The following is a 57,671-nucleotide window of genomic DNA, read 5'->3' on the forward strand; positions in this document are numbered from 1 at the left end:
AAATAATTGACTTTAAACCCGTGGCGTCGTATCGTATCGATGCAGAATTTTCGAATGCAGAAGGAAAGTCAATAAAAGCCAAGCTTCCTAAAAATTTTAAAACAAAAAAACAGGCAGAGGATTTTCTAAAAGCCAATATTGAAGCCTCACATAAAGTTGGAGACTTGATAACAAAGCCGGCAAAAAAATCACCGGCACCGCCGTTTACAACTTCTACATTGCAACAGGAAGCTTCTCGTAAATTATATTTTTCGGTAAGTAAAACAATGACCATGGCGCAACGTTTGTACGAAGCTGGTTTGATTACTTATATGAGAACAGATAGTGTAAATCTTTCTGCGGAAGCACAAAAAGGAGCAAAAGCAGAAATTGTATCTGCTTATGGGGAAGAATTTAGTAAAGCCAGGCAGTATAAAGGTAAGTCCAAAGGAGCACAAGAGGCTCACGAAGCCATACGCCCTACGGATTTTTCGAGACATACGGTCAATATGGACTCGGATCAACAGCGGTTATACGAGTTGATCTGGAAACGAGCTATTGCATCTCAAATGAGTGATGCAAAATTGGAGCGTACACAGGTAAAGATTGAAACTAATTCGCATAAAGAAATTTTTGTAGCCAATGGAGAAGTTATAAAGTTTGAGGGCTTTTTAAAAGTGTATCTCGAAGGTAGCGATGATGAAGATGAAGAGCAAGAAGGGATCCTGCCTGCACTAAAAGTTAATGAGGTTTTACATAGAAATTTTATCTCTGCAACAGAGCGTTTTACTCGACCACCAAGTCGATATTCTGAAGCTGCCTTAGTTAAAAAATTAGAAGAACTGGGTATTGGTAGACCTTCTACTTATGCGCCAACAATTTCGACCATACAAAATAGAAAGTATGTAGAAAAAGGAGCTAAGGAGGGAGAAGAAAGAAATTATACAAGTCTGCGTTTGTCAGGAGATGTTATTAAGGATAGTACGTTAAAGGAGAAAGTTGGAAGTGATAAAGGTAAATTAATACCAACAGATGTCGGGATGGTTGTAAACGATTTCCTGGTGAATCATTTCTCCACTGTGCTTGATTATAATTTTACGGCAAAGGTAGAGCAAGATTTTGATGACATTGCTGAAGGAAATGAGGACTGGAAAGAAGTTATGAAAGAATTTTATAACGAATTTCATCCCAGAGTTCAGGATGTGGCAGAGAATGCTGATCGCGAAGTTGGAGAACGTATATTAGGGGAAGACCCCGAAAGTGGTAAGCCGGTAAGTGTGCGATTAGGTCGATTTGGTCCAATGGTGCAAATAGGATCTGTAGAGGATGAAGAAAAGCCGAAATTTGCTAGTTTAGGTCCAGGACAAACATTAAGTAATCTGACCTTTGAACAAGCAATGGATCTGTTTCAATTGCCCAAAGAAGTGGGAGAGTATAAAGGAGAGATTCTGACAGTTAATAATGGACGTTTTGGGCCGTATGTAAAGTATGGGGACAAGTTTGTCTCTTTAGATAAAGGAGAAGATCCTTTGGATATAAGTCTGGAGCGGGCAATAGAGCTTGTCGTTGCCAAAGAAAAGGCTGATGCTCCAATATACATGTACGAAGATTTGCCGGTTCAAAAAGGAACAGGTCGTTTTGGTCCGTTTATTAAATGGAATGGAATGTTTATCAATGTTAATAAGAAGTATGACTTTGATAATCTGTCTGATGAGGACATCGTACATCTGATAGAGGAGAAAAAGCAGAAAGAGATTGATAAAGTTATTCATAACTGGGAGGATGAAGGTATTCGTGTTGAAAAAGCTCGCTGGGGACGTAGTAATGTTATAAAAGGGAAGCTAAAAGTTGAATTACCTAAGACTGTTGACGCTTCTAAACTCAGCTTGGAAGAGGTTAAGGATATTTTAGAGAAAAACGCACCTAAGAAGAAAGCACCCAAAAAGAAAGCGGCAAAAAAAACAACAACGAAGAAAACTACTTCAAAAAAAACCGCTACAACTAAAAAGAAAAAATAATGGCTTTTGAGTTTCTTGTACCTGTGTCAGAAGATATAATTGAGGCAAATAATTTTCTTTCAGAACAGTGTTTGGGCAGGCAGATACAAATCCATACAAATGAAGAAGGTGTTCCTGATTTAGACGGAATTGATGTGGTTTTTTTGGGAGTACGAGAGCAAAGAAATCGGGTAAATAAATCATCGAATGCTTCTGTGAATTTCGATAAAATTCGTTCTTCTCTTTACGGGTTGTATCCCGGAAACTGGAGTCTGAAATTTGCGGATCTCGGTGACATTTTTCCGGGAGATGAGGTAAGTGATACATATTTTGTGATAAAAGAAGTTGTTTCTACACTTCTACAAAAAAATATTGTGCCTTTACTTATTGGAGGAAGTCAGGATATTGTATACGCTCAATATCGTTCTTATGACATTTTGGAGCGTATGGTGAATCTGGTTAATGTAGATAGTCGATTTGATATAGGCAATGCGTCAGAGCCAATTTCAAATCAATCGTTTGTAAGTAAGATTATAGTTGATGAGCCTTATAATCTATTCAATTACAGTAATTTAGGGTATCAAACATATTTCAACGCTCAGGAAGAAATAGATCTGATAGAAAAATTGTATTTTGATGCATATCGACTGGGAGAAGTAATCAATGATGTGACAATTGTTGAGCCCATTATGCGAGATGCAGATATAGTCACTATTGACCTAGGATCAATTAGTTCGAATTCTTCACCAAACGGTTTTAACGGCAGAGAAATTTGTGCCATCGCCCGCTATGCAGGAATAAGCGACAAAGTTAAAAGCTTTGGGATATACGAATATGATCATGGAACCGACGAAACATCCAGAGCCATGTTGGTGGCTCAAATTTTTTGGTATTTTATAGAAGGATTAAATTATCGATCCAATGAGTTAGATATTAAGTCTGACAAAAGTACATTGCATTATAGTGTGCCTATTGATAATGAGGTGCTTTCATTTTACAAAAGTGTAAAAACGGAGAGATGGTGGATAGAAATACCTTTTTTGTCGTCCGGACATAATAAATTAGAAAGACATACGTTATTACCTTGCACATACAACGATTACGAACGTGCTTGTAATCAGGAAATACCAGAAAGATGGTATAAAGCGAAACGAAAAAACGAAGTATAAATTATTTAACAAGGGAGATTTGAGGTTTTTTCTGGAAAAAAATTGTTTTTCTGGAAATAAATAAATAGGTTTACCACCTTGAATCTTGAAGATCTTAACCTAAAACATGTTATGAAGAAATTTGTATCACTCTTTGCTATTTTAGCAATGCTCTACAGTTGTGGTGGTGGAAACCGCGGTGAATTGACTGGAGTGCAAGGTAAAAAATGGCATCCGCAAAAGCCCTATGGCATGACCCTCATCCCCGGAGGATCGTTCATTATGGGTAAATCAGACGATGATAAGGCGGCATTATCTAATGCTCCTACCAAAACAGTAACCGTTCGTTCATTTTATATGGATGAGACAGAGGTTACAAATAGCGAGTACCGACAATTCGTACAGTGGGTTCGTGATTCTACAATTAGAATGCGTCTCGCAATCATGGCAGATGATTTAGGTAAGACGCCAGGTGATGACGGTATTGGAGAGTATGCTTTCTTGGATGCGGATACCGAGAATATGACTGTGTATGAAAAATATGTTTATGATAACTACAGCGGAACCGGAGAAACTGGTTACGAAGGTCGTAGGTTAAATAAAGATATTGATATCGAATGGGATGTTGAGGATTATCCAGATGAGTTTTATGCTGAGGTAATGGATACTATGTATATTCCTTTAGAAGAATCTTACAATGGTAGACGTACGCTTGATGTAAGTAAATTTCAATTTCGTTTTACTTGGATGGATATTCAAGCAGCAGCACGTGCTAAGAAAGGTAGAAGAAAAGATTTCGTTAGAGAAGAGGTTATAGAGGTGTATCCGGATACTACAGTTTGGATAAAGGATTTCAATTATTCATATAATGAACCAATGCATAATGATTACTTCTGGCACAGTGCCTATGATGATTATCCTGTTGTAGGAGTGTCATGGGAACAAGCCAAAGCATTTTGTACTTGGAGAACAATTGAGAAAAACTCTTTTCAGAAGAAGAAAAATAAAGAATTAGTGAATTATTTTAGGCTCCCAACAGAAGCTGAGTGGGAGTATGCTGCCCGTGGCGGGTTAGAGTCTACTACCTATCCTTGGGGTGGACCTTATGCAATGAACGACCGAGGTTGTTTCTTGGCAAACTTCAAGCCACTAAGGGGTAACTATGCTGCCGATAATTTTTTGTATACGGTAGAGGCAAAAACTTTTGACCCGAACGATTATAACTTATATAATATGGCCGGGAATGTTTCAGAATGGGTGCAGTCATCTTATGATCCTGCTTCCTATGAGTATGTGTCATCAATGAACCCGAACGTTAGTGATGATCAAAACAAACGTAAAGTTGTGCGTGGAGGATCTTGGAAAGATGTTGCTTATTTCCTACAGGTAAGTACCAGAGATTACGAATACGCCGATTCTGCGAGAAGTTACATTGGATTCAGAACAGTACAAGATTATATGGGTACTGAATCAACTGGAGAAGAGAATACTCAAAATAAATAATAAGTCCCAAAATTATCTATCAACTTAATTACTAACCCCTTTTTTTAATTATTAAAATTTAAAGAAAATTAAACAATTTTATTATGGCAAATTCAAAAGCAAGCAAGAAGTTAATGAACATGGTATACGGTCTGGGAGCAGCCGTTGTAATTTTAGGTGCACTATTCAAAATTATGCACTGGCCAGGAGGTAATGCAATGCTTATCGCAGGTTTAATTACCGAAGCACTTGTATTTACAATTTCAGCATTCGAACCAGTAGATGACGATTTAGATTGGTCATTAGTGTATCCGGAATTAGCTGGAGGCGTTGGAGGTAAAAAAGATAAAAGTGATACAACACCAGACGGATTATTGTCTAAAAAATTAGATGATATGCTTAAAGAAGCTAGAGTTGACTCTAATCTTATGAGTAGTTTGAGTGAAAGTATCAGAAACTTTGAAGGTGCTGCAAAAGGAATTTCTCCAACAGTAGATTCAATTCAAGGTCAGAAAAAATACAGCGAAGAGATGTCAAAAGCTGCGGCTTCAATGGAGTCTTTAAATAGCTTGTACAAAGTACAATTGGAATCTTCTGCACGTCAGGCAGAGGCAAACCAAGCAATCGCTGATAATGCTGCTAAACTTAAAGATCAAATGGAAAGTCTAGCAAGTAACCTGTCTTCTCTTAATGGAGTTTATGGTGGTATGTTAAGTGCAATGAGCAAAAAATAAGACTTAGCGCACATAGAATAAAACTAAAATAATAACTACCAAAATTTAATAAGAGTTATGGCAGGAGGAAAATTATCCCCAAGGCAGAAGATGGTAAACCTGATGTATCTGGTTTTCATCTCAATGTTGGCATTAAATATGTCGAAAGAGGTACTAGCGGCATTTGGTTTGATGAACGAAAAGTTAGTTGAGTCAAACGAAACCACCACAGAACGTAATAATGCGTTTATGGCTGGATTAGTCGAAAAAGTCTCTGAACAACCAGCAAAATATACTCCACTTAAGGAGAAAGCTGACGAAGTAAGTAAGTATTCTGAAGAACTTAATACTTACATTGCTAATATTAAAAACACCATCACAAAGGACCTTTCTGATAAGAAAGATTACGTAACGATGGATAAATCTAATACTTTAGATGAAATTTTCTTTAAAGGTGGTGCTATTACCCCTGCAGGTAAAGAGTTCATCAAAAAAATAGATGACTACCGTAAAGGTGTTACCGGCGTTATTTCAGAAAAGTATCCAAACATCGCTGCTGATGTTGAGAAAACTTTTGCTACACAACCTGTAACAAACAGAGATGGTCAAAAAATAGATTGGTTAAAATATAACTACGAAGGATATCCTTTAGTTGCTTCTATAACAAAGTTTACACAATTACAATCAGATGTTAAAACAGCTGAGAGTAAAGTGCTTTCTGCAATGTTATCAGGACAATTAGAATCAGAAGTTTCTTTATCGAATTTCGAAGCTATCGTGGTTCCGGACAAAACTGCTTTCTTTAGCGGTGAACCTTTTAAGGGTAGAATTATCTTAGGTAAAAAAGATAAAACGCTTAAGGCTCATAAAGTAATCGTTAATGGTAAAGAACTTGATGCAGAATCGATGCAAGAAGGTCAGACAATGCTTGACTTCCCTGCAGGTAATGTTGGAGAGCAGGACATCAAAGGTGAGTTTCAGTTCAAAGAAGGTGATTCTATCGTAACCATTCCTATCGAAAGTTCTTACGCTGTAATACCAAAACCAAACTCTGCAGTTATTTCTGCTGATAAGATGAATGTGGTATATAGAGGTGTAAATAACCCGATGACTATTTCTATCCCAGGTGTGCCATCTGTAAGTGCGCAAGCTCCTGGTCTTAAAAAAGCAGGTGGTGCTGGTAAATACATGATGAATGTTACTACAGTACGTGCCAGAGAAGTGAGTATCAAAGTTTCTGGTAAATTACCTAACGGAACTTCTGTTAGTGATAGTAAGAAATTCAGAATTAAGGATATTCCAAGACCTGTAGGTACAGTACGTGGTGAGGATGGATCAATTAAAATGGCTAAAAATGCTTTAGAGATTGCGTCAATTGGTGCTATCTTACCTGATTTTGATTTTGATATTAAACTAAAAGTAACAGGATTTAAGTTTAAAGTAGAAGGTCAGCCAACAGTTAGTATTAATGGTGGAAGACTAAACTCTAAGGCAAAATCTGCTTTACGTAAAGCAAAAAGAGGATCAACAGTTCAGATTATAGATATCAAAGCACGTTTAACGACCAACGCTGGCTATAAATTGAAAAAGATCTCTCCGGTTATTGTCGAGTTGACAAACTAATAAAAAAATAATGATTATGAATTTGAGAAATTTTCTAGTTACCGTTTTAGGTCTTTTCATTACATCATTTTCTTTTGGTCAGGCTAATATTTTAAATGCCGATGATCCGGACGATATCGGAAAAAAGACCCAAGAGCAAATATTAAATGATAATGACCGTCCTTTGGAATATGGTTATGTCGATGAACGTGATGTATTATGGGCTAAAACTACCTGGGAAGTAATTGATCTTGATGAGAGAATCAACTTTCCATTGTACTACCCAATTGATACCAATAACATTGGTGCTAATCGCCGTTCGCTATATGACGTACTAATGACCAACGTTAAGAATGGGAAGATTAAAAACATTTACTCAGATTCATATTTTACTGAAACACGTACAATCGAGGATCTAAGTACTACATTATCTAGAGTAGATACGACCGATCTTGGATTTGAACAATACAATGCCGGTGAAACAGTGGACCCTCAATACATTAATAAAAGGGAGATTGCTTCTGCTGACGTTTCAGAGTATCGTATTCGAGGGTATTATTATTTTGATAAAAGACAAGGGGAATTGCGTTACCGTTTATTAGGTATAGCGCCTGTTGCGCCTGATGTTAACTTTATCGATGATGATGAGCCTGATATGGTACCGTTATTTTGGATTTGGTATCCTGATGCAAGAGAAATTTTGCATAATGCCAAAGCCTTTAACCGTAAGAATACTTCCATGCCTTTTACCTATGACCATATATTGAACGCGAGACGTTTTAATAGTATGATCTATAAAGAAGATAACATTCAGGGTGACCGAGCAATTAAGGATTACGTGGTGGATAACGCTTTGATGCAATTACTGGAAAGTGAGCGTATCAAAGAAGGTATTCGTAACTTTGAAATGGATATGTGGAGTTATTAAAACTGCATCATAAAATTATAGTTGTAAAACCCTCAATCTTATATTGGGGGTTTTCTTATTTTTGAACCTATGTTGGATTATATACTTGTTGGATTTGGCTTGTCGGGACTTGCATTTGCTGAGCAATTAGCGCAAGAAGGGAAAACTTTTAAAGTGTATGAGAATTATTCTCAAAAGTCTTCTCGGGTAGCCGGGGGATTGTTTAATCCGGTAGTATTAAAGAGGTTTACACCCGCGTGGGATGCTTATGAGCATATGAAAACCGCTATTCCTTTTTATAAAAAACTGGAAGAGAAACTTGATTTCAAAATAGTTTATGACCTACCGGTATTACGTAGATTTAATTCGGTGGAAGAACAAAATTTGTGGTTTGAAGCTTGTGATAAACCTATTTTATCTTCATTGTTATCACCTGAACTTTTAAAGAATACAAATACTTCGATATATGCGCCATTCCATTATGGTAAAGTGAATAACACCGGCAGAATTGCGATAAAAGATCTTTTGAAAAAATATCTTGATAATTTACGAGATCGTGATATGTTAGTTGAAGAATCTTTTGAATACGATTCACTCCAGTTTAATGCATCGGGTGTTGTCTATAACGGATTGCAGGCAAAGCACATTGTTTTTGCTGAAGGTTTTGGAGTCCATAAAAATCCTTTTTTTAATCACTTGCCGATTCCGGGTAATAAAGGAGAGTATTTGATTATCGAATCTACAGAGTTACAGTTAGAGACTGCCATAAAAGCTTCTATTTTTATTATACCCTTAGGTAATAATCTTTACAAAGTAGGAGCTACCTATAATCCTAATGATAAAACTGAGACAATAACGGTGTCATCAAAAAAAATAATTGAAGATAAACTAAAAGTTTTTTTGAAAAGTAACTATCGTATTTTTAATCAAGAAGCGGGAATTCGTCCAACAGTACCCGATCGTAAACCTATACTAGGTACACATCCTGACTACAATGCGATTCATATACTTAATGGATTAGGAAGCAGAGGTATTTTAACAGGCCCTACGGTTGCAAAGCAGCTCTACCGTCATATCGAATATAATGAGCCATTAGATCCGTTACTATCTATTGATCGATTTAATTAACCTACGAAGATTGTTGTTCTTTTTTATAGTGCATAAAAAAGTTGATCCAAATATTACGTGCTAGCCTCATAATAATCGGCATAAAAGCTATCATTGTACCAACGATTACAAAAAAAGTACCCAACAAGCTAAGCTTAAAAATGAAATTGGCAATTACAAAAGCTGCGACAGCAAAACCAATACCTACAGGATAACTAACGTACATAGCGCCATAAAAGAAAGAAGGTTCAATTTTGTATTTTGTGCCACAGTGAGAGCAACGATCCTCCATTTTCAAGGTTTTGTGCAATTTATAAGGATTAGATTCCTTATACATACTTTCCTCTTGACATACAGGACAGGCGCCTGTAATAATACTATATAATTTGGTTCCCCTTAAGAAGTTCATAGTTCCTTTTATTGTATCACAAATTTAAGCATCTTTGCACAAAATTGTTAGAAGCTGATGTTAAACATACACAACTTATCCATATCGTTTGGAGGCGAATATCTTTTTGAAGAAATTAGTTTTAGATTAAATGCAGGAGACCGTGTAGGACTCGTAGGAAAAAATGGAGCAGGAAAGTCAACCATGCTTCGAATTTTGTCAAAAGAACAGGAATCAGATTCAGGTCAGTTGGCCATGGATAAGGATGTTAAAATTGGATTCTTAAAACAGGATATTGATTTTGTGGAGGGACGAACTGTACTCGACGAATCCTACGAGGCATTTACTGAGATCAAGAAAATTGAACGAGAAATAGACGCTATTAATGTTCAGTTAGCCGAACGTACTGATTACGAAAGCGACAGCTATAGTCAATTAATAACTGATTTGAGCGACCATACCCATCACTATGAAATTCTTGGGGGTTATAATTATCAAGGAGAAACAGAACGTGTGCTTTTAGGTTTGGGATTTCAACCCGATGATTTTGATCGTCTGACTGATACTTTTTCCGGAGGATGGAGGATGCGGATTGAATTGGCCAAATTACTTTTGCAAAACAATGATATCTTGTTGCTCGATGAGCCCACTAATCATTTGGATATAGAATCTATTATATGGTTAGAAACCTTTCTAAAAGGATATGCAGGGGTTGTAGTGATTGTGTCTCACGATAAGATGTTTTTAGATAATGTGACCAATCGTACTATAGAAATTTCATTAGGTCGTATTTACGATTATAACAAGCCCTATTCAAAGTATTTGGTGCTGCGCAAAGAATTGAGAGAACAACAACTTGCTACGCAAAAAAACCAATCTAAGCAAATCGAGCAGACTGAAAAGCTTATCGAAAAGTTTAGAGCTAAGGCTTCCAAAGCTTCCATGGCACAATCATTAATCAAAAAATTAGATAAGATCGACAGAATTGAGGTTGATGAGGATGACAATGCGGTGATGAATGTTCGGTTTCCTGTTAGTGTACAGCCTGGAAAGGTAGTGATAGAAGCTGATGGAATTGGGAAGAGCTATGGTGAGAAAGTTATTTTGCAAGATATCGATCTCTTGGTAGAACGGGGATCCAAAATTGCCTTCGTTGGACAAAACGGGCAAGGGAAGTCAACTTTAGCCAAAATCATTATAGATGAGCTATCACATGATGGCGTTCTCAAGCTGGGACATAATGTTCAGATCGGTTATTTTGCGCAAAATCAATCAGAATATTTAGATGGTGAGCTTACAATTCTGGAAACGATGGTGAATGCTGCTAATGAAAAAACCAGAAGCAGAGTTCGTGATATGCTAGGATCTTTCCTTTTTAGAGGAGACGAGGTTGATAAAAAAGTTAAAGTACTATCCGGGGGAGAACGTAACCGTTTAGCCCTTTGTAAAATGCTTTTGGAACCGTTTAATGTTCTGGTAATGGATGAACCGACCAATCACTTGGATATAAAATCTAAGAATGTTTTGAAAGAAGCATTACGTAGTTTTGAAGGCACCTTAATTCTGGTTTCTCACGATAGAGATTTCTTACAAGGAATGACGAATACGGTGTACGAGTTTAAAGACAGAAAAATTAAAGAATACCTGGGGGATATAGACTTCTATCTGGAGCAGCGTAAGGTTGCAGATTTACGGGAGATTGAAAAAAAAGATAAGCAAACTAAATCCGTTTCTGCCACTAAGGTTGATGCTAAGCAGTCTTATGAGGATCAGAAAAAGATTAAATCCTTGCACAATAAATTAAGCAATGTTGAATCCAAAATTAATCAACTAGAACGGGATATTAAAGCTATAGATCAGAATCTCGAATCTGATTATGATAAAACAGTCTCCAGTCCAAATTTTTTCGAAAATTACGAGAAAAAGAAAGATCGTCTTCAGAAACTCATGAAGGAGTGGGAGGAGGTTCAGGAAACCATAGAGGCGCTGGGTTAATGTGTTTAAGAGGAAAGCGGCGTATAATCGATAAAGAACGCTTATTTTTATGACTTTCTTAACTGCACTACAGCAGCAGTGTTAATAGTTTTGTAAAAATTTCAGCAAATCTGAAATTCATTACCTACTATGAGAAAAATTATTCTTACAGTGCTGGGTATTTTACTCATCATTGCCGCTTTTTTTGGAGCACAATCCATAATCAATAGCAAAAAACGTCCTGTAGCAAAACCAGCAAAAGTAGTGAAGACTATTTTTGTGGATACGGTGCAGAATAGTACTATCCCTATCAGCATATCGGCTAATGGAAACCTTACTGCAAAGCAACGTTTAGAGTTGTTTGCTGAAGTACAAGGTGTATTCAGAGGTGGATCAAAATTATTTAGAACCGGTCAGGCGTATAACAAAGGTCAGACGTTGATTCGTATTGATGCGTCAGAGTATTATGCGACCGTTCAATCATCAAAAAGTAATTTGTATAATTTGATTACTTCGATCATGCCGGATCTCCGTTTGGACTATCCTGAAGTATATCCCAAATGGCAAAAATATCTCGCAGATTTTGATCTTAGCAAATCAACTCCACCATTACCTGAAATCACTTCAGAAAAGGAAAAATATTTTATAAGTGGAAGAAATATTCTCACCTCTTATTACAATGTTAAAAATCTCGAACAACGTTTGTCAAAATACCGAATCACGGCTCCTTTTCAAGGGGTGTTAACCGAAGCTTTGGTGACAGAAGGAACGCTTATAAGACAGGGACAAAAGTTAGGCACCTATATTGAAACGGGAGTATACGAGATGGAAGTAGCGATACCAAAAGCCTATGGTAATCTGATCGAATTAGGTAAATCTGTGGAGTTGACCGATCTGGATCAAGGTAAGAGCTATACAGGCAAAGTGAGCCGCCTTAATGCTAGCGTGAATCAAGCCTCTCAAACTATCACCGCCTATATAGAATTAAAGAACAAAGAATTGCGAGAAGGGATGTATCTCGAAGCGCAATTGGATGCAAAGGAAGAACCAAATGCAATTGAAATAGATCGTAATTTATTACAGGAGGGCAACAAGGTCTTTATTGTGCGAGACAGCGTATTGGACTTAATTGAGGTACAGCCTGCTTATTTTGGCGAACAAAAAGTAGTTGTAAAGGGAATACCTGATCAAACTATTTTATTAGCTAAAAGTGTTCCCGGAGCGTATGCAGGAATGTTAGTAGCAATCTACGAAGAGAAGCGTGCATCTGACGTAGCGCCGCGCACCACAAACGATAAGCAGTAATGAGAAATGTAATCGCGTATTTTATAAAGTATCACGTTGCAGTCAATGTGATCGTCATAGCATTTTTCATTTTTGGTATATTGGGAGCATTGTCTTTACGTTCCTCCTTTTTTCCACTGGTGGATTCAAAAATCATTAATATCAGTGTTATTTATCCGGGTGCATCGCCGCAGGAAATAGAGGAAGGGGTTGTGCTCAAAATAGAGGATAATTTAAAGGGGCTGGATGGTGTGGATCGTGTAACATCCACTTCACGAGAAAACAGTGGAACGATTACTGTGGAAATTGATAAAGGAAAAGATATCGATTTCATGCTGCTCGAGGTCAAGAATGCTGTTGACCGGGTACCTTCATTTCCCACGGGAATGGAACCTCTTGTAGTGGCAAAACGTGAAGAAGTTCGGCAGACGATTAGTTTCGCAGTCAGTGGAAAAGATATTCCATTAAAGACCCTAAAACAAATTGGGAGACAAATTGAAAACGATCTGAGAGCCCTTGATGGAATTTCCCAGATTGAAATAAGCGGTTACCCGGAAGAGGAAATTGAAATTGCCGTAGATGAAAATAGTTTGTTGGCCTTTAATCTAACCTTCAGCGATGTAGCACAAGCGGTAAGTCGCGCCAATATTCTCACCACAGGAGGTACGATTAAAACGGATGCAGAAGAATATCTGATTCGAGCCAATAACAGATCTTATTACGGAGAGGAGCTTATAAATCTAATTGTTCGAGCTGATCCAAGTGGTCAAACCATTCGTTTAAAAGATGTTGCGGTTCTTAGGGATCGATTTTCAGAAACACCTAATGCAACCTATTTCAACGGAGATCTGTCCGTTAATGTAACAATAACCAGTACAAATACAGAAGATTTAATTTCATCTGCAGAAAGTACCAAAGAATATATTGAAGATTTTAATCAAAGGTATAGCAACGTTCAATTAAGTGTTGTTAGCGATTTGTCCATAACATTGGTGCAACGTACTCAGTTGCTAACCGAGAATGCGATTATAGGGATGATTCTGGTGTTGATTTTCCTTTCGTTGTTTCTAAATACACGATTAGCATTTTGGGTTGCTTTTGGATTACCGGTAGCGTTTTTGGGAATGTTCATTTTTGCGGGATATTTTGATGTAACAATCAATGTATTGTCTTTATTCGGGATGATCATTGTTATTGGTATTCTGGTTGATGACGGAATTGTTATTGCTGAGAATATTTATCAACATCATGAACAGGGGAAAACACCTATACAGGCTGCAATTGATGGTACAATGGAAGTTATTCCGCCCATTATATCAGCTATTATAACTACGATTTTGGCTTTTGGTATCTTTTTATTTCTCGATGGGAGGATTGGTGAATTTTTTGGCGAAGTATCTGTCGTAGTTATTCTAACATTAGTTGTTTCTCTAGTAGAAGCTTTGATTATTCTTCCTGCGCATTTGGCTCATTCTAAAGCACTAAAGCCACAAACCAATGAACCCAAAAAGGGAATCGCGAAAGTTTTTGCAAAGCTTCGCTACATCAATGCATTTGGTGACAGGGTCATGGTCTGGCTTAGGGATAATATATATAGTCCAATGCTACGGTTTGCAATACAATTCAAGTTTTTGACTTTTGCAATTTTTGTGTTTATCTTTATTCTGACGATAGGTTCGATCGGTGGCGGTGTGATAAGAACTGCCTTTTTTCCTCAGATCGCTAGTGACAGGGTTTCGATTACCTTGGAAATGCCTAACGGAACCAATGAAAAATTAACCGATAGTATTATTTCTTTTATTGAAGAAAAAGCGTGGGAAGTTAATGATGAACTAACCAAAGAATATATCGAGGAAGATGGAAAGCAATTGGTCGAAAACATGATTCGACGGATAGGTCCTGGAGCCTCTTCAGCCTCACTGACCATTAATTTATTACCGGGAGAAGAGCGACCGGATGCTGTTGCGTCCAGCTTGGTTACCAATATGATTCGTGATAAAGTTGGTCCGGTAATTGGCTTTGAAAGCTTAATTTATGGAAGTGGTGGTAATTTTGGAGGAAGTCCGGTCTCGGTTTCTCTGTTAGGTAATAATATTGCCGAGTTAAAAGCTGCGAAGCAGGAGCTTAAGCAAGCTTTAGAAAACAATACCTTACTAAAAGATGTCGCTGATAATGATCCGGCAGGAATTAAGGAGATTCGCCTACAGCTAAAAGAGAATGCCTATCTCTTAGGACTCAATTTACGAGAGGTGATGACACAAGTACGGGGTGGGTTTTTTGGTGTGCAAGCACAACGTTTTCAGCGAGGACAAGACGAAATTAAAGTGTGGGTGCGATATGATCGTGACAACCGCTCCTCTATCACCAATTTGGACGAAATGCGTATCGTAACACCTACCGGACAAAGAGTTCCGCTAAGTGAAATTGCAGATTATGAAATAGTGCGAGGTGATGTAGCTATCAATCACCTTGAAGGTCGTAGAGAAATTCAAATTTCCGCAGATCTCAAAGATCCATCGACAACAAGCGCCACAGATATTCTGGCAGACATACAAACCGTAATAATGCCGGAAATTACATCCAAGTATCCTACGGTAACTCCTTCTTATGAAGGGCAGAACAGAGAAGCAGGTAAATTATTGGGCTCTCTGGGGCCGGTTGGATTGACGGTGTTATTATTAATCTATATTACCATTGCCTTTACCTTCCGTAGTTACAGCCAACCACTTTTGCTACTTTTATTAGTTCCTTTCTGTTTACCTGCAGTGGCATGGGGACACTGGATTCACAGTTTTCCTATCAACATCTTATCGATGTTGGGAATTATTGCTCTGATAGGTATTATGGTAAACGATGGTTTAGTACTTATCGGTAAGTTTAATTCTAATTTGAGAGCAGGCTTATCATTTGAGAACGCTATTTACGAAGCAGGAAGAGCACGTTTTAGAGCTATATTTTTAACTTCAATCACTACAATAGCTGGTTTGGCACCCTTAATTTTTGAGAAGAGTAGACAGGCACAATTTCTTAAGCCTATGGCCATATCCATTGCATATGGGATTGGTTTTGCGACCGTTCTAACCTTGTTATTGTTACCCCTATTCCTTTCTTTTAGCAACACGATAAAGTATAAAGGAAAATGGTTAATAACAGGTAAGAATGTCTCTAAGGAAGAAGTCGAACGCGCAATTAAAGAACAAAAAGAAGAGGATGAAAATCATTAAAATTATAAGATATTCGGTTATAGCTTCATTCCTGATGTTGATGACCGGAGTAACGCATGGACAAACGTTAACCAAGCAGGAAGCGGTTCGAATAACACTGGAAAATAATCTGGGAATAAAAGTCGTTACGAATTCTATTGAAATTGCTGAGAATAACAAAAGTATATTAAACTCCGGATACTTGCCTAGTTTGACCGGTGATGCCGGAGCAAACTATCAATTGGCAAATACCACAACTTCTTTTCCGGGAGTTGTTGATCCTGATACAGGAGAACCGCTAGCTGATCGAGTCATTGATGATGCAGAGACACAGCGCTATACAGCAGGTTTAAATTTAAATTATTTATTGTTTGACGGATTAGGGAGATATTATAATTACAAGAGGTTAAAAGAGCAATATAATTTATCCGGGTTACAAGCTAGAGAAACTATTGAGAATACCATTCTGCAACTTTTCAGTGTATACTATGAGGTAGCACGACTGACTGAAAATGAAGCGATTCTGGAGGAGACGTTAGCAATTTCGCAGGAACGGGTGCAACGTTCACAGTATCAGTTTGAATATGGTCAGAATAATAAACTGGCTGTTCTGAATGCTAAAGTGGATGTTGCAAATGACAGTATCAACTTGCTAACGGTGCGACAATCGGTACTCAATGCAAAGCGGGATCTTAATGTAATTCTGAATGCTTCGGATTTAGATGCACCATTTCAGGTAGATACTATTGTCGCTTTTTTACCAAAACTTCAATTAGATACGTATCTCGAAAAAGCCGAAGAGAATAATGTCGCCTTACTTCAAAATCGAAGTAATTTGGCTATAAATTCATATGATATTAAAATTAGTAAGTCCGGGTTTTTACCAACCATTGGTCTTACGGGATCGTATGGATGGAATCAAAACCGGAGTCCGGCATCTGCATTTTTTCCGGGAAACCTTTCTAATACAGCGACGTTGGGGGCAGGAATAAACTTAAGTTGGAATCTATTTGATGGAGGACGAACCATTACCCAAGTAAAAAATAGTAAAATAGTTCTCGATAATCAAGAATTGGCAAAGGAGCAGCTTGAGCTGGAAGTTCGGCGGGATATAGCCAATGCCTTTGGTAATTATAGAAATCGTCTCAATATTTACAAAATTCAGCGACAGAATGTACTCACCAGTGAGAATAATTTTGAACGTTCTGAAGAGCGATTTAAGTTAGGGCAGATCACATCGATTGAGTTTAGGCAAGCACAGATTAATTTAATTAATGCTAAGACAAATAAAAATCAAGCAAAGTATACTGCAAAATTGGCGGAGTTGCAATTGTTACAATTGACAGGACAGTTATTGAATGTTCAATTTTAATCTTTCGGTGTATTTACTAAATAAAAAGTAGCAGATGTACGAACACTTTTTTCAATGCCCGTATTGTTGGGAAAACATTTCTATGTTGTTAGATGCTTCCGTAGCTAGCCAAACCTACATTGAAGATTGTGAGATTTGTTGTAACCCTATAGAATTACAGCCACAATTTGAAGATAGAGAGTTGATTTCTTTTACAGCAAATAGCATAGAACAATAGATAAGGTGATGACTATCAAAGTGTCCGATATTTTTTATATTTTTTTATGAAAAAGAGTTGGATATAATTGAAAAAGGGTTGTATATTTGCCGTCCACAACGAGCACGTTGCTTGAGTAAAGGTTTTATCAAGGTTATTCCTTGAACGTCGGAAGACGATAAATTTTAAAATCATGTGGATTATATCGCGGGATAGAGCAGTAGGTAGCTCGTCGGGCTCATAACCCGAAGGTCACTGGTTCGAGTCCAGTTCCCGCTACTAGCAAAGATAAGGCTTCACAGTAATGTGAGGCCTTTTTTTATGTCTTGGGTACAACATAGGTATAACATTTTAGTATTTTTTTGAGAAATGTAATTTGGCGAAAATTAATGTCAGTTGTATTTGTATTTTATTTTGAACATTTTTTAACTTGGAATCTGTTCTATTTTGAATTAATATTTGTTAAAAGTGCCCAATCAATTTTTAATTGGTGCAAGCCATACTCTTTCAAATCATAGATTTTCTTCCGGTAAAATTTTTATATTTAGGACCGCTACATAGACGAGATTCCACTTTAGAATTAGTTAATTGGACACTAATGATTTAAGTTGTGTTTTTCTGAAATGTGGCTTCTAGCTCAAGATTTCATCTGTAATAGAAAGGCAAAATCTGTATTTTACTAAAAGATTTTTGCTGCTCAATGTTAATAGAGAGACCGATATTAATGTATTCTATAAATCAGTCTTTTACCATAAAGGATTCTACTTGATGAAAGTTTTAAACTTTCATTTTCCAACCAAGTAGAATATAAACTCTTGCCAAAAATTGACTTTATTTATTAAGTCCGCTAGGATTTAGTAAAAAATCTCAAAACATAAAACAGATTCCTAGCATTCACCACATCTATTTATGGGCTACTCAATCTAAAAATCTTTTCAATTTAAATTTAAGAATTAGAATGCTCGTTTACGTATTTCTTAAGAAACTTCTCTAATTCAGGTACATCACATTCAAATCCCATTTCTTCAGCTTGTTCTATGACTTCTTCTCCAGACATATTCTTCTGGCATCCAATATGCATCATCACAAATGCACCGGAGCGTTTTCCAGATTTGCAATGAACTACGATAGGTTTTGGGAGCGTTTCAAGTTCCTGTCTAAAATCATTTACTTTAGCCTCTGATAAATTATCTTCAGACACACCAATATGTCTGTATGTAAGATTATTTTCCTTAGCTAGTTTTTCTTCTTTTTCCGTAGAAACGTTTTGTTCTTCTTCCTCAGTCTGCAAATTTATAACCGACTTAAAGCCCTTATCGGTAAAAGTTTTAAAGCTGTTTTTATCCGGATCAAATGCAGCCACCGAAATTTCATCATTTACTTTCTTGATTTCCTTTTCCATAGTTTCTTTCTTTATTTTAATTTTCTATTTTATTTTCAATTGGTAAGCCTGCAGCCTTCCATGCCTTAAAGCTACCTGGAATGCTGTTCACATTCTGAAAGCCATTTTTTTGTAAAATACTGGCCGCAATGCTAGCTCTATATCCGCTGGCGCAATACACAGCAAGGTTTTGGTCTTTGTCTAAAGTGTTGATCTTATCAGATAGTTCTCCAAGAAATAAATGTGTGGCATCAGGGATATTGCCATTTTGCCATTCTTTCTTTTTACGTACATCTAATGGCTGATATTGTTCTTTGTTTTCGCTGAGCTCATGAACACTGAGTTGAGGTAATTTTTTGATGGGTTTACCTGATTCTTGCCAATTGCGCATGTTCCCTGCCAGATAGCCCTTAAAATTGGTATGTCCGGTGCGCCACAGCAGCTTTACGACCCGCTCTAGGTCCTTATCCTTGGGCAGGATCAGCAAAATGGGGGCATTTATATCTATCAGCCAACCGGCCCAAACCGACAGAATGGGACGTTGTCCTATGTTAATGGCACCCTCAATATGGCCGCCTCCAAAAGCCAACATATCCCGGGTGTCGATAATGATCCTATCAGTATTCTTCATTTCTTCCTCAAACTCTTTTACGCTCAAAGACCTCACTTGTGGCGTATGACCAAAGGTTTCTGGTCCTTTAGTATTAAGATTTTTCATCTTTGGGTAATGGGTTGGTACAGGAGGCGCACTATCCTGAATCGCTTTTTTAAATTCGTCGAAAGTCTCGATCTGCATGAATGGATTATGTTTCTTCTCGTATCCGATAGTTGTATGCATACGGTCGCCAATATCAGGACCACAAGCCGAGCCTGCTGCATGGCATGGATAAACAATTACTTTATCGCTAAGCTGGCAGAAAACTTCCCGCATGGTGTTAAAAAGAGCCTTCGTCAATTCCTCGGTTTTCTCATCACCCAATAAATCTGGTCGTCCTAAAGAATCAATGAACAGGGAATCCCCGGTCAAAATGCCCCACGGATCTTCTTCGTGCGATTCGTATAATAAGTAAGATAAATGTTCGGGGGTATGACCGGGAGTATGCTTAGCTCTTAGTTTGACCTGGCCGAATTCAAACTTTTCTCCTTCTCGAACAGATTCATGGGCAAAATCATATGTTGCATCACCTTCAACGCTCACAAAAATTTTAGCGCTTCCGTTGCAACGGGAAGCCAACTCACGCGCTCCGCTCATAAAATCTGCATGGATATGGGTTTCAAAAATATGAGTGATAGTTACGCCATATTGCTGCGCTTTTAGGAGGTAGATATCGGCATCGGGTCGAGGATCAATTACTGCTGCGCAGCCTGCACTTTCATCACATAAAAAATATGAGACCTGGGCAATACCTTCTGCTAATATTGGTTCAAATCTTAAAGCCATAATATGCCTATATTAGAAGTTTAGGCTATCTAAATTAAGCGTTATAATTGACAAATAAAGTTAAGACAAAATTAAAGGTTTGTGGTATAACAAGAGATTAACACAAGCTTTGTTAGATGTTAATAGTTTTAGAAAATTACAATATGAAACCTTACGTTTACGAATTGAGAATATAAAGGATGATAAAAATTGATAGAATTAAATTACAAAAATGAGGGGTCTTAATGGATTCTTCTCAAATTTTCTACTAAAGACTGAAAAAAAGTTGATTAAAGTAGCATTACCTGTAGCAATAGAAAAAGAAGCCGAAGATTGCGATTATTAAACTTAATAATTTTCTGGTTGTTAATCAGTCAGCACATTGCCACTTCATTCTGCAAAATGCTCCCTTTTCGGGCAATGAGCTTCACTCAAGGAATTTCGGTATTGACGTTGGAATTACTTGCCGTTAACACCGTGGAAACTACCAATACTATAACAAACGTTAGACTTAGTAGTGATTAAGTACTTTTAAAAAAAGCAGCGAACTCAACTGTTATACAGGTTCCTGCGCTACTAAATTCCAATCTCTTTGAACAACTATCCTAGTCATTTTATCTAGCCAACGACAGCGTTTCATATGAAGATAGACCTTTTTACCACGAATGGGAAAATCTTGAATCATTATCTCTTTGTGAAAACCGTGAGAAATAACCAGGCCGGAAGAAAATTCTTGAGGGATCGCTACTTTCTCCTCGAAATTAAGATGGAGAACATCTAGCTTTATTTCATGTTTTACAATGTCAAAATGAGTAATCAGCAGTTCCGAAAAAAACCTTCAGTAAATCAATATAGGGGTCCAATCTTTGCTTTTTTTTGACAAAGATCTTATTCTATTTTCAATTCACCCACAACTTTTAGGATTGATCCATTCTTACCCTATTCAAAAAAAGGGGCAGTTACGCCCCAATCAATATAAAAACAGAATTTTTGATTTAATTTCCACCATTACCAGTAAAACACCTCCTAAATCACCTGTGTTTCCAGAATAAATTGTGATCTGAGCGGTAGGCCCATCGTCATCACTACAAGCAACAAATAAGGTTAGAGTTCATGATGGTAAAGAAAGTTTGAGTCTATTTTTCCTAGTAGAAAATTTATTAAAGGTTACTATGATTTTATTTAAAAACAGCTTCTGTAGATGCATCCAATCTATCTGCTACAAGATCAAAAATAGCTTCATTACTTCTTTCACTTATAATCATAATTCCATCTGAATTAACAAAAGCATTATCTAAAGCGGAATTGGATACAACGCTAAACCATATATTTGGATCAAATAAGATTTTAGAAAGTAGCGAAGTATTTTCTTCAACACTAACCTGTTGCGAAGTTTCTGCCTCAAAAACTTCTCCCGAGTTAAACTCAAAACGAATCGAGACTTCAGATCCATCGGTACGGATATAGATTCCTTCCATGACAATACCAGGCTGGCTATCTTCATCCCGAAGCTTTACTTCTAGGTTAACAAAGGTGTAATCCCCAGCGGGGATAATAATGTCGTCAAGACTCGGATTAGCAATACCTGTCGCAAAGTCAATTTGTGAAAATCGCTCTACAGTTCTACTAATGGACGTACCCCTTTGCAAGGTGCCGTCAAAGACAATTTCACTTACCCACACATACCCGGAGGTAAAGACTAATTTTTCGGGAGTTTTGCCAGACTTTTGATCTTTCAGTTCAGCAGAAATCTTTAAAATTGCATTTCCTGAACCAATCTCATCATCACTACTACAACCTGTAACACCAACCAGTACTAAAAAAACTAATATTAAATAAGTAAAATTTTTCATATTGCTTGGTTTTATGATTTTAGAACAAAGCTGCTTTCTTGCTAATTTCTCAAAAAATTGAAAAAGGCCGCCAATTATAGTTTGAAGATCTCGACGGCCTTTATTCCCCCTAAAACAAGTTTAAATTATTCAAATTCTGATTCTGTACTCTCATCAAGACGGTCAGCAACTAAATCAAAAATTCCTTTGTTGCTAACTCCACTAATTACAATGATCCCATCAGCATTTACTGTTGCATTATCAAGAGCGTCATTAGGAACGACACTAAACCAGATATTTGGATCAAAAACAATTCTGGAAAGTACTGTTTCTCCATCTAAAATTGTCACTGGTTTTTTATACTCAGCCTCAAAAGTTTCTCCTGAATTATATTCAAAACGAATAGGAGCTTGAGAACCATCTGTACGAGTATAAGTTCCTTCCATAACAATTGAGGGCTGAGCATCTTCATCTCTCAATTCAACTTCTAATTCCAATTCTACAAAATCTCCGGTTGGAATTGCAATATCATCTAAATTTGGTGTTGCTACTCCTGTAGCAAGATCAATTTTTGAAGAACGTTTTACTTCAACTTCAATAGAGTCACCAGAAGCATAATGTCCTTCAAATTCAACTTCGGTAAGCCAGATATATCCAGAAGTAAATTCTAAGCTGTTAGCCATTTTATTAGCCGTGAATGCGTAACCTGCAGTTACGTTCAATGTACCTTCTTGATTTGAATCGTCGTCACTACATGAGACTACAAGGGCAAAAGACATAAGTAGATAAACTAATTTTTTCATGATATGTTAATTTAAGTATTGTTACTGTTTATAAAACAATCTATATCAGAAAAGTGACCCCTAGAAACTTTATTTTTTTAATAAACTAATTTTTTTGTTTTTGTATTTAACTGATAATGAATTAATTATTTTGAAATTTTCTTTGATAAATAATTTAAAGTAATTGATGCGAAGTAAAAAGTTCAGATGTAATCTAACTATTAAAAAGACACTTTGATAACAGCATTTGTTGTTAGCTCGAGAGAGTTTTGAACCACTTCTTGTGGGAAATTAATATCGGTGAATTCGTAATAATTGCTAAGTTCACTTTTTTGGTTAGTGAGATTCCAAATAGAAAACCCGGTATGGATTTTAACTGTATTGGTCAAATTAAAATCATAAGTAACAGAAGCATCTAATCGTAAATACTCTGAAAGCACTCGGCTATTGGGCGGTTCATAATTGATCCTGTTATTAATTACCTCGTTTCCATTTACTGGTCTGGTAGTTGGTTTTCCGGTTCTCCAGTTGAGTCCTGCCGAAATCTTAAGCCCTTTTTTTGTATAGTTCGCACCGATAGCAATGATATGTCTAATGTTGAGGTTACTTGGAAAAGTATCTTCCTGAAGCGTTTTAAAAGAATAGGTATTGTCTGCGTATGAGTAGCTCAACCAACCGCTGAATTGATGAATTTTTTTATTAAAAATAAAGTCAACGCCCGCAATTTCATAAGAGCCGACTGCTTGACTACGCTCATATTGATTTCTGAACTCCTGACTTTGTGCCACAATTCCATCTACATTTTTGATGTAGGTTTCTATATTACATAACCAGCCTTTGTGCTTATAAGTAAGTCCAAGGGAGCCTTGTTTACTTTTTAGTATTGGAACTCCATTCTGATTGGACAAAATCCACCTTCTTTTTTCAACTCCCAGAAAATCAGATTGAAAGTCGATGGTCTGTGTCATAGCTTGGTTTTTAAATTCCCCTGCCACATCTAGTATAAAACGATTGGATAACCTTTGGTTATAATGAATTCTGGGTGCAATAATAAATTCATCAAAAGGATTAATGTAGTTAAGTCTAATACCGGCTTTTAAATGGCTGCCTCGCCAAGGAGTATAGTCAATTTGAGTAAACACAGCATGTTTCCGGATTAGATCTTTTCCAAAAAGTCTTGAAAAAGGACTATCGGTTTCTTCGAGGTTCGACACTCCCGTCTCTACAAATTCGTACCCGCCTTGTACAGATAATTTTTCGTTTAATTTGAGATCCGAAATGATTTTAACACTACTCTCTAAAACTTTGTTTTCCTGTGTGAGTTTCTGATCATTTAAAATATCTACGTTTTCAGCTCTCAATCGGTATGTTACTCCATAAAATTCAATAGTTGTACTTAATTTTTCATTCCAATTTCTTTGATATGATATGCTTCCACCTAAATTTCTTTGGGTGCTGCTACTTTCCCGGGATTGCTCTTCATTGTTAATAAAAGCACTTTCCAAAAAAGAAAAACCATTGTCCATCGCAATTAGACTTGCCTTTATTTTATCTTTTGGTGTCACATCATACAAAAGAACTGTTCCAATATCAAAAAATCGAAAATTATCACTGGCTTCAATTACGTTGGACTCGTTGCTTACAACTTCTGTGTTTTGAAAGGCTTTTTCGAAGTAATTCTGATAGGTGTGGGTTTCTAAAATATCATTATAAGATCTTCGACCTGCAATTTGCAATGAAGCTTTTTTACCCAGAGGAATATCAAAGCGGCCATCAACATTTATAAAATTAAACCCTAGTGAAGCTCCAAACTCCGAAGAGCGCTCATCCTTACTTTGCATTTGAATAGTACCGGACACTCCATCAGTTAAAGAAGCTGGTGTCCCGTTTTTTATTAGGGTAGTCTTGTGTATAAGATTTGGATCAAAAGCAGAGATATAACTAAAAAAATGACCGGATTGATACATCTTTATCCCGTTCCAGGTAATTAAATTCTGATCGTGAGTTCCTCCTCGTATATTTATATTGGTAACTGTTTCATCAAAACTATTAATACCTGGTAATGTTTGAATGGTCTGGAGTGCATCGTTTTCGATTAGTCCTGGCAGGATCCCAAATTGATCGTAATCAATGTAAAGAGAACCTTCAGTAGTTTTGTTAATCCCTTGGGTAAGATAGTTTTTAATAATTATCGTTTCAAGCTCTTCTGCTCTTGGAGATAAAAAAAGGGTTTCGCATCCACCTTTTTTGAATTGATCTACACCTTTGAGTAATTGATTATACCCCAAATGTCGAATATGAACAGAATCATTAGCCTTAACTTGGTCCAGCTCATAATAGCCTTTGAAATCGCTTATTATAAATGTTTCAGAAGTTCTTATAGTTACATTTTGTAAAGGTTCCTTGGTTTCAAAATCTCGAATAATACCGCATATCAAAATTTTTGAAACTTCCTTGCTGGTAATAGTTATAAATTTACTTTCTAGGGTATTAAATACCAAGTTAGTATTGTTTTCTAAGTATTTTATGGTGTCAACGAAATTTAGGTCAGTGTCAGGTGGTAGTATTAAAACAGTAGTTACATCTTCATTGGCATAGGAAAAATTGCATTGAAAACGCTTTTCAACATCAATTAGTACTTCTTGAAGCGGTAACTTTTCTTGAGAATAACTTTTAAAGATGTTGAAAAAAATGACAATGATTACAAAGAAGTTGTACTTTTTAATCATTCTTAAATGTAAACATTTTTATAGAGTTTTCTTCCTCTTCAAAGTTCAACTTAAAAGGCTGTGTAATAGATTGGAGGGCTAATGATTTATTATCATGAACAAAACTTCCCGAAAAGATTTTTGAGGTATCAAAATTTTGAATAGTAACCTTAGTGTTATATTGTCTCTCGAACTCTTCAATTACTATTTCAAAAGGAACGCTTTCAAAATTACTTTTACCATTAATCCAAGAAGGGCTTGCTAACGAAGTGTTGTTTCGCTGAATCTTTCCATCCAATAATCGAATGGTTTCGCCGGGATTTAACTTTGTGCTCTTGTTTTTTATCGTTACACTTACCAAGCCTTCAAAGCATTTTACTTCGAAATAATCTTTTCTTTGTTTTACATTAAACTGAGTACCTAAAACGGTTATAGTACCCATCTTTGTATTGACATCAAATTTGGCGCCTTTAGCAACCTTGAAGTAAGCTTCCCCTTTTAATTTTACTTCTCTGTTTTTTTGCCAAGTGTCGTTGTTATATTGTAATGAAGATGCAGCATTTAAAAAAACCTCTGAAGCATCCGGCAACGCTATGGTTTTATTCTGAGCAGCAATCGTTTGGATCTTGGTACTATCATCATTAAAAAAAGTAAAATACACTCCAAAAATAATGGCAAATACTGCGGCAATTCTAAGTAGTGGGTACATCCAGCTTCTTGCAGTCCCATTAGTAGTTGCATTATCCAATCTGGATCTTAGATCTACAAAACCTTTTTCTTCGTTAACTTTTAAGGGAGACTCAAAGAATTCAGCGTGCTCGTATAATTTCTGATAGGAGTCATATTCTTCAAGCTTTTTAAACTCCTGAAGTTCTTCTTCACTTAGCTCTCCCTCTAACCATTTTATTATTAATTCTTCTTTTTTCATGTTCCCCCTTTTGTATATACAACAACTAACTTTGTTTTAGTTACCCCCAAAAACACACAGAAATTAAATTCCATCGATTTCTTTTCTTAAGTTTTCAACTGCCTTGTATAATCTTTTTCGTACTGCTCTAACCGTAAGGTCGAGTATTTCTGCTATTTCTTGATGCTTTTTACCTTCCACACGACTCATTAAAAAAACCACACGTTGCGCTTCCGAAAGTTTGGATAATGCATTTTGATACTTTGCTAAGTATTGCTTTTTTTCCAGAATAAATTCCGGATCTTCATTCGTGTAATCTTTTGGTTTTAATTCTCGATGTTTTAAAACTACTTTTTGATGCTTGATTGCATTAAGCATTAAATTATTTGCTACTGTAAAGAGAAAACCCTTGGCTTTATCTGGCGCCACATCTTTGCAGTTTTCCCAAAGTTTCACAAACGATTCCTGAGCTTTATCATAAGGATCGAGTAATTCACCGTATTTGTAGTATAGAAAATTAGTGATATCCTGTATGTATTTGCTGTAGATTCTGGAAAACAATTTTTCCTCACAGACAGTATCGTTAATTTTTTTATCCATATTTTGGGATGAATTTGCAGCAATTTAGGGAAAATTAGCAAATGCAAAGGGGCATTTATTGATGTTAAGTTGTTTTTATAATAGAATTTGTTGAATTTTTAATCGAAAATATGAACGTCTCAAGTTATATTTCCAGACTGATCCTCTTATCATTTATTTGTTTACTAGTAATTGGTTGTCAGGATAGTGAACCGGAAACTTTGGAAGTGCAGGAGGAGAATGTGCTTCAAACCAACTCACAGTTGGCAAATCTTATTCAGAAGATCTCACTAAGCGATGGCTCTAAAGATAACATCATTGATAATGCTAACTGTGTTTCGATTCTTTTGCCTGTCACTGTTACAGTTAATGATACGTTACTTACTGTTGAGAATGAAGATGATTTTCAATTGATTGAAAATATTTTTGAAGACTCTGATTCAGATACTGACATTTTAACAATTCAATTCCCAATTACAATTACGTTAGAAGATCATATGCAGCAAATAATCGCAGATGAAAATGAATTGGAAGTTTATGTTAATCAATGTAATGGGGAAAACGAAGCTGATGATGATATTGAATGTGTTAATTTCAAATATCCATTAGAATTCAAAGTAGCTGTTATCGGAAGATCTGTTCCCAATACCTTAAACATAGCTAATGATAAAGAACTATATGAATTTCTTGAAAATGTGGAGGAGGAAACTATTATTAGTTTAACATTTCCTGTTACTTTAATAGACTCTAATGATGAAGAAATTATAGTTAATGATTTAGACGAATTAGAAAACTTTATTGAAGAGGTTATGGACGATTGTGATGAAGATGATGACTTTGATTACGATGATGATGATAGCATAGTGTTGGCCGATTTTCTCGTAAATGGAAGCTGGATTGTGGATGAGTATAGTGAAATGGAAGAGGACCTTACTTTAAGTTATTCAAACTATGTTTTCAAGTTTAAGACAGATGGTGCTGTTTCTGCAGATAACGGACAGCAAGTAGTATCAGGTTCTTGGTCTATAGACTCATCAAATCCGGCAAGCCAACAATTTATTCTAAATTTTGAAGCGATTCCCCCATTTGATGCTCTCAGCAGAGATTGGTTAATAGAAGAAAGTGAAGTGAGACTGCTTGAATTGCGTACAGGTAGTGAGGTAACAAATGATCTTAAGATATTGGTTTTTGAGAAACCGTAAGTAGATGCTTTTTAGTTCTCACCAAAATAACTTGAGAAGAGCAACTTTTTATTGTTTAATCATTTAGTTTCTAAGAAGAAATAAAATATCGGACTAAAATTGACGATGAGCTAAAAATTGAAGTATTTATCACAAATGCAAAATATTTAAACAGACCAAATTCTTGTTAAATAAACTAATCAAAGTATTTCCGACAGACAGAGTCAACTTTTGTCTGGATGATGCGATAATATTCTTCATGTTCAAAATACAGGAGAACTGCCAAAATTAAAGTTATTCAACGAACCTGAATTCGAAGCTGTAGTATTACCTATGAGGTTGTAATTCAAAAATCTACTAGTGTCCTGTAATTTTCGATAAATCAGACGCTTAACACATATTTGTGTTAGGTGAATGTTAAATTTTAACAATTTTTAACAGTATCATTTCGCTACATTATTCATTTAAATATCTATATATCAACTTATTGATTGTTTATACAAGTAATAAATATTGTTAAAACGTATCAATTTTGTGGCAAAACCATAACAATTTTTGTTAAAGATATACTAAGTTTGACAAATATTTACCCCGCCTAAATAAAGTATCTTTTTTTATTGATTGCAAGGAATATGTATGAAGGGAAAGACAAATTCTTCGATTACAATATTTTATATAAACTTCTCATGCATTGCGTGAGAGTTATAATTTGATCACTTACTTTATTTTATATCAATCGTTCGGTTTCATTCTGTTTACAAGAATATAAAAATCTTGCTCACGTTGAGGTTTTTGTAAAGATGCTGTTGTATTCGTAAACACGAAGATAATAGAGCTGCTCTTTTCCATAATAGTTGCACGGAGAGAGCATAGTTGTATGTAATACTTGAAGAAATCAATACATAAATACTAAAATTAAAATAGTAATAATTTATAATAACAAGTAGAATATGTCAATGTACAATTATGGAATTGGAGGAAACGAGGTCAAGGTAGATGCAGGAGAGTCTATCTCGGATATCCCCTCGAACAAAACTTTATTAATTCAAAAACTCACAAATGAAGCACCGGTAACTCCCGAGGCAGTGTATAATCTTCAAACAGTTGAAGAAGTTTTTGAAAAATTCTCGCCAAGTGTCGAGGTTGAGTTTCAAGATGATAAGGGAACTGATGTAAAAGAAAAAGTAAGTTTTAAAAATCTTGGCGATTTTGGATCCAAAGCCATTAAGAGAAACAGTGAGTTCCTTAATAAGTTGGATATTGAGAAAGAACAAAACACCAAAATCATTCGTCAACTCACATCTAATAAAGGGCTTAAAAAGGCATTAGAAAACCCTGAAACCAGAGCAGCAATTGTTCAAGCACTTGAAGATTCACTTCAGGAAATTGAAAATGCAACTACAACAAAATAAGTCAGTATCTCTAAAACCAATAATTCATTATGGCAACTACTCAAGTAAAAGAATCAAAAGGGGCTTCTAAACAAGAAAAACAAATACAAAAAGGTGGGGCATCCGTAGATGCATTAGCAGAATACGGCGGCTTCTCATTTTTAGAAAATATAATTGATGGGTTCTCAAACCTAAATCCTAAAAGAAAAGCGAGACGCAATATTTTTTTAACGGATGAACAATGGGAAGCTGAAAGAAAAAATTTATCCAACCGATTAAATGTTTGGATAGACTTACTTCAAAGTGGTAAGGATACCGAAGGTATGCGTGATATAGCGAAGGATCGTGCTGAAAAAGCAGATGCTACGTTAAACCAGAATATGAAAAAAGCACTTAAAGCTTCTGAAGAATTGGAAAGAGCGTATCGATCAGTTGCTTTATTTTACAAAAACACGGAGTCAGAAAAAGTAAAGAATGTAACTATTCTTAATGCGGACATAGATCAAGTAAAGGATCTTGATAATACGCTGTTCATAGACTACGTAGCTGACGAGTTAAAACAAAATTTTGATCGATTAGATTTGCGAAGCAATTATGCGATTTTAAATATCCCTGGATATTTGGGCTCAAACGCCGTATTGGATAAGTGGTCAAAAATTGCGTATGACAATAAAGCGGTATTGGTTACGGATTTTCAGGATTTAGAATCTCCCGATGATGTAGTAGATATCTTTTTTAATGCAAATCATACAGGTGGAGATGTTTTCAAATCAAATACACTTATGTCCTGTAACTGGTTACTAGGTCGTAAAAAAGATGATGTAGTAGGTGAAGAGGACAATCTTTATGTACCTCCTTCTTCTGCACTTGCCGGAAAAATTTACAGCACTTTAATGTCACAAGTAGTCGCAGGTAAAAAGTTCGGTGGGATCAATGAGGTAGAAAGTGTTCGTTTTGACCTGAAAAAGAGCGAAATTTCAGAATTAGAGAAAATGGGATTAGTACCCATGGTGAACGAATACAGTAAAGTGATGGCTTTTTCTGCCAAGACTTTGTTCAATGGAGATAATCTAGGATTACAGACCTATTCTGTAGTTCGGGTATTTGATCATATTACAAAAGTGTTATTTGATTTCTTAAACAGAAGAGCTTTTGAAAACTGGACAACCCGTACTGAAGCAGATTTAAGAAGTCAAATCGTCAAGTTCTTAGATGGGATTCAAGGTCCGTCAAAACTTATTGAACGATTTCAAGTCATGAAAATTGAGCAGGATAAAAATCAAAAAGATAGAGTATTGCTAGATATTCATATCACACCATATTTTCCTGCAAAAAGTTTTGTTATTCAGTTAGATGGTCATAAGGGTGATGGACCAGAGAATGCTGAGTGGCATAGTGAATACAAGCAGCAATAATATAGTAAACCATATAGAAACTCAATAGCGAGCGAAGTCCGAATATTTTGATAATTAATCATTGTATTTAGACTTCGCTCCCATTGTAGTGTTATCTACCTTTTGATCTAGATAATTACAATGATGAGCTGTATGGGACGTGGTTGCTAAAACTTTTTGAATCAATAGTCTCATTATGCTGCATATCTGTATTATTCATATGAAATACGATTACAGCAAATGTCTATTCCAAAGTGATTTTAAGCGGGTTAAACCTAATGACAAATAATTGAATGTAGACTCAGAAGAGTTTGAAACGAAGCAGAGCATCAATCCTTATAGCAAATGAAGTATTTAAAGTTACCCGTGGATTTTTCAACCATGATACAAGGGAAACCTCAACAACGGTGTGCGATAGAAGAGTCTATTGCACAATATATAATGATGCAAATAACCAGTAGATATGGTGAGGTTGCCGGTAGAAATGATTTTGGATCAGATATTTGGGAATTAGAATTTAATCAATTAATCAAGATATATGAGTGGGAAGAACGTGTGCGCCTTTCTCTACAAGAGTCAATTATTAAATATGAACATCGACTATCTGACACAAAGGTACATGTAAGTTTAAGTGAAGTTGATACCGATGTAGATTCAAAGAAGTATTCTGAGGTACGAAGAAAAGCAATTATCACGGTTACCGGTACTATTACACAAACAGGTGTAGCTTTTAATTTTAATACCACATTATACGTGAGCCCTTTATCTCAATAATCAAGCAACATCATGGTAGATACGAATTACAGAAAAATTAAAGAGCGCATGAAAATGCGTTCGATGGAATTATGGGGAATTGACCAGGCACAAAAAGTTGATCCGGTTATAGAGATGTTTCTGGATGTGTTTTCTTATGAGTTGTCAAAGGTGTATCAGGAGGTTAAAATATCCGATGCGAAGCTTCTTGAGAGAATCTCCAAGATTTTAGTGAATGAAAATTGGTCGCTGCCAACTCCGTCACACGCTTTAGTAAGTGTGCAACCTTCAGAACCAATAGGAGAAATTGAAAAGACTACTCAATTATATGTTCAAAAAATAGTAAAAGGAGAGCTTAATGACGTTTACTTTACTCCGATAAAAAAGCAAACCTTAGTAAAAGCAAAAGTGTTTTGTTCTGCTTGGGAGCGACAACTTACTTTTAATACAGACCATGCGTATCAGCATACGCTCAATGCTATTCGTGAATTTAAAGTGCCTGATTATTCCATGTGGGTGGGGGTAGATATTGACCCTGCACTGTTGGGTAAAATAGACAAACTACCAATCAGTATTTTACTTAAAGATTCATCATTGAATCCCTATTTAAAAATGTGCAAAGTGCTGGATCTGGATGGGAATGAATTGCCTCTTTTTCAAGAAGAGGAGGATCAAAGCATCAAGAAAGAACACTATTATATGAGCATACAACAGTATTACAGAGATTATCTGTACACTATCGATCTGTCAGCTAGTTCAAAGAAAAAACAGACACTTTTGGATCAATGTGGTGAAATCTTTGATCTGGATACAGTTGAAGAACCCGAAAAGGAACTTTTTTGGTTACAGTTCAAATTTCCGGTAGCTTTTAATAAAACTGAATTGGATAAAATTTCAGTTTCTACAAATACATTTCCTATTGTAAATAGAAAGCTATCTAGTAAACAGCACAATTTAAAGAGAAACGGAAAAATTGTCTCACTATACGCTAATGACAATGAATACTTTTTAAACGTCGAATCCTTAATCGATAATGAAGGCAGACTGTATAAAAGTGCTTTAAAAAATGATATCAATAATATGGCTGGTTCCTATGCACTATACTTCGGTGACATAGAACAATTCGATGAGCGTAATGCAAAAGCCATTTTGAATGATGTTATCCAAACCGTAAGAGAGGAAGGAAGTTCATTCTCTGCAGTGGGGTATGATGTTCTAAATGCGTATCTCGAAGATCTAAATGATAAGCTAGATATTCTAGAGCGTAAAGTGAATTTTAGATACAAAGATATAAGCGATAATAATGAAAAGGTGTATCTCCAAACGATTCCTCATGATAGTTCTGACACCTATGAATGTAGCTATTGGACGACTAACACACTTTTAGGGAATAATATTAAACAAGGTGTTTTACTTAGTCAGTATCAAAGCATCGAATTACAATCTGATAGTATACGCTTATTAACCGATACTGTTGGGGGTACTGTCAAAAGAAGTGCAAAAGAAAAAATTAGCAGTTTCAGATATGGTTTATTATCCAAAGACCGAATTGTGTCCAATGAGGATATCAAAGAACTTATTAGAACTACAATTGGCGATGGAGTTAAAAATGTTGAAGTAAGCTCAGGAGTAGGTATTTCCTCAGAAAGAAAGCAAGGGTTGGTAAGAACAATTAATGTAAGGGTTTACTTAACAACGAATGAAATTTTGAATAGTGAAAACAAAAAACGTTTAGGACATTTTTTACAGTTAGAATTAGAAAATAAGTCTGTTCATAATACACCCTATAACGTACAAATAAAATAGCAACCGATGTTGATGATCGAAAACAATTTTAGTCCTAGCCTAGTATCTGCAGTACGTTTAGCAAAGTCATTTGCATCCACAGATAGGCATACTACTTACGGAGTAGCACATTTAGCATTAGCATTACTTTACGAACCCACAGGAGTAAGCGATATTCTTACAAGTATGGGTAAAGATGTGGCATATCTTCAAGAATGGTTCGAAATGCGAAAGGAAGTATACGAATCTCACGAAAATAATGCTGGAGAACCCGTACCCGATCCCGAAGTTGATCAGGTTTTTGAAGAGTCAGAACGTTCAAAGCTGAAATTGGGTACCGATTATATAGATGGTATTTGTGTATTTACTGCCATCATAAGAAAAGGCGTTGTTTATAGTAACAAACAATTAGAAACGCTCTCAGTTACCGAGGAGGAGTTTTATAAATTATACGAATCTCCGGTATTCTCTTCAAAGAGTTTGACCACCGGTGAGCAAGAGGAACTTATTAGTACGATTCCTTATTGCAAAGAATTGGTGTCTCAATCTACTATTGATGAGGGGACCCTAATTTTAGGACGAGATAAGGAGATTCGAAGTATTTTGGAGAGCTTGGAACGACAAGAAAACAGAGGAATTCTGTTAGTCGGTGACTCTGGAGTAGGTAAAACAGGAATTTTAAAAGGCTTAATCAAGCATATTGCAGAGTCAGAGAATTCTTTACTTGCCGAAAAACAAGTTATTGGACTTAACGCTTCCAAGTTATTAGCAAATAGTGCTAATGAGAGTGAAGTAGCCAAAAAGCTAAGTGATATTATTGATAAAGTAGAAAAATTTGATAATTGTCTTTTTATCATTGATGACATTCACGTGCTAATTGAAGGAACTCAGGGAGGCTCAGGCGCGGTAGCAAACTTGATTGCAGCCGAACTCAATGAAGGTGCCATTAACCTGATCGCTACTATCAATCCAGATGCTTATAGAAAAACTATTGAGAAGCATGCGTTGCATCGCAAACTTGAGGTCATAAAGTTGGAAGAACTAGAATCTACTGCGCTGTTTAAATGTTTAGAAAATCATCGCTATAAGCTTACGGCATATTATCAGTTAAAAATTGCAGAAGAGGCGATAACGGAATCAGTACAATATTCCAGACGATATTTTAAAGAAAACAAGTTGCCGTACGGAGCTATTGAACTATTAGATCGAACGCTGGCTTCTGTACACACCAGTAATACAAATTCTCTAAAAGAACTAGAAGCTCTGCAAAAGCAGTTGAGAGCCATAACCCTTGGAGAAAAGGACTCGGTTGATAATCTACACTTTCTGTATCGCCTTACATTGGATAAGATAAGTCCGGTTATACTCAATAATATAAAAAGTAACTACGACATGCTTGCAGTAGTTGAGGAGACTGCATTAGTTCAAAAACTAGAAGCTTTTCTTGCCGAAGCAAAAAAAATCGCAGAACAACCCATCCAAGAAATTGGCTCTCAGGAAATTTCAGCGATGGTAGCTACTATCACCGGAATCCCAATTGGAAAAATTCAAGCTGAAGAAAAAGAAAAACTACTGAATATTGAAGATCATTTACAGGCAAGAGTTAAAGGTCAGGATCATGCGATTACTACCTTATCTGATGCAATCATTGAATCTAGAAGTGGTTTAAGTAATCCAAAGCAGCCAATAGGTTCCTTTTTCTTTTTGGGTCCTACAGGGACGGGTAAAACTGAACTTACCAAATCGTTAGCTGCTTTACTGTTTGATGATGAAAGTGCGATGATTCGATTTGACATGTCAGAGTTTAAGGAAGAACATTCAGCCGCTTTGCTATATGGTGCACCTCCCGGATATGTAGGATACGAAGAAGGCGGGATGTTAGTGAATAAAATTAGAGAAAAACCCTATTCCATTATTCTTTTTGATGAAATAGAAAAGGCGCATAGCTCTGTGTATGATGTGTTTTTACAGATTATGGATGAAGGTCATATTCATGATAAATTGGGACGCGAAGGAGATTTTTCAAACGCGATTATAATTTTCACTTCCAATATAGGTAGTCAGTGGATCTCAGATCAGTTTAGTCAACAGCAAATACCTTCATCAAATCAATTAATTGATGTAATGAGCCAACATTTTAGACCTGAATTTTTAGGACGTATAACAGAAGTTGTACCGTTTGCACCAATTAATGAAGAAGTAGCACAAATGATCTTTGGATTGCAGCTTAAAAATCTTCAAAAACAATTGAAAGAACAAAAAGATCTTACGCTTGAGGTGTCGCAAGACGCTATCGCCTATTTATCTAACAAAGGGTACTCTAAAACCTATGGTGCGAGGCCTATTGCCGGCGTGATACGGACCTATTTGCGCAAGGTGATCTCCAGAATGATAGTTGCAGAAAATGTAGTATCGGGCGATACCGTAATCGTGGACTATAAAGATGAAAGTCTAATTTGGGAAAAGCAGTAGGAAAATGGTAATAGATCTCGACGATATTAAGAAAAGTGAAATCACAAGCTATGTAGCAGAGGTGTTTTATGAAGAACTTATGTTTATTCTGGAAGATGCCAACGATCGTCAGGTGTATATTAAGAATCATGGGATGAACAGTAGAGCCTTTTCAAAAGATGTGCTGGACTTATCAAGTTTTGACCCTATTAGTATGTCACCACGGGCGGACACTTTATTTATTCATCTAAGCCGTAATAGCATTTATCATCAATTACCGGAAATTTTGTTCCACCCACTTGTTATTAGCAGTCCGGGCATGAGCAACAAAGAGGTAGTAGATGCGATACGCGAAAATCGAAAAAGAGAAAATCAAAACCTCCATTTCTTTATTCCGTTTGATACATTCTTATTTGAAGAAAAGCTCAAGTTGTCTAACAGGCATCTTAATATTTTTACTGATGACTATGCAAAACAGAATCTTTTTACGTTTGCGAATGCGATTATAAACAAAGATATACCGCTAAAAAAAGAACAGCTATACAAGCTTTTTCTGAACCTGTGTAATGCTGAACAGCTAAAAGAAAATTTGCCGGAGTTAGAGAAATTGCTACGCTCAATTATGGGATTTGAGGTAACGATTGCGTACAAAGCTTGTGTGCTTTCTGAAAGTCCTTTTTCAAGTCTGGGAACAGGTATCTTAGGATATGATTTAGGAACTCAAGGAGCTGTGATTAGCGAACAGGATGATATTTGTGCTACCATGATGTTAGAAGAATTGCAAGATTATCAAACCCTTATAAAGCATCAAGAAATTATTACAAAAATCCTCGAGTTTTTCACCTTTGCCAATCGTGAAATTATCGTTAAGCACACCCTGTTGCAGACAAACGGATTTAGTCTGGGGACTACTTTTTTAGGTTATGATACTGTGCTTGAACAGGCAGGCATAGCTATCGAAAAGGAACCCATAGAAAACATAATACAACCAACTTTTTAAATTATATCTAGTACACAAATGAATGTATTATTACTTTTTTTTCTGAAATATTTACTCGCTCCACTTCTCGCGGTGGTGGCTTTGGTAATAATAAATACACTGGCCAAAGGGAAAGCAGTTTTAAAAATGAAAAAACTGATTGCTTTTGTATTGGTATTAGCCATTATACTTGCTTTACCCAGTTTGTTAGGATTTCTTACCTATGAATTTATCTGGGGAGGGTTAATTATTTCTATTTGTAGTTATTTGGGAATCGGTTTTCTTTTTAATTGGTTCGCTACATCCAAGACATTTAAAGGAATAGGCTTCAAAGAAAACCGCTGGCTGATCATTTTGGGGTTATTTATAGCAATGATCTTAGCATCGTGGATATATTATTTTGTGTTTTCCTGGGGTAATAGATTGGGATACGAACTGTGGGCTATGACATGTCTTTTATGGTTTTTGGTGCCACCTTTCTATGTTTTTGCCAGAAGTATGTATCTGCAAATACCCAGCCCCTTTTACAAGCTATGGATTGTTGATAATGAAATGAATGATGAGGAGTACTGGAATAACGTAGATACCTTTAGGTTAATGCAGGTAACCGTAAAAGTAAAGCGATCTCCGGGTGCAAAGGAATACGCCTCTTTCTCTGTAAAATTACCCGAAGATGTAAGTTTAGGGCGGTGGTTCAATCGGTTTATCGATGATCAAAATATCCGGTTTCCTAACAATGTAATTGAACTTGAAAACGAAAATGGGGCGTACGGATGGATTCTCTATACCAATAAATGGTTGCCCATGCCCATTTTTACGAGGATGTTAGATTTTGACGGTGATGTAGGCAATAATAAAATTAAGAACAAGACCGTGTTGTATGTACGTCGTGTGTCAATGAATAAAGAAGGAGAAACCGAAATAGCAGCAGTGTAATATGGGGTATGTAGCAAAATTGAAGGTTTTTGGTAGTGAATGGGAAGTTCAAAACACCGATATCATGTATCATCGGTATATGAATCCCAGATCCGGTAGAGCCGGAGAAGAACCATTAGGCGGGTTGATCAATCTAACCATATTGTCTGGATATGACGATGAGGTTTTAGTACGATGGATGACACACACGCAAGAAGATGAGCTTTGCAAACTCACCGAGGGTGAACTTATGTTCTACAAAGATTCCTTTGACAACCCGGTAGAGTTTGCGTATAAGTTTAATGATGCTGCGTTGGTGGAGTACAAAGAACAGTTTACAAGTATAGGTGAACATCCTATGACAACGCACTTGATGATCTCACCGGCCATACAAGAATTTAGGGGACAAACCTATGTCAAAAACTGGCAACAAAGCTGGGTTGCTCCAAGTGAGCAAGCGCCATATCAAGCAACAGAAAATGAAATTGTTCCAAAAATTTTAAGTTACAAATATCTAGATCCACAAGGCAAAGAAATTGATAAAGTAGTGGAAGGTGATTTGACTGTTCGGATAGAAACACAAGGCATGGTTGGAGAAAAAATTACCATTGACCTATCCGATAGTACTTATGATTTTTTGTATAAAGGAGAATTGATAGAGAATGATGTGCTTGAAGGTATATCCGTTAATGCAGGGGCGATCGATGTATTGCTAGAAGTTATTAAACAAAAAAATAAATAATATGCCTTTAATATACCAAAGCAATAATTCATCTAATAGCCTGCAAGCCTCGGTTATAAAGGTACAGCGTAAAATTATTAAAGACGCTTATTTTGCAATTAGAGAAAACGAACCTGTAAGTGAGGGTACACCAAGTATACATACGGTGGTATCCGGAGATACTTTGGGTAAAATAGCAGCTACTAATAGAACTACCGTAGCCAAAATAAAATCGGATAATGGACTTACTAGTGATTTAATTACTGTAGGACAACAACTAACGCTTAGTAAAGCTGTCAAAAAAGGTGATAAGGTTAGCTTTACCAAAATTAAAGAAGCTAAAGTAGGCGAAGAAGTATATATCCTTGTCAAAACTGAAAACGCCCAGGATTTAGAGTTGAAAATTAATATAAAGCAAGGTGTAGAAGATGGAATTGCAGAAGTAGATCAGGCAACCACGGTACAGCAAGATGATAGTGAAATTGATTGTATTAAGGTTACAGTAGGCGCATATTGTAAAGAAGAAGGGATCACTAACAAAGATGATTTTGCAGATTGGGCAATAGCCAAAGTAACATTACAACCCAAAAACACAGAAAAGCAAAAAGAATGGAGCGATGCTTTAGAGTGTTTACAAGATAAAAAGAGTAAGCTATATTTATTAATAGACGCCCATTCTGATAATGAGTATCATGTCACTTACCATGGTCGCAACCCCGATGATGAAGGCAAACCCGACTATAAAACATGTCCCAACCGATGGTTGGATATGGATGGGAAATGGTTTGAGTTGGGGAAAGGATGTAGATTTCCAATAACTCCAGAGCAACTATTGCAAATCTTTCCAGAATCAACTAAAACAAGAAGAGAAGAAGTTGCTAAAGCAGTTAATAAACATAGTGATGAATTTGAAATTCATAATTTAGATAGGATGTCTCATTTTTTAGGGCAAATTGGAACTGAAACAGGGCAATTGAAAGCTTTGCAAGAAAGTTATAACTATTCAGCAAAAAATATATACAATACCTTTCTAAGAAAGGTATTGTATCCTCATCCATCCGTTAGTGGAAAACATACTTTTAAGTACCATGATTTGATTGAGGGCTATAATTCTAGCTTAGAATGTGAATACGATAATCCTACTAATTCTGATCAAAAAAAATATGGACATAAAAGAGATGTAGATAATCCAATTGAGGTAAATAAAGTCAATGGTTTAGCTTCTTGGACTTATAATGAATTTAAAGAATTATATACCATAAAACCTTCATATATTCAAAGTAAAACACTTTTCGACTATGTCTATGGCTGTAGAATGGAGAATGGCAACAAATCTACTGCGGACGGTTCGGATTATTATGGGGTAGGATTTATACATTTAACAGGAAAAGAAAAATATGTAGCCTTAGATAATAAATGGAAGGAACTTTATCCAGATGACCCCAAGGATTTTATGGGAAATGATATTTCCTTGTTAAAAACAAACGTTGATGTTGCAATAAAAGCTTCAATGATTATATGGAATCATGTACAAAATGGAACTAATACTAAAGCTGATCAAGGAAGTAATGATTCTGCAATAAAAAAGGTCACAATAGATGTAAATGGTGGAACGAACGGCTTAGCCATGAGAAAACAATTTACTAAAAAAGCTTACGAAGTTTTAAATAAATAAAAGATGAATAAAATAACTAGAAATACTTTTTTCATATGTATTACATTGTTTTTAATTGGATGTAACAGTAATTCCTCTAAACCAAATACTAACTTAAAAACAAAAAGTTCAGTTCTCGAGAATAGTCATTTTGATAAGGATACAATTAGACTTGAGAGTTCTCTTAATAAATTACAAGGTATTTGGGTTGGAGAAAAAGATTTGAATCAAAGTATACCGTATAGAATACAGTACGAAAATAAAGTTTTAGATATAATTTGTGTAGAAGGAATTTGTGATGAAGGCAATTATGATAATTCAGTAATAGAAATAAGTTACCTAGGTTTTTCTGATAATAAGAAAAAATCGTTAAGCCGTGAAGATTTAAAAAACAATGGAAATTTAATGGTGAAATTGAATAGTAAAGTTTTAATCGACGAAAATTATATAATAAACGATGCGTTTTATACTACCAGTTTGACTTCTAGTTATATGTATGACGAAGAGCTTTACAATGTTTCAAGTTTTTCCAAGATCAATTCCTTACCAATTGATATATTCTGTAAACTAAAAAGTAAGAAAGTCGCAAACATAAAAAATATTATAAGAGAATTTAACATTTATGAATTTTCATCAAAAATTAAAGTCGTAGCTGATAAAACCTTTTTTCATTCAGAAATGTCAGAAACATCAAGGCGAAAAGCATTTTTGGTAAGAGGAGATATAGCATATCTTGAAAGTATGAATGATAAATGGGCGAAAGTATATTATGATGGTAAAATTGTTTCCGGAGGATATGTCAAAATTGAGGGTATTGAAGTTATAAAATAACTATGAAACATTTAATAATCTTACTTCTTGTTTTTTCTACTTGTAAAGCACAACCAAAAATTATGAAAAATACCGATATTATTATACCCGAAATAGACAATAAATTTGAAAAATTTGATATTGACAAATTTGATTTAGAAAAGGAAAATATATTCATTAAAGAAAATGATTTTTATATAAAAAGAATGAATCAATCGTTTGGATTTGCTAAACATTTAGTAAAGGAGAATTCTTTTTTTTCAATTCTGAAACTTTATTTTAAGAATAGCTTTATTAAAGAAAAAGGAATAAGTTTCAACAACGGATCAGAATATGGCGTTTGGTACAAGTTTGACGAGCAAGGTAATTTGATTGAAGAGATTGATACTGACAAAGGTTATGATTTTGACTGGAAGCAAGTTGTTCATTATTGTGAAAAAAATAAAATCGAACTCACAAAAGGTTACGAAACTTCAGGTTTTCAAACAACTATTTATAAAGAAGAAAGTGAAGAAGGACACAAAACGTGGGTGATTACTTATCAATTTTCCGGAGATCAATTAATTGAATTAACCTTAGATGGTATAACTGGAAAAGAATTAAATAAAAAGAAATTAGAGTTTGTAAATCATTAAAAAAAGTCTAAAACAAGCTAAAAGATGCAAACAGTAATCTATTATTAAAAATCATATTTTATGATTGTGAAAAAGTTTTTCTCTTTAGGGATACGGGGGTACGATATGACACTAATAATAAAAGAGTAGTACAGTTAGGAGGCTATGCTAAAGATAATCCCATTAAAGCAGTTAGTAGTGTTTTCTGCCAAAAACACCGCAACTGTGGTACACGAGTTATTAATTACAATGAGTTTGCACCATACTTTTGATAACGACGCTACGTATGGCTATAAAAAGGAAGCGACTTTTGATATTAGGACTACGAACACTGGCAAAAATATGGTAGTAAAAACGAATACTCACTTGGCTATAACAATGGAAAATTCTATGGAATAATCCCTTGGTTAAAGGGAATAATGATATGAATGCTAAAATATTGATAATTCTTGTATCTATACTTACAGGCTGTAAAGACAAGGATATAACGAATGTAAATAAAGGAAACTTAGATTTTTCACCTAATCAGAATTTTTTGATTCTTCAAGCTGTTGAAAAAGGAATGCTACTTGATGGTAGTTCGAAAGAAGAGATTGACAAATATAATTGTATGTTTTAGACATTAAAAAACAAGTTATATCTAAAAAATATAGTGATGTATTTAGTAGTGGAGAGTGGAAATCCTCAAGTAGGTGATTTGTTCATGAAGAAGAGTACTATGATGCAAAAAAATTATTTAATTAACAAGAGGTATTGGTAAAGGTGTGTCTTACATATTTCAAACTTTGATTTTTCGAGTCTATTGCTGGCACTATCAAGGATAATCTAAAGAGGATAAGAAGCTAATATATCTAATAGGGTATTGAACAGAATTATAGAAAAATAACACAACAACCAGAAAAAAACAGATATCATAGTTCAAAAACATAAAAATATAAGTAGATGAAAGAAAATAACCATTATGCAGTGAACTGGACAGATGGAGTCAAACTAACCAAAGATCATTTTATCGCGAGCTACTTCAATTCTGTAGAAACAGTGAGGGCAAGTATGCATACCCAAATTCATAAATATGATTACGGTTTACTACAGCCCATTAACGATTCACAAGCTGCATTAGCTATCGAAACGCAAACACATACAGAGGAGCGCTTAGTATTAGCGCTGCGTACCTGTAATGCACTTACCGCTGGCGGATGTAAGATTGAGTTTTCTGCAGGGATGTACGGCAATGAAGTACCTACAGCAACATTAGAAAGTAAAGACATAGACACCAATAGCAACCTGGAGTTTTATGTTTTGGTTACCATCAATCCATTTGAGCTCGTACCTGTTGGAGAGCCAGATCCTGAGGCTATTCCTCTACATCATCCTAATGTGTTGCCTAAGATAAGCCTCCAAATTGTATCAAAAAGTCAGTTTAACAGTAGTTTTTTAGACAGATACTTCTTAATGGCAGGCAAAGTGTACTGGCGTAATGGTAGTTTTGTAATTGATACTGCATACACACCGCCGGTATCGCGTATTATGTATCATAAACCGCTGCACGAGTTTCATAAAAATATCGCTCAGGTATTATTGCGCTTACGTAATTATTCTGTAATTATTAATAAGAAAAACCGAGACAAATTACAAAGTAATACCCTAGTGCGTAATACCTTTTTGTTAAGCGATAAGGTTATGGATTTTGTAAGTCAGCATACTTTTGAATTTACACAGATCGGCGAAGAACAACCCCCTATATTCATAGCTCAAAAAGTGTCAATCTTAGCAAATTATTTGTCTACAGCGCTAGCAATAATGGAGGATAACGAAAAAGAGAAACTATTGCAATATTACTATGAGTGGATTGATGTGAAACCTTCGGTATTTGAAACTACCTTGGGTAATATCATAGATATGGCATATGACCATCAGGACATAAACGCCTCGCTGGATAAAATAGACTTTTTCATCGCTGTCATGGATAAACTTTGGAAACGCTTGAGCGATCTCGAGTATATCGGACAGCGCAAGGATAATATTGTAATTAGTGAAGAGAGTCAAAGCATAAAATCGACAACCAAACGCAAATCTTGGTCTATAATCGATTAGAAAAGATATTCTACTTATATCGAACAACATAACCAAATACTGATAACCTAAATTTTATTGATCTGTGAAACCTTTAAATTATAAAAAACGAAGAGCGTCGCAATTACGGTTTTTATTTATCTTCTTAATTACGCTTACAGTTGTATTTTGTAGCAGTTTATTTGCTATTCACACAGGCAAAAAAGGTATTGATGTTTTAGAAAAAAAACATGCCGAATACAACATGGTTTTTGAAAAGCAAGCAGCCTTTACCTTCAAAATTGACGAAATCACAAAGTATTTGCATCGATTAAAGAATAAAAAGCGAACACTGGGTGAGCACAAGCAATTTCAGAGCTTAATATCTAATATGCGTATAGATATAGAAAATGAACTGGTGGATACAGCTTCGATAGATACGTATCAATTTCAATTATACATAGAATTATTAGAGCAAATTAAAGCTATTCAGGCGATTGTTGATGATTTTGAAAACGAATCAGAAGAGTATCTGTATAATAAAGAACTGTTAGAGAAATGCCGAGAGAAGTACAGAGCAGAAGGGGTGAAATCTAAGAAAAACTAAATTAAAAAAACGCCTGTTACCTGCTGTGTGACAGTTAAATTCTATAATTATGACAGAAAATTTGAGCGAATCTTTCTGGAGAAGAGTCAAGTATATATTGATTTTTTCATTAGCAGTTGTTCTAATCTATATCCTTCAGACTAAATTCATTATTAAAATTCCGGTAGTCAATAACGCCGAATTATTAGAGGCCATCGATAACTACGAAACCATAATTCAAAGACAAAGTGAATATGCAGAGAAAGTAAAAAATATTCACGAAGAAGTTAAAGCAATGGAGTTCGATATCCATCAAGTACAAAAGAAAGACGAAATTAATAAGAAAATTTTCAGAATACGCTCGGTGTATAAAGAGAATAAAATGAATTCAAAGTATTTCTTCGGAATTCAATCTGCCAATATTCTTCAAATTTATTTTGACACCCGAGAGGAGCATAGTGCTATGTTGAAGAACAAAAAAATTATTATGGATAACTTAAATGAGTGTAAAGCTAATATCTAGTAAAAAATGAGATTTAATAGAAAAGTTATCGTAATTGTTTTGGGTGTTGCAGTCGTATTGGCACTAATCTTGGCTATTTGGATGCCGTACAATACCACTATAAGCAATATGGATTTTAGTGTAGATGATAGTAACGGCAATTATCATTTTGAGGTGAATGAAAAATTAAACTTTGCACTGAATGACAGTTTAGATTATGGCGATCGAGATATGATTTGGTATATGGGTAATGGCGATACCATTAAACGTGTCAGCAATGTTTTTTATAAGTATAAGGAGAAAGGAAAGTATATGGTAACCTTGTCGGTTGACGACAAATACAAAATTTCCAAATACATAGAGGTAATATCACTACCCAAGAAAAAGGCAAAAGATTCTATTGCTCGCATCTATGGAGCTGATGTAGGATATGTAGGAGAAGAACTGGTGTTTTCATCTTACGGTCCCGGAATTGACTCATGGTACTGGGAATTTGGAGAAACCGGTACAGTCGATGCCTACGAAGGACAAGTAGTCTATATTTACAAAACTCCGGGGATGTATAATGTGAAACTGAAAACTAATACCTCAAAATATCCGGTTGCACATCGTATACAGATCTTACCCTTATTTGAAGCAATTGAAGAAGCAGAACAATTGGACTCTTTATCCATGGCGCAAGAAGATATAAAAAAGCGATTGCAGACGATAGCCGACGCATCAATAGGCAATAATAGAGACTATTACAGAAGTTTGCGACACATAGAAAATCAATACACCTGTAACGATGCAGATGAGGTGATTGTAGTAATTAACGGTGCTAGATACAACGATCTGTATAGTTACTGTCAAGGCTTACATCATTTAGAAGGAAAGGGAGAGAAAACTGTTATCATAAGTGAAGTGGCTATCGATACATTTAAATGCCTTAAAAAAATAAAAGTAACACAAAGTTTGATCAATCCTTAACGTAAGATATGCAGCACCGTAAAAATTCACCAAATACCTTAGTGATTCTTGTTTTTGGATTGTTATTAAACTTTCTTGGTTTTCTACCCCATTCACTTACTGCGCAAATCAAGAAGTTTGAGAAAATTGAAAAGAAACAACGTAACACATTCAATTTTGAAGCTGATGTACAACCGCGTGTACGACAAAAAAAAGATAAAAGGTTGTATCAGGTTTATTCAGATCGATCAGATAATATAGTGTATTTGGATCCATACGCACAAAAGAAGGGGGAACAACAAGATATGTTAGCACCGTATTATGTGCTAGACCAAAAAAATGACTACCTCAAAGTTGTTACAGCGAATCCGGAGCTTATCGGGAAACCTAAAGGATTATTTTCAATATTTTTTGGTAAGAAGTATCGTTTTAAGGACCACAAAAAAACAGAATATATAGGTTGGATTCATAAAGACAATGTTTTGCACTATGACCATCCAAGAGTAAGTGAATTTAACTATAAACCCTTACGGTATGTAGTAGGAATACAAGATTTAAAAACACTGTATAACATTAAACGACATGTTAAACAGGATTCGGTCTATGTATTTAAGGATCCCTTATTTAAGGAAAAAAGTGAAAAGAAATTATTGCTAGATCAATTTGTCTATTTGTATAAGTATGACTCCAAGAAAAAAGCAGCCTTGGTAGCCAATCAGTCGACGCTCAAACCAGAGGATTCTGTAAGTAGAATCATGGGGTGGATCCCACAGCCGTTATTAAAATTGGTTGGTCAACAACAAGTGTACACTATGGAAAAAAGTGACTCGCTTATTTTTCATAAGTCCCAAGGTACAACCAAGGACACTTTGCACACTAGAGAAATTGGGAGTGATTACATCTACGATTTATCCAAGCAAAAAGTGCGTATGCAACAAGCAGCTGATACAACCCAGGTAGTAGTACCTGTTAATGTATGGGATCATTATGACAATACGCTTATCAATGTGGATGGAGAGGATGTTTTGATTCGTAAATTGGATGAGATTCGTGAGGATAACAAAATCGTTAATTTTCATTTTATCTTTGATTGTAGTAAAGAACTCAGAAAAAAGCAACTTCGATTAATGAGTTCGCTTCAAAGAATATGGGTATTATTATCTTCTGAAGAGCGCTACGCTGACTACGAATATAGTTTTAGTGCCAGCTCGTATGGATGCGGTAAATTTTACGCATTACCCAAAACTAAATCATTTTCATTATGGGTCGATTATCTCCAAAATATTTTTTTGGACACCAATCTCTATGAAGCCACTCAAATTAATACTAACGGTATAGAACAATGTTTTGAATATGCCATCGCAGATGAGCCCAAAGGAAGTTTTGTCAATAATATCATTATGGTAGCCGGGGAAAAGAAGTTTTACAATCCACCTAATATAAAGGAAATTACACGTAAGCTTGGACAAACATCCTCCAGAATTATTTTTTATCAGCTAGAAAATAAACCCGATGATCAACATCAAGATTACATCTTGCAGGCGAAACGAATTTTGGGACGGGTTAGTCAAAGTCATTCAGATTTTATTAGAGCCTTTATAGTGGAAAATGATCTTATCAAAAGCGAAAATACTTTTACAAGTATACCTGCGGTAGATAACATTTATGTATATGATGCTCCTAATAACAGCACGTATCAGGGGGGAATTACTTTTCCTAAAATTAATAAAGTGTTACTAGCCACCTCTTTTGATAAAGCGTTAGATTCAGTATTGCGCAAAACCATTCGTTTTAATTCAACCTTTACCGGTTCCTTAGAGTATCACGCTAAAAAGCTTGGGTTTTTGCGTAGTAAATCCGGGCAACGAATTAAACAACTGATTTTAAATGATACCACTTACAACAATAGCTTAGGAATGGTGCCTCGCAACTATATGTATGAGAAATATTATCAGGATGAACGATTTAACCAAGGGGATAATAATGCAACTATTTTTGGTTATTTGTTGACTAAAGAAGAATTGGAGATGATTATTGATAACTACAATTCGTTAATTCCCATGTATACCAAAGAAGTAAAGCGCAAGGATCGAAGGAGATTATATCGTGTCTACCGTAAAAACAGTAGGAATATAAATAATGATGTTTTCAGAAAAATTTTAAAAAGAAAAAATCATATTGCTGACTTAGTGTTTCTCAAAACAGGAATCCCTGTGCGTGATACATATTTGCGAGAAACTAAAATAAAACATCTAAAACGAAAAAGAAGAACTTCTCACCAAGCGTTTACTGAGCTTATGATCGAACTAAGAAAAAAAGTAGAGGTTTTAGAAGGAATGCTTTCCAGGAAAAATGCCACAATATATACGCATAGTGATACTAGGAAATATTATTTTGTTTCAGAAAATTATATACTTTAAAAAATGAGCACTTCAACAGACTTACCGATCCATGAGGTTGTTTTAAAAATTATGTTTAATGCAGATCGCCAAAAGCCTATTGGTTTATCTGCTCAGGATGTCTTGTGGAAAATTGATAACCCAGAGATTACCGAACGTTATATAAGAGAGGTGCTCGATTGGCTGGTTCGAGAAAAGCGGGTAACCCTTTATTTAGATAAATACAGTTTGGATCGCTACGAATTTCTGGATCAAAAATCCCAAAGTGAAGAACTTGAAGATGAAGTGATTTCTTCTCAAGACAAAGAAACCTTTTATATCAAACCTTCAAAGAAAAGAATTAAAAATCTACGAAGTAAGATTCTTTTTTTAGCAGGTGTTTTTGCTATATGCACGCTTACGTACTTGTATGCTTCAATGGGACGTAATTATGAGCTTTCGACAAAAGTTGAACCGTCAGGAACCGTAATCGGAACTCAAAACTCCATAAAAAGGTTGTACTTATCGCTTAATGAAGAACAAACTATAAACAAACAGATGGAAGATATTTCCTATTTGTTTTCAAGGCAAAATAGTAATAACAAATCAGTGCAAAAAGAGTTAGCAAAACTATACACAGTTATAGATAGCTTACAAAAACATCAGCAGTCGAGATTGAATGGATTACAAAAACAACTAAACAAGAATATCAATACAAACATTAAGTACAACAATGATTTATTAGACAAATTAGTGTTGGGTAATATCTTTATCTTGATCGTCATTACCTTTACATTTTTTAAAGGGAAAATATAGTTCAGCAACAAATCTTTGTTATAAACTTATAATTCAGTAAGTTTGTAATAACAAATGACAATTTAGAATCTTCTTCTTTCTTGTAAATAAACTGTCATACTTGTCTGATACTAGGTATTTACTACCTACTCTAATGAGTATTCACTCGGGATGTTTCCCACAAAACGTTTATTTTTTAGTTAAGAAAATTTTCTATTGGCATAGAAAACAGGATTCGTTTTATACTTACGTAATATAATAAAGCATAATGTAAGGGGATCGGACCAATTATTAATTTTAAAATTAAAAGATAATGGGATCATTTAGAGCAGCCTTAGAGCTTGGAGGCAAAGAATTTGACGTATTAGCAACAGAATACGCTTTCAGTAGAGACACTGATAAAAAAGGTAAGATTTCTTCGAATGTTTATGGTGGTAGAATTAATATCACTATTGAGTCAACATCTGATACTTCAGTGATTGAAGCTATGCTCAACAGTCAATTTAAATCTGTTGAAGGAAAGATAATCTTCAAGAAATCTGAAGAAGATGCAAAAATGAAAGAAGTAGAATTCAGAAACGGATATATCGTTTATTACAAAGAGAACCTAAATGTAAACGGAGATATACCAATGACTATTAATTTTACTATTTCTGCAGAAGAAATGACCATTGGCAATGCAACGATCGATAACCGATGGCCAGCCATGTAACACATTTTAAAAGGTGTCTAAATAATAACTCTTCTATCATCTGGAGCGCAATTGAAAAGTAATTTTTAATCAAAAATTACTTTTCAATCCTAAACAATGCGAAACTTACATTGAAGATATACTTTTTTAGACACCTTTTTTATTTTTAACTAGCTAACAAACTAAAACCTATTTCTTTAAAAGTTTGATGCTTTCTCTTTCTGTTCCGGTTGACAGATTTAGAATATAACCTCGGGGACTGATCTCCTCCCAATAAAATAGATATTTAAAAATTGGAGTTTTCAAGACAAAAAAATGCTTTTGATCTAGAGTAAAATAATTTATTGCTCAGTTTTTCAATAAGTTGTAAATAAAAATCATCTTTTTTCTCAAAACGAGAACAAAAATCATCAGAGAAAAAATAATCCAATATTTTTTAAATAGAAACACATAAATAAAACCTAAATAACTTGCTGTTTGGTAAGGTTGCAAACCAATTGATTTTTTATAATTCAAAAGTGCTTCTTCATAATTTTCTAGCTTTAAATAATTAGAAGCTATATTGTTATATGCTAATTGAAACTGTGGATCTAAGTCTATGGCTTTTTTATAATTTTCAATTGCTTTCTTATAATTTTTTAGCCTGCTATATGACCAAGCTTTCAGAAAAAATGCTTTACGATTTGTAGGATCAAGAGAGAGGTATTTGTTCAAGTCTAACACCGCTGCATTATAATTATCAAGTATTAAAAAAGTTTTTGCTTTATTTATAAGTACTTCTGGAGAATTTTCTTTTAATAGAGTAGCTTTTTCAAAATCTTCAATAGCTAATCTGAGCATACCTAATTCTCTAAATACTATTCCTCTCTGATGATAACTATCATAATCGCTTTTGTTTTTAGAGAGATACGTGTTTAGATCTCTAAGCGCTAAACGATATTTCCCAATTATTGAGTATAAAACACCTCTATTGAAGTATGCGTTTACTACATTATTTTCATTTAAATTAATTGCTTTGGTATAGTCATGCAAAGCTTGATCATATTTCTTCAATTTTTTGTATATAATTCCTCTATTATTATATGCAGAGATTAGTGTTGAATCGAGACTTAAGGCTTTGTTGTAGTCCGCCATTGCCAAATTGAATTTACCAATTTGTTTGTAAGCGACCCCTCTGTTATTGTAGGCTATAGTGTCATTTTTATTAATTGTTAATGCTATGCTGTAACTTTTAATAGCTTCGGAATGATTATTTGTTTCGCCAGAAACTAGCCCTGAATATATATGATAATCTTCTTTTTTGGGATTAATCTCGATAGCTTTAGTAAAGCTATTTATTGCCAAACTATTTTTCTTTAAAATGGAATACACAGATCCTAGATTGTAGATAGCAGCATCATTCATAGAATCCAATTCTATTACAGATTCAAAATTGTAGATAGCTTCTTTATATTTTTTTAATTTTTTTAAAGCTAACCCTCTACTATTATATAAAATAGTATCTAGGGGGTTCAGTTTTATGGCCTTGTCATATGCTTTAATTGCTCTATTATGCTGATTCAAATCTGAATATGTATTTCCTATCGTCCGAAATTTTTTAGAAAGTTCATACTCACTAATTTTCGAAGAATCTCTAGAAATAGAAGCTAATTCTAGAAATGCTTTTTCTGGATTATCTAGTTTCATATCAACTAAAGCAGTTAACCAAAACTTGAAGGATACAGCATCAATTCGCAATTTTCCTTTTTCTATATCTTGTGGATTTGTTAGAATATAATCTGAATCATGTCGAAAAACATTCATGTTGATAACCGGGCTGACCTTAGAGACAATTTTTTTATTTATGTAATATCTCAGATTAATTTCAATATTTCTGCATTTACCTAATCCGTTTTTAGCTAAACCATATATAATTAGGTCAGTATTATGATTTTGTTGAATTTTTTCAACTTCAAAAATATTCTTTGGAGGAGAAATGCTATCTACGGATTTTGCTTTTATACGTAATTTAAAATTATTATTAGCTTCAATTACCCCAATGCTTTCTTGGATTGCTCGACCAATACAGTTGTCTTCTTCCTTATTGAGATAATTTTCAAATGGAATAATCAAAATGTTGAAAGAAGTCTGATCTACTTCTGAAAATATAGGTTGGAATAAAGAATTTTGATTAGTATTATTCGTTTCTAAGGTTGAAGAATCAGAGCATTTTAGAAAAATATTTATGGTAATAATTCCCGAAATTAAAGTGGTGAGAGCTGCTAATTTACGAACTATCTTCCAAGTCTGTTTGTTAATAATTCTTAGAGATGGTAATATATTATTAATTTTGAACCATTTCTTTAATCTTAAAATTTTGTATCTAAATTTCATTCATCAAATGTTGCTGATAGGATGTCGAATAAAATTACGGTTTTTAGTTTAACTGATAACAATTTTGAATTCGCAACTTTAATTTCACCCGATAAGCTTATAGCTCAGAAATCTTCTAATATTCAATAGAATAGTTCATTGTAAATTTATATTTGGGACATAAAGAGTTAAAAAAATCCACAACCGATAGGTCATGGATTTTTATTTTTTGACTAGTATCCAATTCGAATCACTAACTACCTCTTCAAAAGTTTGATGCTTTCTCTTTTCGTTCCGGTTGATAGGTTTAGAATATATAATCCCGGAGATAACTGATTCGTGGACGTTGAGATGTCAAGGTTGCCTTGCCCCTGGGGGATATAGCTTTTGGGGAGCTTGGAGATTAAATTTCCCTGCGTATCATAAATAGTAATCTCCACAGCACTATCATCTCGTTGGTTCCACTCAAGAATTGCTGTATCGCTAACTTCATTAGGATAAAGTGCTATACTACTCGGTTGTGTTCTCGCCAACGTTCCAGCAGTATTCATAGTTACATCAAGGTTACCGGGCTGCGACCAGTTACCGGCTTCGTCTCTTACCATACTTTTAATCTTTCCGTTAGTGGTTCTAAGATCATTTGTATTATCCAGAGACCCAGCGGTGATTAATACACTACTGGTTGATCGGTACTTTGACACCTTTACATCATCAAATAGTACCGATGTTTTATTTGTTCGCAGGGAGATGGCAACTCCTGATGGTATTGGACTACTATCCACCCAAGTAAGAAGGGATTCCTTGTTTTTCCAGACTTGTAGCACTCCGTACGCCGGACTATAGGTAACCCGATACGCAGCCCAGTTATTATCTAAGGATACATCGGCAATAGCTCTGGTGTATAATGCATTATTTACGGTCTCATAAATACGTACTTTATTGTCCTCTCCACTAAACCATATAAGATAAGAGTTCCCACGTTGACTCAAGGTTGCATCAGAAGCCATTATGTGTATTCCAAATTTACGAGGGCCGGTTGTCGAAGTTACTTTGGCAGCGAATTCATATAAATATGGTAACCCGGAATCCTGAATAAGATAAGAACTCCACAGCGTATTGTCAGAAGTTGTATTGGTTTGGTTTAGCCTACCGTTTGAGACGCTCCAGCTTCCTGCTCCTTTATCATACACGCCAAAGTCCTGTTCAAAATTTTCGTTAAAAAAACCGTTTCTTCTATTTGCTAAATAGCTAGTGCCATATTTTTCCAGCACCTGATAGTACCTTCTTGTTACTCCGACATTGTCACTATCCGCAAAGTTAACAGTGAAATCACCTGATTGAGAAGTACCGCCAACAGCAGTTATTGAGGTGGTAGGTGGGGTGGTGTCACCGGAACAACCGTTTGAGACCAAATCGTTCACTCCGTTTCTTATTCCGCTTAGAGAGGCGTAACCTCCGTTGCCCGGACATACAGTACACCCTGCATCACGATGACCTGCAATGTGAGTTAATGATGAACTGACTGAATAATGATAGGAAGCTCCTACGGGATTAATATTTTCTTTTGCAGCTTTCCAGGCCATAAGATCTTTTAAAGCATTTTGTGTAGCTGCTGTGGGACTTATAGAAGAATAATCACCTAGCATACATATTCCCATAGTATTTCTGTTTTTACCACAAAAGTGAGCGCCAATCGCATTGTCTCCTCCAGCTCTACCTTCATAAATTGTTCCGTTAGGATCTACCAGAAAGTTATATCCTATATCTGACCACCCGTTACCATTGATATGATAATTTTGAATAGAACGTACTCTGGCAGCCCAGTCATTACTGGAGTTTGATCCATACTCATGGTGTAAGATAAGATGAGAAACAGTAGAGGTTGACGCAGGATTTCTATAGATTGCACCCCATTGACTTCTGCTTACTACTGTAGGTTTTGAACATACAGCTCTAGCTTGACTTTTAGTAGTTTGCAAGATATTTTTCTGTGTAGTTTTCGGTGTTTTTCCCGGACTATAATGAAAAAATTGAACATCGGTAAGCGTCATATCGTCCACGGTTTGTTCAAAGGAAATTTTATACTGAATGTATTTCGTTTTCTTATCCAGAAACATCATTTTTGAGGTTATGCGACTACTGGTTTGCTCCTGATGCCCATCAAAAACTGCAGTTTCCCATGTGGACCAGGATTTTCCGTTTTTTGAAGTTCGATAGCTCAGTTTACTGTTGGTGTAAGATAGATTGATTCCTTTCCATACAGTATAAGCCGAAATAAAAGGTTTTGGTTTTTTTAAGTTAATTTTTACAGGTTTCAGAATAAGTTCTGTTTCCTCCTGTGCAGTTTGTTTTATAGCTAAACCAGTTGCTTTTTTGGTGAATTTACCAGTGTTGAGAACGCTGTTTTCTTTGGATAAGTCAATTTTGATATTGGTGGAACCTTCTCCTTTGAATGAGGATCTTTTTTCTTGCCCTAAGGTTGTTAAAGCTATAAATAGACAACTTATAAAGCTTAATAAAATTTTATTTTTCATACGAAATAGTTGGGGTTTATATTAGATAAACTAAAATCGGAAAAATAAGAGCGATACTCTGGCTGTTTTATAAAAAATTATTATTGTTAAATATCAAAATTTCAAAGGTTTAACCTTATTTTCAATCATAAAAGGATGAAATATATACATCCATATATTATTGATTCAAACTGTATAATTGAGAGGACCTGAATAAGCTTAAAATTAATTTTAGATAGTGCATTGTTTTTATTGGTATTGAAAAATTCCCTAATGGAGCGGATGAATGTATTCATTTTTTCCGCTCCGTTTCAGGAGATTTTTTATTTTAAACTTCTCAAAAATTCTCTAAACTCATCAGTACCATAGTTGGCCATACCTTTATGTGTGAAAGCCAAATTGCCAGCCGCATCAATTATATAGGTTGTTGGTAATGCGGATGATTGAAACATTGCGGGAAGATTACTCCCAGGAGCGTAAATAGGTAAGTTATAACCCTTACGCTTATCAAAATCTTTAGCCTTTTCAAAATCGTCATCGAAGGACAACATCACAAAGGCAACTTCATCGCCCATTTCTTCGTACAACATATCTATGCTTGGCATTTCAGCAACGCAGGGCGGGCACCAAGTTGCCCAAAAATTTAAGAAGATTACTTTGCCTTTAAAATCTTCCAGGGAACTTGAGTTGCCATCCCTGTCAATCAATTTCAGTTTCAAATCTGCCTTTATGAGATTTGATGTTACTGGCACATCCTGATTATTTTGATTGTTTCTTATTTGGGCAATTTCTTCTACATCTGGATTCATCAAGCCGGTAGCGAGCAATCCACGTTGTGCAAAACCGATAACTTCGGTATGCATACCGGTTGCGTAAAGTGCTATGGCCGCTACGGCAAATACTCCATATTGAATCCACGTTTTTCTCTTGTTCTTTGATATTTGATTTGTTTTCATAATCTATATTTTATTGAAAGGTATAATCGGTTGTAGGAACCGTCGAAAAAGAATAGGTTCCGAGATATTCGCAATACGCTCTCCCTTCCAAAGTTGGCGATACTGGCAAATGTTTCTTGAGATATTCTTCAACAACCTCATGTATAGTATACTTCTTAACTTCAACATCCTTGACATTTGGCATCCTACATAAATTATCCAACGGATCACCTGGTCGTACACAGGCAGAGATGGTATAATACTCATCCTCTTGCATTGGCTCTCCGTTTACAATTATGGAAGAAATACGTTTGCCCATTTCGTTCTGACTATTAAAATTTACCTTCATTCCTGAAAAACGCACCAACCATCCACCAAAACGTTCTGTCGGATTTTGGGAAAAGGCATTGTGCATCTCTTTCTCTAACCAATTTTTTATCTGATTGCCCGTAGCCTTTCCTGTTTTTAGTTTTTCGTTTACCGGCAGCAAATTCCATAGGTTTGCTCTGGTAATAGGCGCGGGTTTTCCATTTTCTGGTACAATGGGGTTCCCAAATCGAAATCCGTTTGAAATGGCTATATCAGCACCAGTTTTCCATCGGGCAGCATCAGTAATCATATTGTCCATCGGGTTTTCAACAGTTAAATATCTGTAGAGAGGCGTGTTGGTATAACCAATCACGGTTTCTAAGTGGTCCTTGTAAGGAGCTTTTTTCTTATCTATAAGTGCCTGTATTGTTTTATCTGCCGGAAACACCTCCGGATCCACCTCAATAAGCTCGTAATCATCACCTACCAATTCATCATCGACAAAATGCAGTGTCAATTTTCCTACAAAGGAACCAAAAGCACCAGGTTCGGTTACCTTTGCGAATTTTCCTGTAATGGGTTTTCTTACCCGTTCGTGGGTATCATTTCCTAAGATATAATCTGCGTTTTCGGCAATGGGATTATTGGCGAGTTCAACTTGTTTAAAAATTCCAATATGTGTTACTAAAAAGAGTACATCCAAGTATTCTTTGGTCTTCAACTCATCCACCTGCTTTTTCAAATCTTTGGTAAGGCCACTAAAGGTAATGCCTCTACTGAAAATTGGATTTTGCCTCACTGGAACGTCAGGGTCGTTGATGCCCATAAACCCAATGCGAACACCATTTATTTCTTTAATGGAATAAGCAGGAAACAAAGGTGCTTCACTTTTTTCGTGGTACATATTCTGTGCAATGACATTTGTGTCATAAGCTTGCATAATGTCAATCATGATGTCTTTGCCATAGACAACTTCCCAATTGCCAGGGATGATAACATCATATCCCATTTCCTTTATTATTTCAGACATGACTTTTCCATTCGACAGAGCAGTGTAACCACTACCTTGTATTAGGTCGCCACCATCTACAATGAGGGTGCGGTTTGGGTTTTTTTGACGTTCCTGCTCAAAAAGGGTTTTGATGTTGGCAAGGCCACCACGGTCTTTAAAAACTATTTTTTCATCTTCCCAAAATAATTCTGGATGTGTATCGAGCTGTCCGTGAATATCTGCTGTTTGTAGTACGGTAATACTTAAAGTATCCTTTGATATGGCAGGATTGTTCGCCATTTTTGACGTATCCGTCTTACATGCAACTATAACGGTCAAAACTCCGATGAGGCTTAGGGTTGACACAATAGTTCTACTACATATTTTCATAAGTGTACATTTTATTCTTTTCATCATTAAAGGCTAATACTTTTATACCCCTTTTTCTGAAGTTGAAAGTTGTGAAGAATTCCGTTTTCAACAACCTCAATTTCTTCGGGAATTTTGGTTTTATCAACTTGAAATTTATTAAGTGAAAAACCACAAGCAACAAGTTGAACACCTGCTTTTGTGGCTTTTTCAATAAAACCGTTTATTTTTTCGGGATCTGTAATATCTCCAATTTCTTTTCCGCAGATGATGACTTGAAAATCGCCAAAAGCCTTGCTGTCTTCAACCTTGAGCGCTTCAGCTGTCATAATGATGGGTTGTAATTGAGGTATTTTTTTGGTAAGTACAACATAATTTTGCTGTATGTTTCCCTCTGTATGTTGAGCGTGAAGCTGTGCGCTACTAAAAAGACTTAGCAGTAAAAGGGCTGAACTAAAAAAGAGTATTTTCATTTTGATTTATTTTAAAAGATTATCGGTGTCGTTCATTATAAAAAATGAAAGTCCACCTAAAATTGCAATGTTTTTGAAAAGTGGCCCAAGGGTAGTAATTTGACCTACTTGAACCGTTAATGTGATCGGAATTAGCACCATCATGAGGATAATGGCTGCCCATTTTGT

At 35.4% G+C, this 57,671-nt stretch carries 47 protein-coding genes and 1 tRNA gene (2 of these 48 running past the window's edge); 34 read left to right on the top strand and 14 right to left on the bottom strand.

Going from position 1 to position 57,671, the window contains the following annotated elements; all coding sequences use genetic code 11:
- The 7 genes from topA to ACJRPK_RS04770 all read left to right on the top strand — a co-directional run.
- Window positions 1-1,997 carry the 3' portion of a type I DNA topoisomerase gene (gene topA, locus ACJRPK_RS04740; protein WP_407138640.1) on the top strand. The gene continues 541 nt to the left of window position 1, outside the view, so 1,997 of the gene's 2,538 nt are visible here — the last part of the coding sequence; its start codon lies beyond the left edge, outside the window; its stop codon occupies window positions 1,995-1,997.
- Window positions 1,997-3,145, top strand: a complete 1,149-nt coding sequence (locus tag ACJRPK_RS04745) for a formimidoylglutamase (RefSeq protein WP_407138641.1) — start codon at window positions 1,997-1,999, stop codon at window positions 3,143-3,145. The genes topA and ACJRPK_RS04745 overlap by 1 nt, the downstream gene beginning before the upstream one ends.
- A 111-nt stretch (window positions 3,146-3,256) precedes the next feature.
- Entirely contained in the window at window positions 3,257-4,627 is a 1,371-nt protein-coding gene (gene gldK, locus ACJRPK_RS04750) for a gliding motility lipoprotein GldK (RefSeq protein ID WP_148781317.1), read from the top strand.
- An 83-nt stretch (window positions 4,628-4,710) separates the two neighbouring features.
- On the top strand, window positions 4,711-5,340 hold the full coding sequence (gene gldL / locus ACJRPK_RS04755) for a gliding motility protein GldL (RefSeq protein ID WP_407138643.1): 630 nt from the start codon (window positions 4,711-4,713) through the stop codon (window positions 5,338-5,340).
- 57 nt (window positions 5,341-5,397) lie between these two features.
- Complete coding sequence (gene gldM / locus ACJRPK_RS04760; protein ID WP_407138644.1) at window positions 5,398-6,942, top strand: gliding motility protein GldM; 1,545 nt, start codon at window positions 5,398-5,400, stop codon at window positions 6,940-6,942.
- A 16-nt stretch (window positions 6,943-6,958) separates the two neighbouring features.
- The gene (gene gldN, locus ACJRPK_RS04765; RefSeq protein WP_148781320.1) at window positions 6,959-7,849 is read left to right on the top strand and encodes a gliding motility protein GldN; all 891 of its coding nucleotides are present in this window, start codon (window positions 6,959-6,961) and stop codon (window positions 7,847-7,849) included.
- 69 nt (window positions 7,850-7,918) lie between these two features.
- Window positions 7,919-8,956 carry an NAD(P)/FAD-dependent oxidoreductase gene (locus ACJRPK_RS04770; RefSeq protein WP_407138645.1) on the top strand — a complete coding sequence of 346 codons (1,038 nt, stop codon included), beginning with the start codon at window positions 7,919-7,921 and terminating at the stop codon, window positions 8,954-8,956.
- Window position 8,957: 1 nt separating this feature from the next.
- Here the strand turns inward: ACJRPK_RS04770 and ACJRPK_RS04775 are convergent, their stop codons facing one another.
- A complete protein-coding gene (locus tag ACJRPK_RS04775) occupies window positions 8,958-9,344 on the bottom strand; it encodes a DUF983 domain-containing protein (RefSeq protein WP_407138646.1) in 387 nt (128 codons plus the stop codon).
- Between the two features lie 57 nt (window positions 9,345-9,401).
- On the opposite strand from ACJRPK_RS04775, the gene ACJRPK_RS04780 reads away from it, so the two are divergent.
- The 6 genes from ACJRPK_RS04780 (at window position 9,402) to ACJRPK_RS04805 (ending at window position 17,631) form a co-directional block, all read left to right on the top strand.
- Window positions 9,402-11,318, top strand: a complete 1,917-nt coding sequence (locus ACJRPK_RS04780) for an ATP-binding cassette domain-containing protein (RefSeq protein ID WP_407138648.1) — start codon at window positions 9,402-9,404, stop codon at window positions 11,316-11,318.
- 129 nt (window positions 11,319-11,447) lie between these two features.
- Window positions 11,448-12,602, top strand: coding sequence for an efflux RND transporter periplasmic adaptor subunit (locus tag ACJRPK_RS04785; RefSeq protein WP_407138649.1), 1,155 nt, complete (start codon window positions 11,448-11,450; stop codon window positions 12,600-12,602).
- On the top strand, window positions 12,602-15,805 hold the full coding sequence (locus tag ACJRPK_RS04790; protein WP_407138650.1) for an efflux RND transporter permease subunit: 3,204 nt from the start codon (window positions 12,602-12,604) through the stop codon (window positions 15,803-15,805). Before ACJRPK_RS04785 ends, ACJRPK_RS04790 begins: the two co-directional genes overlap by 1 nt.
- Complete coding sequence (locus ACJRPK_RS04795) at window positions 15,792-17,156, top strand: TolC family protein (protein WP_407138651.1); 1,365 nt, start codon at window positions 15,792-15,794, stop codon at window positions 17,154-17,156. The genes ACJRPK_RS04790 and ACJRPK_RS04795 overlap by 14 nt, the downstream gene beginning before the upstream one ends.
- 34 nt (window positions 17,157-17,190) lie before the next feature.
- On the top strand, window positions 17,191-17,373 hold the full coding sequence (locus ACJRPK_RS04800) for a CPXCG motif-containing cysteine-rich protein (protein WP_407138652.1): 183 nt from the start codon (window positions 17,191-17,193) through the stop codon (window positions 17,371-17,373).
- A gap of 185 nt (window positions 17,374-17,558) precedes the next feature.
- Window positions 17,559-17,631 (top strand) — tRNA-Met (locus ACJRPK_RS04805).
- Window positions 17,632-18,298: 667 nt separating this feature from the next.
- Here ACJRPK_RS04805 and ACJRPK_RS04810 read toward each other — a convergent pair.
- From ACJRPK_RS04810 to ACJRPK_RS04840, 7 genes are all read right to left on the bottom strand, one after another.
- Window positions 18,299-18,754 (bottom strand): beta-lactamase hydrolase domain-containing protein, encoded by a 456-nt coding sequence (locus ACJRPK_RS04810; protein ID WP_407138653.1) that lies wholly within the window; start codon window positions 18,752-18,754, stop codon window positions 18,299-18,301.
- 16 nt (window positions 18,755-18,770) lie between these two features.
- Window positions 18,771-20,174: a rhodanese-like domain-containing protein gene (locus tag ACJRPK_RS04815; RefSeq protein ID WP_407138654.1), complete on the bottom strand. Its 1,404-nt coding sequence runs from the start codon at window positions 20,172-20,174 to the stop codon at window positions 18,771-18,773.
- A gap of 1,157 nt (window positions 20,175-21,331) precedes the next feature.
- On the bottom strand, window positions 21,332-22,006 hold the full coding sequence (locus ACJRPK_RS04820) for a hypothetical protein (protein WP_407138655.1): 675 nt from the start codon (window positions 22,004-22,006) through the stop codon (window positions 21,332-21,334).
- A gap of 125 nt (window positions 22,007-22,131) precedes the next feature.
- Window positions 22,132-22,788, bottom strand: a complete 657-nt coding sequence (locus tag ACJRPK_RS04825; protein ID WP_407138656.1) for a hypothetical protein — start codon at window positions 22,786-22,788, stop codon at window positions 22,132-22,134.
- A 200-nt stretch (window positions 22,789-22,988) separates the two neighbouring features.
- Window positions 22,989-25,496, bottom strand: coding sequence for a TonB-dependent receptor plug domain-containing protein (locus ACJRPK_RS04830; RefSeq protein ID WP_407138658.1), 2,508 nt, complete (start codon window positions 25,494-25,496; stop codon window positions 22,989-22,991).
- Window positions 25,489-26,403, bottom strand: coding sequence for a FecR family protein (locus ACJRPK_RS04835; RefSeq protein ID WP_407138659.1), 915 nt, complete (start codon window positions 26,401-26,403; stop codon window positions 25,489-25,491). Before ACJRPK_RS04835 ends, ACJRPK_RS04830 begins: the two co-directional genes overlap by 8 nt.
- Window positions 26,404-26,466: 63 nt before the next feature.
- Window positions 26,467-26,982 (bottom strand): RNA polymerase sigma factor, encoded by a 516-nt coding sequence (locus ACJRPK_RS04840; protein WP_407138660.1) that lies wholly within the window; start codon window positions 26,980-26,982, stop codon window positions 26,467-26,469.
- A gap of 110 nt (window positions 26,983-27,092) precedes the next feature.
- On the opposite strand from ACJRPK_RS04840, the gene ACJRPK_RS04845 reads away from it, so the two are divergent.
- From ACJRPK_RS04845 to tssD (ACJRPK_RS04945), 21 genes are all read left to right on the top strand, one after another.
- On the top strand, window positions 27,093-28,163 hold the full coding sequence (locus ACJRPK_RS04845; RefSeq protein WP_407138661.1) for a hypothetical protein: 1,071 nt from the start codon (window positions 27,093-27,095) through the stop codon (window positions 28,161-28,163).
- 929 nt (window positions 28,164-29,092) lie between these two features.
- Window positions 29,093-29,554, top strand: a complete 462-nt coding sequence (locus ACJRPK_RS04850; protein WP_407138662.1) for a hypothetical protein — start codon at window positions 29,093-29,095, stop codon at window positions 29,552-29,554.
- A gap of 29 nt (window positions 29,555-29,583) precedes the next feature.
- On the top strand, window positions 29,584-30,948 hold the full coding sequence (locus ACJRPK_RS04855) for a DUF5458 family protein (RefSeq protein ID WP_407138663.1): 1,365 nt from the start codon (window positions 29,584-29,586) through the stop codon (window positions 30,946-30,948).
- Window positions 30,949-31,272: 324 nt separating this feature from the next.
- Window positions 31,273-31,701: a GPW/gp25 family protein gene (locus ACJRPK_RS04860; protein ID WP_407138664.1), complete on the top strand. Its 429-nt coding sequence runs from the start codon at window positions 31,273-31,275 to the stop codon at window positions 31,699-31,701.
- 12 nt (window positions 31,702-31,713) lie between these two features.
- Window positions 31,714-33,486 carry a hypothetical protein gene (locus tag ACJRPK_RS04865; protein WP_407138665.1) on the top strand — a complete coding sequence of 591 codons (1,773 nt, stop codon included), beginning with the start codon at window positions 31,714-31,716 and terminating at the stop codon, window positions 33,484-33,486.
- A gap of 12 nt (window positions 33,487-33,498) precedes the next feature.
- Complete coding sequence (locus ACJRPK_RS04870) at window positions 33,499-35,937, top strand: AAA family ATPase (protein ID WP_407138666.1); 2,439 nt, start codon at window positions 33,499-33,501, stop codon at window positions 35,935-35,937.
- Between the two features lie 4 nt (window positions 35,938-35,941).
- Entirely contained in the window at window positions 35,942-36,916 is a 975-nt protein-coding gene (locus ACJRPK_RS04875) for a hypothetical protein (RefSeq protein WP_407138667.1), read from the top strand.
- Between the two features lie 18 nt (window positions 36,917-36,934).
- Window positions 36,935-37,831, top strand: a complete 897-nt coding sequence (locus ACJRPK_RS04880; RefSeq protein ID WP_407138668.1) for a TssN family type VI secretion system protein — start codon at window positions 36,935-36,937, stop codon at window positions 37,829-37,831.
- A gap of 1 nt (window position 37,832) precedes the next feature.
- Entirely contained in the window at window positions 37,833-38,552 is a 720-nt protein-coding gene (gene tssD, locus ACJRPK_RS04885; protein ID WP_407138669.1) for a type VI secretion system tube protein TssD, read from the top strand.
- Window position 38,553: 1 nt separating this feature from the next.
- Window positions 38,554-40,206 carry a LysM peptidoglycan-binding domain-containing protein gene (locus tag ACJRPK_RS04890; RefSeq protein ID WP_407138670.1) on the top strand — a complete coding sequence of 551 codons (1,653 nt, stop codon included), beginning with the start codon at window positions 38,554-38,556 and terminating at the stop codon, window positions 40,204-40,206.
- 3 nt (window positions 40,207-40,209) lie between these two features.
- Window positions 40,210-41,016 carry a hypothetical protein gene (locus ACJRPK_RS04895; RefSeq protein WP_407138672.1) on the top strand — a complete coding sequence of 269 codons (807 nt, stop codon included), beginning with the start codon at window positions 40,210-40,212 and terminating at the stop codon, window positions 41,014-41,016.
- Window positions 41,017-41,078: 62 nt separating this feature from the next.
- Window positions 41,079-41,630 carry a hypothetical protein gene (locus tag ACJRPK_RS04900; protein WP_407138673.1) on the top strand — a complete coding sequence of 184 codons (552 nt, stop codon included), beginning with the start codon at window positions 41,079-41,081 and terminating at the stop codon, window positions 41,628-41,630.
- Between the two features lie 144 nt (window positions 41,631-41,774).
- Entirely contained in the window at window positions 41,775-42,008 is a 234-nt protein-coding gene (locus tag ACJRPK_RS04905) for a hypothetical protein (RefSeq protein ID WP_407138674.1), read from the top strand.
- A 4-nt stretch (window positions 42,009-42,012) separates the two neighbouring features.
- On the top strand, window positions 42,013-42,228 hold the full coding sequence (locus ACJRPK_RS04910) for a hypothetical protein (protein ID WP_407138675.1): 216 nt from the start codon (window positions 42,013-42,015) through the stop codon (window positions 42,226-42,228).
- 323 nt (window positions 42,229-42,551) lie between these two features.
- Window positions 42,552-43,703, top strand: coding sequence for a hypothetical protein (locus ACJRPK_RS04915; protein ID WP_407138676.1), 1,152 nt, complete (start codon window positions 42,552-42,554; stop codon window positions 43,701-43,703).
- Between the two features lie 64 nt (window positions 43,704-43,767).
- Window positions 43,768-44,268, top strand: a complete 501-nt coding sequence (locus tag ACJRPK_RS04920; protein WP_407138677.1) for a hypothetical protein — start codon at window positions 43,768-43,770, stop codon at window positions 44,266-44,268.
- 49 nt (window positions 44,269-44,317) lie between these two features.
- Window positions 44,318-44,770, top strand: coding sequence for a type VI secretion system TssO (gene tssO, locus ACJRPK_RS04925; protein WP_407138678.1), 453 nt, complete (start codon window positions 44,318-44,320; stop codon window positions 44,768-44,770).
- A gap of 6 nt (window positions 44,771-44,776) precedes the next feature.
- Complete coding sequence (locus ACJRPK_RS04930) at window positions 44,777-45,718, top strand: PKD domain-containing protein (protein WP_407138679.1); 942 nt, start codon at window positions 44,777-44,779, stop codon at window positions 45,716-45,718.
- Between the two features lie 8 nt (window positions 45,719-45,726).
- Window positions 45,727-48,117, top strand: a complete 2,391-nt coding sequence (gene tssR, locus ACJRPK_RS04935; protein ID WP_407138680.1) for a type VI secretion system protein TssR domain-containing protein — start codon at window positions 45,727-45,729, stop codon at window positions 48,115-48,117.
- Window positions 48,118-48,120: 3 nt separating this feature from the next.
- On the top strand, window positions 48,121-48,891 hold the full coding sequence (locus ACJRPK_RS04940) for a DUF5457 domain-containing protein (RefSeq protein WP_407138681.1): 771 nt from the start codon (window positions 48,121-48,123) through the stop codon (window positions 48,889-48,891).
- Between the two features lie 292 nt (window positions 48,892-49,183).
- Window positions 49,184-49,582, top strand: coding sequence for a type VI secretion system tube protein TssD (gene tssD / locus ACJRPK_RS04945; protein ID WP_407138682.1), 399 nt, complete (start codon window positions 49,184-49,186; stop codon window positions 49,580-49,582).
- Window positions 49,583-49,909: 327 nt separating this feature from the next.
- On the opposite strand, the gene ACJRPK_RS04950 is transcribed toward tssD (ACJRPK_RS04945), so the two are convergent.
- The 6 genes from ACJRPK_RS04950 to ACJRPK_RS04975 form a co-directional block, all read right to left on the bottom strand.
- Window positions 49,910-51,934 (bottom strand): tetratricopeptide repeat protein, encoded by a 2,025-nt coding sequence (locus ACJRPK_RS04950; protein WP_407138683.1) that lies wholly within the window; start codon window positions 51,932-51,934, stop codon window positions 49,910-49,912.
- Between the two features lie 236 nt (window positions 51,935-52,170).
- Window positions 52,171-54,447, bottom strand: a complete 2,277-nt coding sequence (locus tag ACJRPK_RS04955; RefSeq protein WP_407138684.1) for an N-acetylmuramoyl-L-alanine amidase — start codon at window positions 54,445-54,447, stop codon at window positions 52,171-52,173.
- Between the two features lie 302 nt (window positions 54,448-54,749).
- Window positions 54,750-55,382, bottom strand: coding sequence for a TlpA family protein disulfide reductase (locus ACJRPK_RS04960; RefSeq protein WP_407138685.1), 633 nt, complete (start codon window positions 55,380-55,382; stop codon window positions 54,750-54,752).
- Window positions 55,383-55,392: 10 nt separating this feature from the next.
- Window positions 55,393-57,051, bottom strand: coding sequence for a bifunctional metallophosphatase/5'-nucleotidase (locus ACJRPK_RS04965; protein ID WP_407138686.1), 1,659 nt, complete (start codon window positions 57,049-57,051; stop codon window positions 55,393-55,395).
- 26 nt (window positions 57,052-57,077) lie between these two features.
- Window positions 57,078-57,503, bottom strand: a complete 426-nt coding sequence (locus ACJRPK_RS04970; RefSeq protein WP_407138687.1) for a sulfur reduction protein DsrE — start codon at window positions 57,501-57,503, stop codon at window positions 57,078-57,080.
- Window positions 57,504-57,509: 6 nt separating this feature from the next.
- Window positions 57,510-57,671, bottom strand: partial view of a DoxX family protein gene (locus ACJRPK_RS04975; RefSeq protein WP_407138688.1) — the 3' portion only. It continues 237 nt past the right edge of the window; 162 of the gene's 399 nt are visible here — the last part of the coding sequence; its start codon lies beyond the right edge, outside the window; the stop codon is at window positions 57,510-57,512.

The sequence above is a fragment of the Aquimarina sp. 2-A2 genome (assembly GCF_045505135.1).
Classification (GTDB): Bacteria; Bacteroidota; Bacteroidia; order Flavobacteriales; family Flavobacteriaceae; genus Aquimarina; species Aquimarina intermedia.

Excerpts from the sequence above, each read along its gene's own strand:
- ACJRPK_RS04955 (WP_407138684.1), bottom strand. The coding sequence starts at position 54,447 with ATGAAAAATAAAATTTTATTAAGCTTTATAAGTTGTCTATTTATAGCT.
- ACJRPK_RS04770 (WP_407138645.1), top strand. The coding sequence starts at position 7,919 with ATGTTGGATTATATACTTGTTGGATTTGGCTTGTCGGGACTTGCATTT.
- gldL (WP_407138643.1), top strand. The coding sequence starts at position 4,711 with ATGGCAAATTCAAAAGCAAGCAAGAAGTTAATGAACATGGTATACGGT.
- ACJRPK_RS04830 (WP_407138658.1), bottom strand. The coding sequence starts at position 25,496 with ATGATTAAAAAGTACAACTTCTTTGTAATCATTGTCATTTTTTTCAAC.
- ACJRPK_RS04785 (WP_407138649.1), top strand. The coding sequence starts at position 11,448 with ATGAGAAAAATTATTCTTACAGTGCTGGGTATTTTACTCATCATTGCC.
- ACJRPK_RS04775 (WP_407138646.1), bottom strand. The coding sequence starts at position 9,344 with ATGAACTTCTTAAGGGGAACCAAATTATATAGTATTATTACAGGCGCC.
- ACJRPK_RS04875 (WP_407138667.1), top strand. The coding sequence starts at position 35,942 with ATGGTAATAGATCTCGACGATATTAAGAAAAGTGAAATCACAAGCTAT.
- ACJRPK_RS04835 (WP_407138659.1), bottom strand. The coding sequence starts at position 26,403 with ATGAAAAAAGAAGAATTAATAATAAAATGGTTAGAGGGAGAGCTAAGT.
- ACJRPK_RS04800 (WP_407138652.1), top strand. The coding sequence starts at position 17,191 with ATGTACGAACACTTTTTTCAATGCCCGTATTGTTGGGAAAACATTTCT.
- ACJRPK_RS04895 (WP_407138672.1), top strand. The coding sequence starts at position 40,210 with ATGAATAAAATAACTAGAAATACTTTTTTCATATGTATTACATTGTTT.
- ACJRPK_RS04950 (WP_407138683.1), bottom strand. The coding sequence starts at position 51,934 with ATGAAATTTAGATACAAAATTTTAAGATTAAAGAAATGGTTCAAAATT.
- ACJRPK_RS04855 (WP_407138663.1), top strand. The coding sequence starts at position 29,584 with ATGGCAACTACTCAAGTAAAAGAATCAAAAGGGGCTTCTAAACAAGAA.
- ACJRPK_RS04970 (WP_407138687.1), bottom strand. The coding sequence starts at position 57,503 with ATGAAAATACTCTTTTTTAGTTCAGCCCTTTTACTGCTAAGTCTTTTT.
- ACJRPK_RS04790 (WP_407138650.1), top strand. The coding sequence starts at position 12,602 with ATGAGAAATGTAATCGCGTATTTTATAAAGTATCACGTTGCAGTCAAT.
- ACJRPK_RS04825 (WP_407138656.1), bottom strand. The coding sequence starts at position 22,788 with ATGAAAAAATTAGTTTATCTACTTATGTCTTTTGCCCTTGTAGTCTCA.
- ACJRPK_RS04890 (WP_407138670.1), top strand. The coding sequence starts at position 38,554 with ATGCCTTTAATATACCAAAGCAATAATTCATCTAATAGCCTGCAAGCC.
- ACJRPK_RS04820 (WP_407138655.1), bottom strand. The coding sequence starts at position 22,006 with ATGAAAAATTTTACTTATTTAATATTAGTTTTTTTAGTACTGGTTGGT.
- ACJRPK_RS04930 (WP_407138679.1), top strand. The coding sequence starts at position 44,777 with ATGAGATTTAATAGAAAAGTTATCGTAATTGTTTTGGGTGTTGCAGTC.
- ACJRPK_RS04940 (WP_407138681.1), top strand. The coding sequence starts at position 48,121 with ATGAGCACTTCAACAGACTTACCGATCCATGAGGTTGTTTTAAAAATT.
- ACJRPK_RS04870 (WP_407138666.1), top strand. The coding sequence starts at position 33,499 with ATGATCGAAAACAATTTTAGTCCTAGCCTAGTATCTGCAGTACGTTTA.
- gldN (WP_148781320.1), top strand. The coding sequence starts at position 6,959 with ATGAATTTGAGAAATTTTCTAGTTACCGTTTTAGGTCTTTTCATTACA.
- tssO (WP_407138678.1), top strand. The coding sequence starts at position 44,318 with ATGACAGAAAATTTGAGCGAATCTTTCTGGAGAAGAGTCAAGTATATA.
- ACJRPK_RS04860 (WP_407138664.1), top strand. The coding sequence starts at position 31,273 with ATGAAGTATTTAAAGTTACCCGTGGATTTTTCAACCATGATACAAGGG.
- tssR (WP_407138680.1), top strand. The coding sequence starts at position 45,727 with ATGCAGCACCGTAAAAATTCACCAAATACCTTAGTGATTCTTGTTTTT.
- ACJRPK_RS04745 (WP_407138641.1), top strand. The coding sequence starts at position 1,997 with ATGGCTTTTGAGTTTCTTGTACCTGTGTCAGAAGATATAATTGAGGCA.
- ACJRPK_RS04845 (WP_407138661.1), top strand. The coding sequence starts at position 27,093 with ATGAACGTCTCAAGTTATATTTCCAGACTGATCCTCTTATCATTTATT.
- gldM (WP_407138644.1), top strand. The coding sequence starts at position 5,398 with ATGGCAGGAGGAAAATTATCCCCAAGGCAGAAGATGGTAAACCTGATG.
- ACJRPK_RS04865 (WP_407138665.1), top strand. The coding sequence starts at position 31,714 with ATGGTAGATACGAATTACAGAAAAATTAAAGAGCGCATGAAAATGCGT.
- tssD (WP_407138669.1), top strand. The coding sequence starts at position 37,833 with ATGGGGTATGTAGCAAAATTGAAGGTTTTTGGTAGTGAATGGGAAGTT.
- ACJRPK_RS04880 (WP_407138668.1), top strand. The coding sequence starts at position 36,935 with ATGAATGTATTATTACTTTTTTTTCTGAAATATTTACTCGCTCCACTT.
- ACJRPK_RS04900 (WP_407138673.1), top strand. The coding sequence starts at position 41,079 with ATGAAAAATACCGATATTATTATACCCGAAATAGACAATAAATTTGAA.
- tssD (WP_407138682.1), top strand. The coding sequence starts at position 49,184 with ATGGGATCATTTAGAGCAGCCTTAGAGCTTGGAGGCAAAGAATTTGAC.
- ACJRPK_RS04915 (WP_407138676.1), top strand. The coding sequence starts at position 42,552 with ATGAAAGAAAATAACCATTATGCAGTGAACTGGACAGATGGAGTCAAA.
- ACJRPK_RS04960 (WP_407138685.1), bottom strand. The coding sequence starts at position 55,382 with ATGAAAACAAATCAAATATCAAAGAACAAGAGAAAAACGTGGATTCAA.
- ACJRPK_RS04965 (WP_407138686.1), bottom strand. The coding sequence starts at position 57,051 with ATGAAAATATGTAGTAGAACTATTGTGTCAACCCTAAGCCTCATCGGA.
- gldK (WP_148781317.1), top strand. The coding sequence starts at position 3,257 with ATGAAGAAATTTGTATCACTCTTTGCTATTTTAGCAATGCTCTACAGT.
- ACJRPK_RS04815 (WP_407138654.1), bottom strand. The coding sequence starts at position 20,174 with ATGGCTTTAAGATTTGAACCAATATTAGCAGAAGGTATTGCCCAGGTC.
- ACJRPK_RS04795 (WP_407138651.1), top strand. The coding sequence starts at position 15,792 with ATGAAAATCATTAAAATTATAAGATATTCGGTTATAGCTTCATTCCTG.
- ACJRPK_RS04850 (WP_407138662.1), top strand. The coding sequence starts at position 29,093 with ATGTCAATGTACAATTATGGAATTGGAGGAAACGAGGTCAAGGTAGAT.
- ACJRPK_RS04905 (WP_407138674.1), top strand. The coding sequence starts at position 41,775 with ATGCTAAAGATAATCCCATTAAAGCAGTTAGTAGTGTTTTCTGCCAAA.
- ACJRPK_RS04810 (WP_407138653.1), bottom strand. The coding sequence starts at position 18,754 with ATGGAAAAGGAAATCAAGAAAGTAAATGATGAAATTTCGGTGGCTGCA.
- ACJRPK_RS04780 (WP_407138648.1), top strand. The coding sequence starts at position 9,402 with ATGTTAAACATACACAACTTATCCATATCGTTTGGAGGCGAATATCTT.
- ACJRPK_RS04840 (WP_407138660.1), bottom strand. The coding sequence starts at position 26,982 with ATGGATAAAAAAATTAACGATACTGTCTGTGAGGAAAAATTGTTTTCC.